Source organism: Secundilactobacillus mixtipabuli, from assembly GCF_002217925.1.
GTDB classification, from domain to species: domain Bacteria; phylum Bacillota; class Bacilli; order Lactobacillales; family Lactobacillaceae; genus Secundilactobacillus; species Secundilactobacillus mixtipabuli.
The window spans coordinates 173,015-230,685 of sequence record NZ_BCMF01000006.1 but is presented as its reverse complement, the minus strand read 5'-3'; the positions used below and the strand labels follow the sequence as shown (position 1 = coordinate 230,685).

Below are 57,671 nucleotides of genomic sequence, written 5' to 3'. Positions count from 1 at the left end.
GAACTGAGTAATTTAAACCGTCAGCAGTTTAAGCTCAGCCAGGTGGGGATGGATAAGGTGACTGCCCTCAAGCAAAATTTGCAGGAATTTAACCCCTTCGTCACCATCGATACATTGGTTAAAGAAGTCGACCACGACAACGTGGCTGAACTCTTCGCCGATGCTGATATCATCTGCGAAGCCTTTGATAACCCCAGCGCCAAAGCCATGCTGTTGGACGCAGCCAGTGAATTTTTCCCTGACAAACCAATTGTCATGGCAACCGGGATGGCCGGCACTCATAGTTCTAACACGATCACGACCAAACAAGTTCGCCCTAACGTCTATATTGCGGGCGATGGAACGTCAACTGGTGCTGAAGGCCTGATGGCACCGCGGGTCATGATTGCGGCGGGTCACGAAGCTAACATGATTACCCGTTTGATTTTAGGAGAAACAACTATTTAGGAGGCATTTTTCTATGTCAGAAGAAACAGACTTACTCACAATTGGTGGTCACACATTCACGTCTCGTTTTATTCTTGGATCTGGTAAATATTCCTACGATCTGATTGATTCAGCCATCAACCAGGCCAAAGCGCAAATCATTACCATGGCGTTACGCCGGACTGATTCAGCTGAGGAAAATATCCTCAATTATATTCCTGAAGGCATCACCATTTTGCCGAATACGTCGGGCTCTACCAACGCTGAAGAAGCCATTCGTACAGCTCGTTTAGCACGCGAGCTCAGTGGCAGTAACTTTATTAAATTAGAGGTCGTGCCAGATAAGAAGTACTTGATGCCCGATAACAACGAAACCGTTAAAGCCACTGAAGTGCTGGCCAACGAAGGGTTCATCGTCATGCCTTACGTCCTGCCTGATTTAAACATTGCCCGTCAGTTAGTCGATGCTGGAGCAGCCACCGTGATGCCGTTAGCTGCCCCGATTGGGACTAACAAAGGGTTGGCAACCAAGGATCTCATTCAAATTTTAATTGACGAAATTGACGTGCCAATCATTATTGATGCCGGTATTGGTCGCCCTAGCGAAGCTGCAGCAGCAATGGAAATGGGGGCCGACGCCATCATGGCTAACACCTCAATGGCCACTGCCAAAAATATTCCGTTAATGGCCGAAGCCTTTCGTTTAGCTGTCGAAGCAGGCCGTAAAGCTTATCTAGCTGGCCCAGGCCGCGTGATTGAACACGGTGCCGTCGCTTCCTCGCCATTGACCGGCTTAAGCAAATGATCCGGCCAACTCAAGAATGGCTAACCTTTGAACAGCAATTTCAGCAAATCGTTCAGTTATCCGACAAGACGGTTGGCCAGAACCGTTTAGTGTATTCGCCTAACTGGTTAGCTGCTCAGACGTTGCTGATTCAATTTGGTCAGCAAAATGGATTAACTGCAACGGTTGACGACTATGGTAACGTCTATCTTGATTTACCTGGAACCGATAATCAGGCTGTTGCCACTGGCTCACATATGGATACGGTTATTAACGGTGGCAAATACGATGGCTTGTATGGTGTTCTCGGTGGCCTTCAGGCAATTATCAGTTTAAAGAAGCAGCTTGGCACGCCCCTTCACACCTTACGATTAATCTCATTTAGTGAAGAAGAAGGCAGTCGGTTCAACACCACTTTCAGCGGCTCAAAATACTATGCGCTGCACCAAACTGTACCAGTATTGACAGACAGCAACAACATTCCTTTTGACCGTGCCAGGTCCCAGGCTGTTGATCAATTACAAAAACTTGGTAACGTGCGCGTTAATCGGCCTTCTCTACCCAAGAGTTTTACCGAACTTCACATTGAACAAGGACCGAGACTGACAGCTAGTCAAACCCAAATTGGTTTAGTTGCAGGGATCGTTGGTCAAAGGCGTTGGTCAGTCACCGTTCAGGGTAAATCTAATCATGCTGGTACAACGCCAATGAATGACCGCCATGACGCCCTGCAAACTACTGTTACCATCATCACTGAACTCAATTCGCTCGCACATCGTTTAAGCAATCACTTAACCTTTACAGTCGGCCAGTTAAATGTCGCTCCCAATACAGCCAACGTGATTCCCGGTAAGGTTCAATTCACGATTGACGCACGCCACGCTGATGATCATGTTTTAGATCATTTTGAACAGGTCATCACCGACACGTGCCATCAATTGATGGATTCGCAAATCAACGTTCACATCAAACGTTACGTCAAAGACCTTCCCGCTACGTTTGATGCCACTTTACTTTCACAAAATGAGCAACTCGCTCAGCGATTAAAACTCACTTCACGAGTCATGGTTTCAGGTGCCGGTCATGATAGTTACGTCATGAATCAAGTCACACCAACGACAATGATTTTTGTCCCTAGTGAGGACGGAATCAGTCATGCACCTAATGAATTCACCAGCCCGGCTGATTTAAAGGCCGGCATCAACTTATTAATGGCTAGTTTGCAAGCCCAGGCATACTAGTAATTAAAACACTTTCCGAAAAATAAAAAGGATCTGAATCGTTGTTTTGTTCGCCAACGATTCAGGCCCTTTTTAGCTTAAAATTACTTACTTAATAATGACTTAACAGTCTTGTTAACCAGGCTGCCGTCTGCTTTACCCTTGAGTTTAGGCATCACAGCACCCATGACTTTACCAAAGTCGGCCATTGAACTGGCACCAACTTCGCTAACCGTTTCAGTGACAATTTGCTTAACTTCATCTTCACTCAATTGCTTTGGTGCGTATTTCTCGACTAACTTGATTTCAGCATCCAAACCATCAACTAAGTCTTGACGGCCGGCATCTGCAAATTCTTCACGAGATTCTTTACGTTGCTTTAATTCACGAGAAAGAACCGTTAATTCTTCGTCATCGTTTAAATCATGGCCTAACTTAACCCGTTCGTTCGTTAATGAAGCTTTGATCATCCGAATAACGTTCAAAGCAACCTTGTCACGAGCTTTCATAGCCGTCTTTAAATCTTCTGTAAGCGTGTCTGATAATGACATGTTAAAACCCTCCTAATAATAATGACTTGGAACAACTCATCACGGTTGCGCCACGCCAATCTATTCCTTATTGAGTAGCTTAATTTTCACTACTAAATTAGTATAGTCTTTTTTAAGGCTGTCGGACAGCGTTGCGCGCCTAAAAGAACGCGTTTTCTTGCTGCCATTAAAAAAAGACCCCTGTTAAACAGGAGCCCCCGATACAACTAGAAACGCTTCTTGTTCTTGCGTTTTCTTGCTGCTTCTGATTTTAATTTCTTTTTAACGCTTGGCTTTTCATAAAACTCACGTTTACGGTATTCTTGTAAAGTACCGCTTTTGGAAACGGTTCGTTTGAAGCGCCGAAGAGCATCGTCAAGAGACTCGTTTTTGCGAACGACTGTCTTTGTCATGTAAATCCCTCCCTCCGAGCTCTAGTAGTAACCGATTGATAAAGAACAACAAAAGAAGCCCTTCTCAATAGTTCCTTTTAATTATACCTACCTAAAGCCCTAACGTCAATCATTTCAATTAACTTTTATCGTATAAATTCAAATAACCTCAGTCGGTTTCGACCTGTGCTAAAATGTGATTAAATACAACTTAACGGAGGCTTCATTATGGCTGAAAAATCAGATATCGACATCTTCATTATTTCAGATTCATCCGGTGAAACAGCGCTGACGGTAGCGCAAACTGCCGTTGCCCAATTTCCGGACCTTGAGGTTAAGTACCAGCGATTCCCCTTTATTCAAACGGAGTCAATTTTAACTGGTATTTTAAAAATGGCTGCTAGGAAAAAGGCCGTGCTTTATTATACACTGGTCACCCGTACTTTGAGTGAACAAGTTGAAACTTTTACAAACGAAAACAATTTGCCAGCCGTTGACTGTCTCCAGCCAGCCATTAAAGCATTAACTGCTAGAACTGGTGTTGAACCGGCATCGATTCCAAGCATTAATCACAGTCTCACCGATACTTACTTTGATCGCATCGGTGCTATGGAATTTGCCGTGGCCTACGATGATGGTAAAGATCCAACCGGACTGCTGAAAGCTGATATTGTTATTCTTGGTGTTTCACGAACTTCAAAGACACCCTTATCCCTATTTCTTGCAAATCGTGGGATTAAAGTTGCTAATCTGCCGCTTTCACCTTCTTCACAGCTACCAGATGAATTGTGGCAAGTGGATCCCAAGAAGATCATTGGGTTAACCAATAGTCCCAAGGTCTTGCGCCGCATTCGCCAGCAACGAATGATTTCTTACGGGTTACCCGCAGAAAGTGCCTATTCCGACGCCGAAAAGATCAAAGCCGAACTAAAATACGCCGATGAAATTTATAAGAAAATCGGTTGCTTAGTGATTAACGTCTCAAATAAATCGATTGAAGAAACGGCCACCCTCGTTTTAGAAAATCTGAACCTTGAACCGGCTGAAGTTGATACCATCAAGGATTAATACCACTAACAATGTTGACCTTAAATAATTTAAGGATCAACCGTTCGCCGTGGTGATATTGCGGTACACTTATTAGTAAAGATCATGTTAACTTTCTCACAGAGTTTCTGTAAAGGAGTGATTATTTTGACTAATATTGGCATTCTTGCTGGTAGCCTGCGTAAAACTGCTTATTCTAGAAAAGTTGCTGACGTCCTGGCAAACCTGTTGCCTGTGCAGCTGACTCCCACTTTCATTGAAATTGATCAACTGCCGCTCTACAACGCTGACCTGGATGATGAGCATTCAGTCCCAGCTTGGGAGAAGTTCCGTCAGCAACTCGATCAGGTCACCGGCTTAATTATCGTCACGCCAGAATATAATCGGGGCATGTCAGGCGCATTAAAAAACGCCTTTGACGTCGGCTCTAAACGCCATAACCATTGGAAAGAAAAAACTGCCTTGGTAGTTTCAAGCTCTCCTGAAGCGACAGGCGGTTTTGGTGCTAATCAGCAAGTTCGTCAGGTTTTGGTCACGTTAAACGTCATCCCTGTTCAACGCCCAGAAGTTTACCTAGGCCACGTCAATCACTTATTTAACGATCAAAACTTAATCACTAACCTTGATACCATTTCATTTCTGCAAACAGCAGTCAACGCTTTCGTTGACCTGCAAGCTAAATTCATTGCCGCTCCCGTTGAACGGGTTGATCTCCCGATTATGAAGTATCAGCCTGGCCGCTTTTACACTAACGGTGATGAAGGCGACGTACTGGCTGAAATCATTTTCAGCGACCGTCAAAACAAACGGATCATGGTCACCGAGACCCGTGTGACAGAAGCTTTACGGGGACAAGGTATCGCCAAACAGCTGATGATGCGGGTGATCCGTTTCGCACAGATTTATAATCTGATCATCATTCCGGATTGTACGTACGCCCAGCATTTTGCTGAAAGCCACCCTGAGTATCAGCACTTATTTACTTCAGCTGAGTAATCAAATAGCGTGAACCAGGCATCGACCTGATTCACGCCATTTTTTTGACCGGAATATGAAATTCAGTTTATGTTGTTTACTACTTGCACATTGCACAAACCTGCTCCACAACTCAGATTCCGGCCATTTAAGACAAATAACCCCATCCCGACAAAAGCATCGGGACGGGGTTATTTGTCTTAAATTCTGGAATCTACCGAGTTGTGTCGCACTTTTATTTTTAATCCTCAAATCCCAACTGAGTATCAAATGGTTTTTGTGCTAAAACATCTGCTTCAATCGCCGGATTAAAGGTTTGGCGTTTCAACATTTCAACTTCGTAACCGTAAGGGGCAAATTTATGTTTTTTATCCACCGCCACCCACGGTGTTTCCATAACTTTAGGCACGTTGGTCAAGCTGGGATGATGGGCAACCGCATTTAAAGCATCAAAACCAATCGTCCCGTTACCCAATAATTCATGACGGTCTTTGTGGCTGCCTTGGGGATTCTTCGAGTCATTTAAATGAATCACTTGCAGTCGTTCAAGCCCGATCACATCATCGAATTTTTTCAGTACACCATCGAAGTCATCTTTGATGGCGTACCCGGCATCGCTCGTATGACAGGTATCAAAGCAGACGGATAGTTTATCATTATCGGTTACCTGATCAATAATCGACGCCAATTGTTCAAAGGTGATGCCCACTTCAGTTCCCTTGCCCGCCATGGTTTCCAAAGCAATCTTAACTTTTTGGTCTGGTTCAATGATTTCGTTTAAGCCCTTCGCAATTTGTGCAATGGCAGCTTCTGGGCCAGCACCCACATGCGCACCTGGATGCAACACGATTTGAGTAGCGCCAATTGCCTCAGCGCGTTTGACTTCTTCCCGGAGAAACTGGACGGCAAATGGGTAGTTTTCAGGTTTAATGGTGTTGCCTAAATTAACCACATATGGCGCATGAACGATGATCTGTTTGAGACCGTGGTCTTTCATAAAGGCGTGACCGGCTTCAATATTCAGCTCTTCAATGGGCTTACGACGGGTGTTTTGGGGTGCTCCGGTATAGACCATGAACACATTTTCACCGTAACTTGCGGCTTCTTTAGCTGAACCCAGCAACATTTCTTTACCCTTCATACTAACGTGCGAGCCAATTAAAAATGTCATTTTCCCATTCCTCCTAGAATCAATTGCGCCACTTTTTCCGATGCTGAACCATCCTCCCACTCGCAATACTTTTGGTTAAATCCAGCAAGCTGCGACTGATAGTCAGCAAACGTTCCTAACTTAGAAAACTGCGACAGATACTGATCGAGCTGCTCTTCTGTGATCGCTAACGGCCCCGGAATCTCGGCTTGATAATTAAAGTAAAAACCGCGCAGTTGATCACGATAATGTTCCAGATCATAAGCATAGAAAAGCATCGGCCGGTTTAAGTTGGCATAATCAAACATGACTGATGAGTAATCCGTGATCATCAAGTCGGTGATTAAATAGAGATTAGCAATGTCTTCATCCGCAATAATCTTGACCCGGTCTTCAAAGCCACGGATATCAATGTGGTCCTTCACTAAATAATGCGGCCGCAAGACTAAAATCGTATTGTCCGACACATGGTCGAAGAAACGTTGCAGATCAAACGGCAATTCAAAGTGATACTGACCCGTTTTAATCGCATCGTCATCACGCCACGTCGGTGCGTAGGTCATCACCGTTGCATCCGCACTGCCTACTAACCGCAGCTTCAGTGACTGAATCGCTGCCGGTTGATTTTCATGATATAGCACATCATTTCTGGGATAACCGATATCTAAAAAGTGATTGTGAAATTGAAAAGCTGATCGAAAGATTTGCTTAGAGTAATCGTTCGGCGCAATCAAGTAGTCCCAACGGGCAGCTTCCCGGGTGAACTGACGATAATAGTCTGTCGTTTTAGTTCCAGGAATCGCGACGTGTTCAATATCCACACCTAAATGTTTCAGTGGCGTACCATGCCAGGTTTGAATATAAACGGTTCCCTTATTCTTACGCCACCAGTTTGGTAACCGTGAATTTAAAACCCAGTACCCAGCGTGCGCCATGAGCCAAACCCACTTGAATGAGAATCGCTTCACCAGTTTAATTTCTGGGTATTTAGCGTGCAGTTCACGATAACGACGTGGTTTAACACCAAAATAAGCGGTGGCTTCAAAAGCTGGCCGGTCGGCTACTAACTGACGGTAAATAGCGGCTGGATTATCATTAATATCGTTACCATTGAAACTTTCAAACATTATCAGATCTTTTTTTGCCGGGATACAAATAAACCCATCGTTTAAAACGATGAGTCCATAACGAATCACGATTTTTAGACCTTTAATGACTTGGTTTTTAAGTCCAGTCATTTTCATCGTAATTCCTCCTTGTTTAAATTAAATCAACAAACCGTGAACGGAACTTGTAATGCAAGTGTGAGCCAACCAGCAAGAAGAACAGCACTATCAACCAGAATTCAATGGTTAACGTCGGCCGTTGCCAGAACCAGCCCTGACCCAGCATTGATTCACGGAAACCAGAAACCACGTAGAAAAATGGATTCAGTTGTAAGAGTCGTGTTGCAACTGGTGGAAAACTACCCGCTTCAAAGTTAAACAGGACACCGGAAATGTAGAATAACATCCGCATAATTGACTGTAGTAAGACGTGATAGTCACGAATCAATATGGATACTGCAGAGTTAAAGATGCCAAAAGCAATCAAAAACATGATCATGCAGAAAAAGTAGTAAACTGATTCGAGCCAATAGACACTGGGATGGATACCGTAAATTAAACCGACGATAACCGAAACCACTAGCATCGTCCAAAATGAGCTTAAGTTGGAAACGATCTTGATCGATGGTAAGGCAGAAACCGGGAACTTCATCTTAGAAACCATGCTGACACGTTGATAAATACTCTTTGAAGCATCCAACGTCGCCCGGTTCATAAAGAACCAAGGTGTGATCCCGATGACCATCCATGGTAAATAATCAATGCCGCTGCTTTGACCATGTTTCAGGCCCACACCGAACACTAACCAGTAAATACAGATTTGAATCAACGGATATAAATATTCCCAAATTAAACCGAGGTAATGGCTTTGATAACTGGCACGGTCTTCGTACTTAGAAATTCTAAAAATCATGCCTAAACTTTCAAATTGTTCCTTAAATAAGGTTACGACCTCTTTCAAAGGTTAACACTCCTTTACGTCACTTACTTGGTTAAATAGTGACAGTAATATTCCACAACCCGTTGGGTCGCATGCCCATCATTGTATGTATTCCAGTGATGGTTAAACTTGGTAAAATCAGTCTGGCTATCCGTTAAAATAGCCTGCTTCAATTCTGAAGGCGTCCGCAAAGGTGCTGACGGCAGCCACTTCAAAAAGTGGGGTTGAATGCCAGGATTTTGCTGGTACGCTTCCAGATCGGACATGTAAAATAGCAGACTGTGTGCATGGGGCAGCAAGCTGTAATCAAACGCAATCGACGAATAATCGGTAATTAAGGTCTCTGTGACCATTAACAGATCAGTAGTCGATAACTGCGGATAAAACCGCACCTGGTGCGTGGTTGATTGACTAAACTGCTGTTCATACTTTTGTAATAGTGGGTGAAGCTTAACCACCACAACGGCATTGGGATCGGCTACCAAAGCTTCTTTGAGCTCCGGTGTCAGTTCAAACGTCATTGATTCCCGGTAAGTTGGGGCGTATAAAATTACGCGGTGATGAGATAATCCTGGTGCCAACCGATTAATTCGGTTAATGGCGCCCTTTTGCCACTCAGTTGAGAAGAAACGGTCCGAACGTGGATAGCCCATGAGTTTCATTCTCGACCGCGGCACTCGGTAACTGTTTTGGAAAACCGTCCCCATAGCGTCAGAAGCCACAACGTAGTCATCGAACTGATTATAGACCCGCTGAAAACGACGCTGATCTGCTTTCGAACGCTGACTGGTAGTGGGATCGCCCCAGCCAAAGCGCTTAATTGCCCCGTTGGCATGCCACAGTTGAACGATTTTGGCGTGTCGAGGATGCAATAAACCACCTAAAAAGGCGTAATAGTTATCACAGAAAATCAGATGTGCTGACATGATCACCGGAATCCCCGTGAAAACAAAGTGAAGATTGTCCCGAAAGGCAACGACTTTTACCCCATAAGCGGCGAGTTGCGTTGCTTCTACCTCAACTTCAGGCCGGTAAAAAACGACCAATTGCTGGTTCTCAGGTAATTTATCAGCCAGAGCTAGTATAAACTTCAAATTATTGCCAAAACTCATCAGGTAAATAACTGAATGAACCTTGCTTCGCTTAAAAAAGTTCAGCGCAGATATTAACCGGACCAGCCAAATATAAATGACTTTCACAGCAAACCACCAATTCTATTTTCTCTTGTATTGCGCCACCTAATGACAGGTGTCGCAACGCACAACATGGTATTATACCACATTCATATTTTAAGTAGCTGGCTTTTAGGAGAATTTAAGAATTTGACCGAACAAAAAGCCGCCAAACCCTTGAAATCACAGGCTTAACGGCTGAAAGATCATAATTTAGGTTCATAGAAATGACCCAGAACTTTATAAATCTCAGAAACACTGACAAAAGCACTCGTATCGGCTTCATCCATGGCTTCTTCTAAATCAGCCATTTCATAACGGGAAATGACAGTAAATAAAATGGTCTTGGTATCGTGATGATAGGCACCCTCCGCGTCGTGAACAATGGTAATCCCACGCCGGATATGGTTTTGAATCGAATCAATCACCGTTTTAGGCCGGTCAGTAATGATCATGACCTGCATTAGTTGTTGCCGCGTATATGTCATGTCCATGACACGGGCGTTGACGACTAGACCAATCGCTGAATAAAAAGCGTGCGGCCAGCCGTATAAGAAACCAGCTGCCAAGATGATCAACGAATTAAACGCGATATTAATGGTCCCAATTGAGCGCCCCGTCTTCCGGCGAATAACGATCCCTAAAATATCCAAACCACCAGTTGAAATCCCGTTTTTAAGGGCCAAACCGGTTCCGAAACCGTTAACCGCACCACCGAACAACGCACAAATGATAGGGTCGGTCGTCAAGTGTACGGGGTGCAACATCTTGATCATTAAACTGGCCAGAAAGACCGTAATCACCGTATACATGGTAAAGTTATGACTAATTTGACGCCAAGCTAAGACAAACAGTGGCACGTTGAGTAAAAACAACCCCACCGCCGTTGAAATCACAAACGTCAGGTGCCGTTCCGTCAGCGTGGTCACGATTTGGGCAAGACCCGTAATGCCAGATGAATAAATGTGTCCTGGCGTCCAAAAAAAGTTCATGGCAATTGAGACTAAAATACCGTAGATAAATGCAGTCGAAATTTTTCCAATTGATTGATGGCGTTTGACTAAACGCTGTACATCATCCATAACAAACCCTCTTATCCAATCGTTAGGTTACTACCAGTATCTTAGCATAGCATACCTTTTCCGACTGCACAGCAATATTTTGAGATTTCTAGAAAAGTCCCTATTTCTTCGTTGATTCGTGCCAATGTTCGTTAACGAACTTTTCTCGACCGCCCGCTTCTTGCATCGCGTAACGAAGTGGATCCTTACGATAAAAATCTTGGTGCGCTTCTTCCGCTTCATAAAATGGCTTAGCATCTTCGATCTTAGTCACAATTGGGTCGTCAAATTTACCGCTATCGATCAGTGCTTGACGGGATTTTTCAGCAACCTGGCGTTGATGTTCGTCCTTCACGAAAATCACCGGCCGATAGTTATCCCCGCGATCTTGGAACTGACCCATGGCATCCGTTGGGTCCGTTTGCTGCCAATAAATTTGAACTAACTTTTCGTAAGGCATAATGTCGGGATCAAACGTGATTTTAACCGCCTCAGTATGCCCTGTCGTATGACTGCAGACCTGTTCATAGGTGGGGTTAGCAACGTGACCGCCCGTATAACCTGACACAACGGATTCAATCCCTGGTTGAGTGTCAAATGGCTTAACCATGCACCAAAAACAACCGCCAGCAAAAATTGCCGTTTCTCGTTTATCACTCATTTTTTTCACCTCTAAATTTAATAGTAACAAGTATATGGCTTTTAAGCATGACACACAAGCATGACGCTTCAAAGCACAGACGAAAGAGCCTGGCATTCAGCTAAGAATTGCTGAGTGTCAGGCTCTCTTTTACACAGTCATGTTTAAAAAGTTTTCACCGCTGACTTAAAATAACCTACTTATCCTGGTCATCGTCATCCTTAGTGACAAACAAGTTCAAATCTTGCAGTTGCTTGTCTGAAACTGTGGTTGGTGCGGCCGTTAATGGTTCAACAGCCTTTGAGTTCTTAGGAAAGGCAATCACGTCTCGAATGTTACCGCGCTTAGCTAACAAGCGGGCAAAGCGATCCAAGCCGATAGCCAGACCACCATGAGGCGGAAAACCATAATCCAAAGCATTTAGCAGGTAACCAAATTGATCTTCTGCCCGCTCTTTAGTAAAGCCTAGCGCCTTGAACATCTTCATTTGTAAATCACGGGTGTGAATCCGGATCGATCCGCCACCTAATTCCAGACCGTTTAAGATAATGTCGTAGCTTTGAGCATAGGCCTTGTGAGGATCTTCGCCTTCGTCCAAGTAATGTTCATCACCAGCTTTTGGCATGGTGAATGGGTGATGGGCTGGTACCCAACGCTTCAAATCAACATCGTAGTCAAATAATGGCCAGTTAACGATCCAAAGGAAGGCAAACTTCGATTCGTCAATCAAACCTAACTCGTTAGCAATTGTCCGACGCAAGTAGTCCAAGGTTTGCGCAACCACTCGGCTAGAATCACAGGCGAATAACAGCAAGTCGCCAGGTTTAGCACCTGTGCGTTCCGTAATGGCTTTATACAAATCAGCATCATCCTTGAAGAATTTCGCGATTGGGCCAGTGAAGCTATCGTCAGTGACCTTCAACCAAGGTAAGCCTTTGGCACCAAACCGTTCAATGTGTTCAACGAACTTGTCGATATCCTTACGAGAGTACTTATCAGCACCACCCGGTACAGCAATCGCCTTAACTTGACCGCCATCTTCAAGCACTTTGTTGAAGAGGTTAAAGCCTAAGTTATTGACGACATCGCCTAAGTCCTTTAGTTCCATTCCAAACCGAACATCAGGCTGGTCAGTACCGAAGCGAGCCATGGATTCGTCCCAGTCCATCCGCTTGAATGGTAACTCAACGTCGATATCCAAAGTTTCTTTCATGACCTTGGCAATCAAGCCTTCAGTCAGATCCTGAATTTCTTCAGCATCTAAGAATGACGTTTCCATATCGATTTGGGTAAATTCTGGTTGACGGTCCCCACGTAAATCTTCGTCACGGAAACAACGTGCGATTTGGTAGTAACGGTCAAAGCCGGCACCCATCAGCAATTGCTTAAACAATTGTGGTGATTGTGGTAAGGCGTAGAAATGACCTGGATAAACCCGTGAAGGTACCAGGTAATCCCGAGCCCCTTCTGGTGTGGACTTGGTCAAATCAGGGGTTTCAATGTCGATGAATCCTTGTGAGTCAAAGTAGCTGTGAACCGACTGCGTGATCCGGTTACGAATCATCAGCCCACGTTGCATTTCTGGCCGACGCAAGTCTAAGTAACGATACTTCAACCGCAGATCGTCGGACACGTTGATATTGTCTTGAATATAAAATGGCGGGTTCTTAGCCTTGTTTAACAAGTTAATTTCGGAAACTCGGACTTCGATCTTACCCGTCCGCATCTTGTCGTTAACTTCATGTTCAGCACGAGGAACCACGTGACCCTTAACTTCGATCACGTATTCGTTCCGTAACTGATCAGCAACAGCCAGGGCATCCTTATCGAATTCCTCACTGAATACTAATTGAACGATCCCTTCGCGGTCGCGCAAATCAATGAAAATCAAGCCGCCTAAATCACGGCGCTTTTGAACCCAGCCCTTTAAGACGACATCTTGATCAAGATATTTTTCGTCCACCAGACCGGCGTATGTTGTTCGCTTCATCTTTTTCTCTCCTTAATCAATATTTGAAATGACACCGGCAAAGTTACTCATGACATCTGCCAATGGTGCTGATACTTCGTTGCCAGAATCCATGTTCTTCACGTGAATCGTTTTAGCAGCCAGCTCAGCTTCGCCAACAGTCAGTGTGTAAGCGGCACTCAGGCGATCAGCTGTTTTGAACTGCGCTTTGGGTTTGCGGGCTAAATAATCGCGATCAGCTGAGTAATCTTGTGAACGCAAGGCTTGAACTACTTGTAGCGTCGTCGCGTTAGCTTCATCGCCAATCCCCACAACGTAAGCGTCCAGATGATGTTCTTCTGGGAATTGAACCCCTTCAGCTTCCATCAAAAGAATCAAGCGTTCCATCCCGAGGCCAAAACCGACACCAGAAACTTCTGGGCCGCCTAATTCTTCAACTAAACCGTTGTACCGGCCACCGGCACAGACCGTTGTGTAACCGTGACCCAACGCCTTAGAGTCGACCATGAATTCAAAGATGGTGTGGTTGTAGTAATCCAGGCCACGGACCATGGTTGAATCAACCACGTAGTCAATCCCTAACGCAGTCAGCAGGTTCTTAACCTGATCAAAATGATCTTGGGCAGCGGGTGTCAGGTAGTCTAAAATGGATGGCGCATCAGCCACGAACCGTTTATCCTTTTCATCCTTGCTGTCCAGAACCCGCAACGGATTCTTGTGCAGCCGGACTTGAGAATCTTCACTGAGTTCATCATAGTGCGGTTCGAGGTAATCAATCAGTGCTTGACGGTAATTATCTCGGGATTCTTTATCACCAAGTGTGTTGATGGCAAGCCGTAAATTGTTGATGCCAAAATGCTTGAACAGGTCTCTGCCCATTGCAATGACTTCGACGTCTAAAGCGGGCTCGTCAGAACCAAAAGCCTCCACCCCAATTTGGTGGAATTCCCGTTGCCGGCCGGATTGCGGTCGTTCATAACGATACATCTGACCCATATAATAGGTCTTGAATGGCTTTTGAACTTCTGGACCATAGAGCTTATTTTCGACGAAAGCCCGGACAACACCCGCAGTACCTTCTGGCCGCAAGCTAATGTGCCGGTCACCCTTATCCTTGAAGTCGTACATTTCCTTAGTCACAATATCTGAGGTATCCCCAGAAGTTCTGGAAAACACTTCAAAATTTTCAAATAACGGTGTCCGAATCTCTTCAAACCGATATTTCTTAAATACTTGACGCGCCACTGCTTCAACATACTGCCAGTGTTGACTCTCACCCGGCAAAATGTCAGCAGTGCCTTTAGGTCGCTGATAACGCATAGTATCTTCCTTTCCGATTTTCGTTACTGCGTGCAAAACAATAAAAAGCACCCTTGTTTTCACAAGGGTGCTTCGCACGGTACCACCTTAAATTAACTCATCCATAACGTTGGACACGAATAATCGCTTATTCACCTCAAAAGTGTCTTCAACTTCCCGCCTGCTGTATCTTTCCATCCACCAGATACTTTCTGAAAGTCACGGGTCATTTACTCATCTTTTTCAACGGTGTTTCATTTATTTAACTACCAATAAGACTACTCAGTCTCCCACTAAAAGTCAAGGACGTTTTGAGTGGAGACTGTATCTTTAAGCTGAAATCATCTATAATTATCTCAAAAACAGATTGAGGGAAACTTATTTGAACTACGTTAAACAACACTGGCAGCAGATTACCATCTCATTGGCCATCTTGCTGACACTTGGCATCGCCATCTTTCAAACGGTTCGCCAAGACCGGCTCACCACGCCAATCGCCAACATTAATGTGCGAACTGGCCCTAACATCAATTACCAAACCAAGGCTATTTTGAAAAAGGGGCAAGCCGTTTACATTGTCCAGAAAACTGATAACTGGTATAAAGTCCGTTACGACGATCATCAGTTTGGCTGGGTCGCCAGCTGGCTGATCAATCAATCGCCGAAAATCAAAACGGCCACGAATCTTTCTGAAGCCACCATCGTTTTGGATCCTGGTCACGGCGGCAGTGATTCTGGTGCCCTCTCAATTGATAAGCAGCACGATGAAAAAACGTATACCCTCCAGCTTGCCAAACGGGTTCGCAACCAATTAGCTGCGCGCGGTGCCCACGTCATCATGACCCGTACCGGCAATCAGACCGTTTCACTGGGTGCCCGTCCAGAAATGGCAACCGATAATCATGCGGATGCCTTTATTAGTTTTCACTATGATTCCAGTCCAACGAATAATCTAGGATCCGGCTTTACTACCTATTACTATCATGCTGACACTTCATTGAAGCTAGCTCAGGCCATTAATCGGCACCTTGTCGGACTTCCTCTTAGCAATAAGGGCATCGACGTTGGGAATTTTGAAGTGATCCGCGACAATCTCAGACCAGCTTTACTGCTAGAAATGGGCTACATTAATACCGCCAAGGACTTCAAAGCCATTAAAGATCCGGCTTATCAAAATCAGATTGCTAAAGACATTACCAACGGATTATCGGCCTACTTTCAGGATAAATAATTTTCAGAAAGGATGGTTTATAGATGGATAAAGAATGGCTCAACCAATTACCGATCCAGTCGATCACAAGCGTGACGCCAGTAGCTGGCGGTGATATTAATCAGGCTTATCGACTAACAACTAACACCGAAACTTACTTCTTACTGGTTCAGCCTAATCGCGACCAAAGCTTCTATCAACACGAAATTGAGGGTCTCAAATTACTGGGACAGGCGGCGTTAGTACCAGAAGTAATTGCTTCCGGCCAGATTGACGGCGACGCCTACCTGATTCTGTCATGGCTGGAAAGTGGGACAGGCAGCCAATATGACCTCGGTCAGCTGGTGGCTCGCGTTCACCAGATTCATTATGATCAATTTGGTTTCAGTCATGATGTTAATGGTAAATTACCAAAAATCAATACTTGGCAATCGAACTGGGGCGACTTTTACGTTCATCAACGACTGGAAGTCTTGGCTAAGCGAGCCAATCAGCATGGTCTTTGGAATCAAAAAAGGCAGGACCACCTTGAGCGGCTCTGCCAGATTATTCTGGATTATTATCAAATGCATGAAAGTGTTCCAAGTTTGCTGCATGGCGACCTGTGGTTTGGCAATGTCATGTTTACCGCCGACGGCAAGCCGGCCTTGATCGACCCGGATGTCCTCTACGGTGACCGGGAATTTGATTTAGCAATGACCACCGTCTTCGGTGGTTTCAATAGCCAATTTTATCAGGGCTATAACGATGCTTACCCCACTCAGCCAGGTTTTCAGGAACGCCTGCCATGGTATCAGCTTTATTACCTTATGGCACACTTAAACTTGTTTGGTGAAAGTTATGGTGGCTCAGTTGATCGCATCCTTAGTCTTTACTGAAGGAGCGCCTCACGTAACCCAATCACATTTGTGACGTTGATTTCAGGGTGGCTGGCTTGGCTGTCGATCAATCGGCCGGGGTCAAATAAAGCACCGGCGATCCCCGCGTTATGACCCGCTTCGATATCTAACGTGCGGTCACCAATCATAATGGCAGTCTCACGAGAAACACCGTTACGCTCAATTAAAGCATTTAAGGAAGCTGGATTCGGTTTCCTTGGAAATGGCTGTTCACTGGTAACTTCATCAGTGAACAGTTTTTTGATGCCCGCAGCTGCTAATAACTGATTAGCACTCTGATTGCGATGGGTCAGTAAATAATGCTGGCCACCCTGACTTGCTAACTCCTGGAGCAATTCAACCATCCCTGGAAACGGTTTGGCCTGCTGAATGGTGCCCTTTTCATTTTGGCGATAATCACGTTCTAACTGGTCAGCCTGCAGGCTAAAGTGAGCACTGAACTTTTGCACCGCCGTCCCTAAGGAATGCTGCCGCATGGTTTCATAAACGTCCTGTTCATCTAACTCAATTTCAGAAACCCGTTGCTGCGTCAACGCCAGCATAAACGCTTGTACCATAATGGGATAGGTGTCAAAAATAGTCCCGTCAAAATCCCAGAAAAACGATTGATATGTCATGTCTTCCTCCTTATAGATCCGCACTGTCAAAGAGGATCGTCACTGGGCCATCATTGACTAGACTCACCTGCATGTCAGCACCAAATTCGCCAGTTTCAACTGGAATGCCAGCGAGACGTAATTTTTGATTGAACCGTTCGTAAATTTGTTTGGCATGGTCTGGCGCGCCCGCTTTAGTGAAACTCGGCCGGTTCCCCTTTTTGGTATCGGCGTATAACGTGAACTGCGAAACCGACAGAATCGAGCCCTTGATATCCTCAATTGACCGGTTCATCTTCCCTGCTTCATCAGCAAACACGCGCAATTTAACAATTTTGTGGACGTAGTAATCAATCTCGTCTTCACCATCTGAATCCGATGCACCAAATAATAGCAGGTAACCCTGATTAATTTTACCAACAACTTGGTCGTCAATGGCAACCTGCGCTGAAGTGACCCGCTGTAATACAATTCGCACAATAAAATCCTCCTTACGGATATTAAAACGACACGGCTACCCGTGTCGTTTTTTTTCTTTATCTAAATGGTCGCTTAACCACGTAAACGTCTTGAACATTTTTCAAGACATCCATTAACCGTTCCAGCTGTTCAGCGTTCCTGATCCCAATTGAAATTGAAATGGTGACCATCTTGTTATGATCCACTCGGCCATTTACCACGTTTAACTGCTTCGTGGTGTTGTTGATGATCCGCAAAACATCGTTGAGCAGACCATCCCGGTTATACCCTTGGATCTCAAGATCAGCGTTATACATCGCCGTCGTGTCATTGGGATTAGCCCAGTAAACGTCGACAATTCGTTCACCATTGGCTTCAGCGTGGGCCACATTAGGACAATCTGAACGGTGAACTGAAACGCCACGGCCCTTAGTAATGTACCCGACGATCTTATCGCCAGGAACGGGCGCGCAACAGTGACTCAAACGAACAAGCAGATTATCAACGCCTTCAATAACAACCCCTTCGGACGGCTTCAACTTCCGTTTCCGCTGTGAATCAGATTCTGATTCGGTATTATCAATGGTCTGATGTTCTTCTAACAATTCACGCTCTTCTTGGCGCTGCCGCTGTTCCTCACGCTGTTGCCGAACGTCCTCAGTCAACCGGTTAGCAACCCCCACTGGTTGAAGGTCACCAAAACCAACCGCCGCAAATAAATCGTCAATGTGCTGATAATGCATCTTCTCGACCACTTTTTGCAGTTGTTCCTTTGTCATCAGCTCTTTAGGATCAAACTTAAAGTCACGCAATTGCTGTTCAACGGTTTGACGACCCGTTTCAATGTTCTTTTCCCGGTCTTTTTGACGGAAGAACTGCTTGATCTTATTGCGAGCCCGCCGAGTTGAAACCAGCTTCAGCCAATCACGGTTAGGACCCGCGGAGTTAGACGAGGTCTTAATGTCAACAATATCACCGTTTTTCACTTCATAATCCAACGGAACGATTTTACCATTAACGGTAGCACCAGTGGTATGGTTCCCAACTTCAGTATGAATTTGGTAAGCCATATCAAGTGGGCCAGCACCCTTTGGCAATTCCAGCACGTCACCCTTCGGCGTAAAGGCGTAAACGTGGTCGCCGAACAGCTCCCCTTTGACACTATCCATAAAGTCCGAGGCATCATCCGTATCTTCTTGAAGTTCAATGATCTGCTTAAACCAGTTTAATTTGTTACCCGTGTTAGTGGTCTGAACCTTATCCGTCTTACCTTCCTTGTAAGCCCAGTGAGCCGCCACACCAAATTCAGCCACCCGGTGCATCTCCTCGGTCCGAATTTGGACTTCAAGGGGCCGACCTTCAGGCCCAATGACCGTGGTATGTAAGGATTGATACATGTTCGCTTTTGGCATGGCAATGTAGTCTTTAAACCGGCCTGGCATGGGCTTCCACTTGGTATGAATAGCACCCAAAACAGCGTAACAGTCACGAATATTGTCCACGATCACCCGAATAGCCAGTAAGTCATAAATCTGACTAAACTGCTTATGCTGATCACGCATTTTCCGATAAATCGAGTAAATGTGTTTCGGCCGGCCATAAATTTCTGGCTTAATGTTTAAATCACTAATAGCGTGTTTGATATCCTGAATAGCTTCCGCGATATAGCTTTCACGCTGATCTCGCCGAGAGTTCATCAAATGCACGATTCGGTAGTATTGCTGCGGGTTCAAGTAACGCAGTGAAATATCTTCCAATTCCCACTTAATCGTACTGATACCAAGTCGATCAGCCAGCGGTGCGTAAATTTCCAGCGTTTCGTTGGCGATTCGGCGCTGCTTATCGGGACGCAAATGCTGAAGGGTGCGCATATTGTGCAGCCGGTCAGCCAGTTTAACGATCATCACCCGGATATCCTTTGACATGGCTAACAGTAATTTGCGGTGGTTTTCAGCCAACCGCTGCTTGTTGGACTTGTACTTGATCTTGCCCAGCTTGGTGACACCATCTACGATCATGGCCACATCGTCACCAAACAGTTCCCGAACGTCGTCGAGGGTCACACCCGTATCCTCGACGATATCGTGAAGAAAACCTGATGCGATGGTGGTTGGATCCATTTTTAAGTTGGCTAAGATCCCTGCGACTTGAATGGGATGCATAATGTATGGCTCACCCGATTGGCGAATTTGATCCTTATGAGCCACCGCAGCAAACTTATACGCTCGCTCGACAACGGCTACGTGATCCTTATTCATATACGATGAGACAGCATCGATCACACCTTGAGCTGTCCAAGTTTGATCTCTAGACATCCGATCACTTCCTCTGCGTGGCGCTTAGGCCATAAGCTAAATAACTAATACAAAGATAGACTGGTGCAAAATATAAAGCGTATTTAGGGCCCGACAGGTAAATCCCCAGGGCGAATAACACGGGTAGTGTAAATAATAGCCACCAGCGTTCCCCACGATGTTTCACAAAATAGCCGAGTAGACCGGCGATAATGGAGTAGCCCAAGCCGTAAATCATACCTGAGCGCCACATACCGCTAATCGAAATACTGTGTAAAATGATGGGCAAAACCACGCCCAAGACAATGCTGACTGCCCAATAAGGCCAGCCAATCCGTTTTAAAATTGTCATCATAACTTCACTCTCTTAATTATATGAATGATTTACATTTTAGCATTATTATACACGAATGAATAGCATTCAGTCATTGTAATTCTAACATCGTTGAAACCGCCGCAAGAAAGTATAGCGGCGCCGTTTCCGTCCGTAAAATGCGGGGGCCGAGACCGGCAACCGTGGCGTGTCTTTGTTCCAGCAACTGCATTTCAGCTGGTGAAATACCGCCTTCTGGGCCAAAGACAGCCGTCAGCCGCTCGTTTTTCTGCACCCTGTTCAATAATTTGACCAGCTGAGCCTGTTCGCCCCTTTTTGCGGCTTCCTCATAAGCAACCAGTAAGTGATCCGTTTTTAATTCGGCAACCGCCTGCTTCAAAGTGTTGAAATAACGGACCGTTGGCACGTGGGTTCGGTGGGCTTGTTCAGCACCGCCCTGAGCAATTTTTTGCAGCCTGCTCAATTTTTTAGCCAATTTATTTGGCTGCCACTTAGCGACTGACCAGTCGGCACCAAAAAAGCAGATGGTATCGGCACCCATCTCAGTCGCTTTTTGGACGATCCATTCCGCCTTATCCTGCTTCGGCAAGCCTGATAAAATGGTCACTTTCACGGGAAGTTCCACATAGGTTTCCAATGGTTTAACCACCGTCACGGTATGGTCTTCATTTAGCTGGCCTAAGTAGAGATCTTCTTGACCATCCACGAATTCGGCTTGGTCCCCAGGGACACCTCTCATCACCTGCAGCCAGTGTTTAGAAACGTTGCTGTCTAGGTCGAAGCGAGTACCGGTTTTCAAAATTGGTTTGATAAAGTATCGTTGCATTTATTCGTCGTCTCCTGGCTTTTGGGCGATCACACCATACCAATCACCCATCTTTAGTGTCTGCCTGATTTTAAAGCCCTGTTGACGCTGCGCAGCTAGAATCTGGTCAGCTTTTTCAGCAATAATGCCCGAAGTCACAAAGTAACCGTTCACCGGCAACAGCCCCCACGCTTGTGGGATCAACGGAATGATCACCTCGGCTAAAATATTGGCGACAATGATATCGGCCTCACCTGTAATCCCGTTCAGCAAATTATTTGCTGCGACTTTGACATCTGATGCAATAGGGTTTAAATCAAGGTTCTTCTTGGCTGAATCAACCGCGACCTGATCCAAGTCATAGGCCCGAATATCGCCAGCACCGAGTTGTTTTGCAGTGATGCTTAAAACCCCTGAACCGGTGCCGACATCGATCATGCGTTCACCGCCATGAATGACCATCTCAAGGGCTTGCATCGACAGCTTGGTCGTGGGATGGGTGCCAGTCCCAAAGGCCATACCTGGATCAAGCTTGATGATCCGCTCGTCCTTAGCTTTAGGCTGATAATCCTCCCAGCTTGGGACCACCGTCAAAAACCGGGTGACCTGAACGGGATGATAATACTTCTGCCATTCAGTTGCCCAGTTGGCTTCATCCACTTTATCAGTGGTCACTTCAGCTGATCCAACGGCTAGATCAAACGCTTTTAACCCAATTACCTGCCGTTTGATTTCGGGAACGATCTCTGGGACGTAAATCGTCGCCGGAAAATAAGCGGTCACCCTCGCCCCGCTTTTAACGTGCGGAATTTCGTCGACATCGACAATTTCGCCCTTCTTGGCCCAGTCAACTTTGCTCAGCTGTTCGTAGTCCTTTTCATCATCAATCTGGACACCAGAAGCACCGTGTTCCATTAAAATATTGCTGACTGCTTCCACTGCTTCATTAGTCGTTGTTACGGTAATTGCGGTCCAATCCATTTCCATATCCTCCGTTCACGAGTAAAATTCCAAAAAAAGAACGCCAAAGTTACTTAGCGTTCTCCTCATCAGTCTGACGTTCCTGTTCTTTTTCTGCTTCCTGGTGTTCCCGTTGCGGTAAACGGGATTCAAGATAGTCTAATAATTCTTTTTCAGTTCGGAAGATCCGTGGATGCTTTTGTTTGTGCAGCCGAAGGTCAATCTCATTGATCTTTCGACGACCAGTCCACGTGTGACTGTATCGGATGATTACCCGATTATTCAATGCCTCCCGACCAAACTTAAAGACGTAAACACTCTCAGGAGTCATCAGAGGCCGAATATATGATTTTTCATACTGATAATGCCGGCTTTTTAAGTACTGTTTAGTTTGATTTAGCACGGTAATCACCTCCCAACGATTTTTTTGTAACCCGCTAACTTACTATTAAATACATCATATCATATTTCGCTTGTAAGCAACAGACGACGGGGTTATTCCGCTCTTTAAAAAGAATATACTACTGGACTTTTATTAAAAAGTCAATAAACCATTAAATAATCCTCATAGAAGCTTCAGAATATTTTCGTTATCATTATTGAAGCTGTGACATAAGTCTGAATTTAATCTAATTTCTCGACTCACACACAGCCTAAAATTCACTTTAGTTCATGACTTGAATATAGCCTTAACCTGTTCCACAACTCAGATTCCAGAATATAACGAGTTATGTCACAACCTCTTGCTTTTACGAGTGGAAATAGTATTCTTGAACCATAAATGCTTTTAAATTAGAAACTAAAGAGGAAGTTTATTCATGATTAAACCAACCAAACAACTGAATGGCTTTGATTGGGTTGAGACAACGGCCTTAACGGCGGATGAACAGCAAACGTTAATGGCTGAATACGGGATCACTGACGATATCATCACTTATGTTACCGATAAAGATGAAACCGCCAATTACGTTTACGATCCCGCCAATAACCAGCAACTGATGATTGTTCTCGTCCCTTACCAACTTAAAAATACGCAGGCACCACGTTATATCACACGGCCGGTTGGCTTTTTGATTCATCAAGGCGTCCTTTTCACCTTTAACGAAAGTCGGCTGAACTTCGTCGATGCTGCCTTTCAAAAAACCGCAGCTGATCCGGATATCACAACCACTTCCGCCTTCATCTTAGAGTCAATGTTCGATTTGGTGGACAGCTATATCCCAATCGTCAAATTTGTGACAAAGCAACGTAATCAGTTGGATAAAATGCTGAACAAAGATGCCAAAAACACTAACTTAGTGGCGTTATCCTACTTAGGCCAAACACTGACTTTCTTCAACAGCGGTGTTGAATCAAATAACGACTTGTTTACGCGAATACCAAGAACTTACTTCGGGGTTAATAATTCTAGTATTGAAAACGATTTGTTGGAGGACGTTTCCATTGAATCTGACCAGGTCCAACATATGATTGAAAACGAAGAACAAGTGGTCAACCGGATCACTGATACCTTCGACAGTATCATTAATAATAATTTGAACGATACCATGAAGTTTCTGACCATCTGGTCGCTCACGATGGCGGTCCCAACGATCGTTACCGGTTTCTTTGGCATGAACGTCAAACTCCCCTTAGAAAGCTTCAATCTCGCCTGGATCATGGTGATCGTCCTGTCAATTGGACTCATCGCATGGCTACTGCTGGTTTTCAAAATGCATCATCGGCTATAGTTTCTCTTAAGTTCGCGTGAGCTAATTGCTAAGCCCACGCGAATTTGATATGCTCTTAACGATTATGGTCTAACAACACTAAAGGAGTCCATTTTATGAAAATTGCCGTTGTAACTGACTCGGCCAGTTACTTAACACCCAAACAAATCGCGGAAAATAATGTTCACGTGGTGCCAATCACCGTTATTTTTGGTCACCAGACTTATCTGGATAACGTTGAGATCTCCACAAGTGAATTCTATCACCGCTTAAAAACCGACTCACAGATGCCATCGACTACCCAAGTCACCCTTGGACAAATGCAGACCATGTATGACCAGCTGGCAAGCGAAGACTACGATGCGGTCATCAGCATTCATCTGTCTTCCGGCATTACCACCTTCTATAGTAATTTAGTCAATTATTTGCCGAATGTGACTAACATCAAGGTGTACCCATTTGATTCGCGGATTGCATCCGCTGGTGAGGCCGACCTCGTCATGCTGGCAGCTAAGCAAGTGCAGACAGGCCACTCCCCTGAAGAGATTATTCAAGCGCTCACCCATTTAAGGGACACCATCGACGCTTACTTTGTGGTGGACGATCTTTCCCACCTCGTGCGGACAGGACGCTTATCAAACGCGTCAAGTTTAGTGGGTAGTCTGCTGCGCATCAAACCGATCCTCACCTTTAATGATCAGGCACAAATCGTTGCGATTGAAAAAGAGCGGACCATGCGCCGGGCATATACTCGAATTAAGCAAAAGTTTCAAGCCGCTTACGAGCAGGCTGATTACCCCTTACGTTTAACGGTCATTGATGCGAACAACCCAGAATTACAAAAAGAATGGTCTGCGGATTTGGCACAGCAATTCCCAGACGTCAAAATCGACCATAGTGAAATTGGGCCGGTTATCGGTGTCCACGTTGGCGCCGGTACGATGGCTTTACTCTGGGATTACGACTGGGAACAGTGGCCAGAATCTGCAGCTAATCGAAAGAAGAATGGCAAATGAACTTTTTCTCCATCGGCACGAAAGGTGATACTGACTACCTTTCCCGTCACGATTTTGTGGCAGCCTTAAACCGTGACTTAAATCAGCCCAAGCTTGATTTTTCGCAATTTCCAACGCCTAAAAACAAGGCAGAGTATCAGCAATTATTATTGTTTATTCAAAAACAGATTTTACCGCGGTTAGGTGACTAACGCCTGACTAATTAAATCGAAGCTAGCTTGCCATTATCGGCAGCTAGCTTCTTTTTCATCACTTCTAAAGTTTTGCTCACAGGTGTTTTCTGATAAACGCCTCAAACGCAGCTGCCGACCGTGGTCCAATGACTGCGTCGACAATTTCACCGTTCTTTTTCAAAATCACCGTTGGCGTGCTCATGACCCCAAGCGCTGTCGCAATCAATGGTTGCTGATTGACCGTTAAGGAAGTGAATTTTACCCGCTGAGCAAGGTCAGCATCAGCTGCCAAATTTGCCAGTATCCGGTCAACCGCGGTACATGGTGCACACCAATCCGAGCGAAAATCAACCAGCACGATGCCGTCACGGGTTTCTGCAGCGTACGTTGTGTCTAGAATTGCTTTGATCACGGTCATTGATGCTCACCCCTTTTAATTTCTAATCTCAACTCTCATTATATATCAGTTCACGACATAAGGTTTCTGATTTAAACCCTTCAAAAATACCCACCGTTTACTCCGCCATACATAACATGCTATGAATTTATATTGGAAAAGGCTGCAAAGACTTGCTATATTAAGATAGTAATCATTAATGACTTATTTTATTATATCTAGATCTAGGAGGAAACAACCAATGTCTTCATTTGACATCATCCTGCTGCTAATCAGTGCGTTACTGATGACTTATTGCGGTTTTCGTATTGTCAAACACCAGCCCAACAAGAGAGTAGGTAAAGCCTTCGCGGTACTATTCGCTTTAGCCATCCTGATTGGTGGAACATCCGCTTGCAGTGCTACGGGAAAATCAGCGAATGATCAGTCCAATACCCGCTCTGAATTCAAGGACAACAGCACCACTAAACACCACTCAACTCATCAAGCCTCAAAGACTGTGGCTCAGCAGTCAACAATTTCAACTCACAAAAGTGTTTTGAGTAAACTGGTCAGCTACACGGACAAAAGATCCGCAGGTCCCACCGGTAATTACTATTGGCAAGTTGGCAAAGCTCATTTGATCGACTTTAATCAACTCAGCGCTGGTGAAACGCGTTTCTCACAAGACGCCCAGCAGCGGCCTAGTACTGCACGGGCGAAACTCACCTACCAAGAATACGCCTCTTCTCAAGGGTCTCGTCAAGGTGATCCGCTAGAACCATATGCCTGGCCAAGCAATAATTCGATTGTCGCCATTTCCTATGCTTCAACTGGACGAACATACCATGGGTATCTATGGAACCGTAGTCACTCCATTGGTGATAGCCTGTTAGGCGCCAAGTCTTACACTTCCAGCAATAACTTTACCACCGGTACCCGTCCTCAAAACGTCGGCGCTGATCAGAATGGCGGCATGCGTTACGGTGAAGAAACCGTTGAAAATTATTGGGAGGACCACCCTGGTACTCATCAGACGGTAGCTTATCAAACAACCCCAATTTACAAGGGTGACGAAAGTATCCCTCGCGGTTCCTTAGTTGATATCAAGTCATCAGATGGCGAACTTAATATTGAGATTGCAGTCATTAACGATGCTGAAGGTATCAAAATCAATTATCGTACGGGAGCAAATAATGCCAAGGCATACCATCGTGCTAAAACGACAGGCTATCACCAGCATCACAGTACTGGCACCGCAAATCCGTCAGTATCTGCTGGTGCCACGACAGCCGGTAAGTGGCACATTGCCCAATCGGGTTACGTTTATGTATCCCAGAGCAAAAAGTACTACAGCCGCGTGACAAATCCTGGCAACTACACTTACGAATCCAAGTCTAGTGCGATAAATTCCGGTGCAACCGCACCTATTCGTGGCAACGAGTATGCACAACCATAAAGCTTAACATTTCAGCCGGTAGCGAATTCGCTATCGGCTTTTTAATTACCAACAATCAAAAAAGCACCTGGACTTTTCGGCCCAGCTGCTTGTTTGGTTGTGCGATAAAACCTTATTTACCGGTGTTTTCTTCTTCATCCGTTTGCAGTACCGCCATGAATGCCTCCTGCGGGATATCCACTGTCCCCACGGACTTCATCCGCTCTTTCCCACGCTTTTGCTTTTCCAGCAACTTCGCACGCCGGTCGGGATCACCAGTATGAATTCGAGCAGTCACATCTTTCCGGTAAGCCTTGATCGTTGTCCGTGCAATGATCTTGGCACCAATGGCAGCCTGAATCGGGATTTCAAAGTTTTGCCGCGGAATAATTTTCTTCAGTTTAACTGCGATATCACGGCCACGCTTTTCGGCAAATTGACGGTGAGAAATGAAACTCAGCGCATCGACCTTATCGCCGTTCAGCAGAATATCGATCTTGACCAAGTCACTTTCACGATAGCCGTCCAATTCGTAATCCAATGAGGCGTAACCCTTAGTGGAAGACTTCAGCTTATCAAAGAAATCAAAGATAATTTCGGATAGTGGCATCTTATAAATGACATTAACCCGGTAATCGTCCAAATATTCCATTGTCACGAACTGCCCACGCTTGCGTTGACAGAGTTCCATGACTGCCCCGACATAGTCGTTAGGCGTCATAATTGTCGCTTTAACATAGGGTTCTTCAATCGTTTTAATCGCCGCAACATCCGGCATTTCTGACGGGTTTTCCACTTCTTTAACTGTACCATCAGCCAAATTAGCATGGTACGTTACGGAAGGTGCCGTGGTAATTAAATTGAGGTTGAACTCACGCTCCAGCCGTTCTTGAACCACGTCCATGTGCAACATGCCCAAGAAGCCGCAACGAAAACCAAAGCCCAGTGCTTGGGAAGTTTCTGGTTCGAACTCCAGCGCGGCATCATTTAGCTTCAGCTTCTCCAACGCTTCACGCAGATCCTGATACTTGGCGTTATCGGTGGGATACAGCCCGGCATAAACCATGGGGGCCATTTCCCGGTAACCAGGCAATGCCTTTTCAGCTGGATTGGCAGCGTTAGTGACCGTATCACCCACTCGCGTATCCTCAATGTCTTTGATGCTGGCTGTGATGTAGCCAACTTCACCGGCAATCAGCTGATCGCGTTTGATGGGCTTGGGCGAGTTAACCCCGACTTCAGTGACTTCGTACTCGGCACCAGAGTTCATCAAGCGAATCTTATCACCAGGTTTTACCGTGCCTTCAAAGACCCGAACACTCAAAACAACCCCGCGGTAGTCATCGTAAATCGAGTCAAAGATCAATGCCCGCAACGGCGCTTCCAAATCGCCATCTGGTGCTGGTACCTTGTGGACGATCTGTTCCAAGAGATCTTCAATACCGATCCCCTTTTTGGCACTGGCCATAACAGCATCCGAGGCATCGATACCAATCACATCTTCAACTTCTTTGCGAACCTTTTCGGGTTCAGCGGACGGTAAATCAATCTTATTGATCACTGGTAGAATTTCCAAATTATCGTCGATGGCTAAATAAACGTTCGCTAAGGTTTGGGCTTCCACCCCTTGAGCGGCGTCAACAACCAAAACCGCCCCTTCACAGGCAGCGAGACTCCGTGACACTTCATACGAAAAGTCCACGTGCCCGGGGGTGTCGATCAAGTGAAACTCATAAGTATGGCCGTCCTTGGCGTCATAGGTCAGTTCCACCGCGTTTAATTTGATCGTGATGCCACGTTCCCGTTCCAGGTCCATATTATCAAGGATTTGGTCTTGCATATCGCGTTTGGCAACGGTATCCGTCATTTCCAAAATGCGGTCAGCTAGCGTCGACTTACCGTGATCGATATGAGCGACAATTGAAAAATTTCGGATTTCTCGTTGGTGCGCCTTCATTTGTTCAAGATCCATTTGCATTCTGCTACTGATAACTTACAAAAAGTTATAGATTATTCTTGCTTCTGCCCATCCTGCCTCGCACGAAGCTCGCTAATACAGTTGGTATGATAGTCCACAAGCGTCAATTCCCGGCTAGCCACCGGTACATCCTTTGAAGCCTAGGTTAGTAGGCTAATTCAAAGTTTTCAGTATCCCTGATATTCAGGGCCGCGTTAATATCGCGATCTTCAGTATAATGACAGTTTTGACATTCATACACTCGATCCTTGAGTTTTAAATCAACTTTTTTATAGCCACATTGATGACATAACTTAGAAGTTGGTTCAAACCGACCAGTTAAATGTACTGGAATGCCTAATTGACGGCATTTAGTGATTAATTTGATCCTGAAATTGTAGAATCCTTGATAACTGACTGCTTTAGCTAAATGCCGATTTTTCATTATACCTTTAACATTCAAATTCTCTAAGGCTACCCATTGCGGTTTGGTTCTCACCACATTGGCAATAACCTTATTTTGATAATCTGATTGAATGTTGGTTAATCGTTGATATAAGCGTTGCACCTTCCGCTGAGTTTTAGCTAGATTCAAATCAGTAGCAGACTGACCTTCTTTCCGTTTTCTAGCTTTCAGTGCGTGATACTGACGGGACATTTTTCTTTGCAGTCTGCGCAAGCGTTTTCTGATGCGCCTTACCCGACTGCTTTTGTTCTGATTAGAATACATAGTACCATCATTTAAAATGGTAAATTCTTTTAGGCCAAGGTCAATGCCAATTGGTTCACCGGTTATTTCTAGCTTTGGTAGCTCAGCCTGTTCCACTAAACAGGTCAGGTAATACCGGCCAGCCTTAAATTTAATCCGGCCTTGTTTAATCACAAAATGCTCAGCATCAGTGGGGATATAACCAAATTCTTTCAAACGTACCCAGCCAAGTTTTGGTAACTTGATCCGGTGACGCTGACAAGAAACAATTTGCGTTTTACTGTTCTTAACAAAATAGTAGCTACCCTGACCGCGCTTAAACGAGCGCCAATGTGGAAAACCGCTCAGTTTCTTAAAGAACCGCTTCATTGCCATATCGGCATCGATAAAGGCCTGTTTAACCGATTTTGCGTATAAATCCTTGATCCATATATCATCAGGGTTAGCTTCTAGATACTCATGGTTGAACCACTTACTAAAGGCGTAAGCATTTAAGTAGCAGTAACCTCTTTCGTAGCGTTGTCGATTGATGTCTAAAAACAAGTTGTAAGTCCAACGACTACCACTGATGTGGGAATCAATCTGCCAGGCCTGTTTTTCTGTTGGCTTAACTTCGACTTTATAGGTGAGTAACATCAATTGTTCCGCCTTATAGAATTTAATCACCAAGGTGAGGTGTCCCTCATATTATACGGGATAGATTTATCCCAAAAAGCCTTTTAATGAAATTCATATAAATCACTACTTATATGCTATCAGTTGATACGGAAACCTAACGTCGAACTTTAACCTTGTTAGATCTTTTACCAGACTTGTAAGCATACACAATAGAATAGAAGTACCACTTTATACAGATTGATATCCTTTCACAACAAAACAGTTACTGTTCATGCCTCCTACCTTTTAAATTCAAACATATTAGCTATTATAACAGAAACCAGCTCAAACCACCTGAGATGGTTAAAATTCACTCTAAAATCAAAAAGTCGCCTGGTCAATGATCAACCACGGCGGCTTTTAGTGTCCGTTAGAGTAAATGGTCATCACTCTGCTGAACTAATTATCAAATGCATCTTTCATCTTGTCAAAAAAATGTCCCTTGCCGTTACCAACTTTTTCACCGCTAGCTTCAGCAAATGCCTTTAAGGCCATCTTTTGGTCTTTATTGAGATTCTTGGGTGTCGTAATCTTAACGGTAACCCGTTGATCACCGTTGCCATTACCACGAAGTCGTGGTGCACCTTTACCCTTCAAGCGGAAGACTGAACCAGTTTGAGTTCCAGCAGGAATCTTCAGATTAACGTCACCATGAACAGTTTGCACTTTAATCTCATCGCCAAGAGCTGCCTGCGCAAAACTAATGTCTTTATCCAAGTAGATATCAGCACCATCACGCTTGAAGACTTTGCTTGGCTTAACGTTAAACAGAATGAATAGGTCACCGTAAGGACCACCGTTTTCACCTGCTTCACCCTGGTTTTGAAGCCGCATTTGCTGACCGTCATCCACCCCGGCTGGGATGTTGACTTCAACTTCATGCCGCTCTTCCTCGTGACCTGAACCGCCACAAGTTGGGCACTTTTCTTTGATTTCTTTACCAGTGCCGTGGCAAACTGGGCAAACTTGCTGACTGCGCATCCGGCCCAATGGGGTATTGGTTTCAGTCGTAACATAGCCCGAACCACCACAATTGTGGCAGGTTTCTGGACTTGTGCCTGGCTTAGCGCCGCTACCGTGACAAGTATGACACTGCGCTTGACGATTATACTTGATCTTGGTTTTCTTACCAAAGATCGCTTCTTCAAAGGTCAAAGTCATTTCATACTGCAAATCTCGACCTGGTTGCGGCGCGTTTGGATTACGGCGACGGCCACCGCCGCCTCCGCCGAAGAATTGACTGAAAATATCTTCAAAACCACCGCCGCCAAAACCGCCGGCATCACCGAAACCGCCGAAGCCACCGGCACCGCCAGCACCAGCGCCCCCAAAGCCTTGGGGACCATCAGCTGAACCGTATTGATCGTAGTTTGACCGCTTTTGTTCGTCACTTAAGACTTCATAAGCCTCAGTGATTTCTTTAAATTTCTCTTCAGCACCAGGTGCTTTGTTGATATCGGGATGATACTTCTTTGATAATTGGCGGTAGGCCTTTCTAATCTCGGCTTGGGATGCATCCTTTGAGACCCCAAGCACTTCATAATAATCTTTACCAGCCATGTTAACCTCCTAAAGTAAACATTGCAGACGTCTGCTAGCTATTTTTCATTGTCAGGCCCTTACAATGCATTTGGCCTATTTGAAAATGACCAATGTTCATTTTATGATCATTTAAACCAATAATCATTCACTCAAGTAGAATATCATAATTCCACCAAAACAAAAAGCCAAAGCCCGCGTTTGAGCCTTGACTTCCTGCTTACTATCTAGTTAATCATTACTTTTTATCGTCATCATTAACTTCTGAGAAGTCACCGTCAAAGGTCTTACCATCGCCCTTGCCATCATCAGACTTACCTGATTGGTCAGCTGATTGTGCACCAGCGGCACCATCAGCAGCACCCTTTTGGTCTTGAGCTTGTTGATAAAGTTTAACTGAAAGGTCTTGAACGATCTTGTTCAAATCATCCTTCTTGGTCTTCATTTCTTCAACGTTGTTGTCATCTTGGGCCTTCTTCAGAGCATCACGTGCATTCTTGGCCTTTTGAATTTCGTCGTCAGAAACTTTACCCTTAACTTCATCCAAAGTCTTATCAACAGTGAAGAGTAATTGGTCAACTTCGTTCTTCAAGTCGGCTTCTTCTTTACGCTTCTTATCGGCAGCTTCGTTTTCTTGAGCTTCCTTCATCATCTTGTCGACTTCTTCGTCTGACAGACCACCGGAACTCTTAATGGTAATCTTTTGTTCCTTACCAGTCCCCTTGTCCTTGGCTGAAACGTTCACGATACCGTTACGGTCAATATCAAAGGTGACTTCGATCTGAGGAACACCACGAGGTGCGGCTGGAATGTCAGTCAGTTGGAAGTTACCCAAAGTCTTGTTGTCAGCAGCCATTGGCCGTTCACCTTGCAGCACGTGAATATCAACGGCTGGTTGGTTGTCAGCAGCGGTACTGAAGACTTGTGACTTGCTGGTTGGAATCGTCGTGTTACGATCGATCAACTTAGTGAAGACACCACCCATGGTTTCGATACCAAGTGATAGTGGCGTAACATCAAGCAAAACAACGTCCTTAACATCACCGGTTAAGACACCACCTTGAACGGCGGCACCTAAAGCAACGGCTTCGTCAGGGTTGATTGAGTGGTTAGGTTCTTTGCCAGTCCACTTCTTAACGGCTTCTTGAACGGCTGGAATTCGAGTAGAACCACCGTTTAAGATGACAACGTCAAGATCATCAGCTGATAACTTAGCATCCTTCAAGGCGTTTTCAACGGGGATCCGGGTCTTTTCAACTAAGTCAGAAGTCAATTCGTTGAACTTAGCACGGGTCAATGAAGCTTCCAAGTGAAGCGGACCGTTGTCGCCGGCTGAAATAAATGGCAGGCTAATTTGAGTTTCAGTTACACCTGATAAGTCCTTCTTGGCCTTTTCAGAAGCTTCCTTCAGCCGTTGCATAGCCATCTTATCCTTAGAAAGGTCGATGCCATTGTCGGCTTTGAATTGTTCGATCAACCAGTTCATGATGCGCTTATCGAAATCGTCACCACCAAGGTGAGTATCACCGTTAGTAGAAAGAACATCGAACACACCATCACCTAAATCAAGGATGGAAACATCAAAAGTACCACCACCAAGATCATAAACCAGGATCTTTTCGTCGGCATCCTGCTTGTCAAGACCATAAGCTAATGAAGAAGCGGTAGGTTCGTTGATGATCCGCTTAACATCCAAGCCAGCAATCTTACCGGCATCCTTAGTGGCTTGACGCTGAGAATCGTTGAAATAGGCTGGCACGGTGATAACCGCCTGGGTAACCTTGTCGCCAATGTAATCTTCAGCAAAGTCCTTGATGTATTGCAAAATATAAGCAGAGATTTGTTCTGGTGTGTAATCCTTACCTTCAATGCTTACCTTGTAGCCTGCTTCACCCATGTGGCTCTTAATTGAAGAAACCGTGTTAGGGTTTGTGATTGCCTGACGCTTAGCGACGGCACCAACGGACGGTTTGCCATCTTTGAACGCTACAACTGAAGGGGTTGTACGGCCACCTTCAGGGTTTGGAATAATTTTGGGTTCCTTACCTTCAAGAACTGCGACTGCAGAGTTTGTAGTCCCTAAGTCAATACCAATAATTTTATTACTTGCCATGAATAATTTACCCTCTTTATTTAAAGTTTGATTCAATTTGATTCAATCGGTTACGTTTAACCTTATTGCGCAACCATGACCATTGCCGGACGGAGAACCCGATCCTTTAAGCGGTAACCCTTTTGCAGCACCTTGGCAACGTGATCTTTTTGATCATCAGACTCTGCCGGTACGGTTTGAACCGCTTGGTGAATATTCGGATCGAATTTCTCGCCCTCAGCCTTGATTTCAGTCACGCCATTACTGGTTAGTGCATCCATCAAGTGCTTTTGAACCATTTCAATTCCCTTTTTTAATGACTCGGCTTGCTCACCCTCAACTGTGATGGTTAGCGCACGTTCCAAGTTATCCAGCGCTGGTAAAATATCATGCGCCAGCTGCTGACCATCATATTTGATTAAAGCAGCCTGATCTTTCTTATTGCGATTCTGAATGTTTTGAATCTCAGCTTCAGCGCGTAGATATTGATCAGAAGTCTTGTCTAATTGCTTTTTTAGACTGTCAACTTGTGCCAACGCTTTAGCGAGTGCATCGTCACTGGCAGACTGCTTATCCTTTGCTGAGGCTGTTTGTTCTGCTGACGAAGTTGCGTCAGTCTTTGCTTGCTGCTTCGTTTTTTCCTCAGCGGATTGCTGGTTATCTTTCGGCTTATCCGCTTTGTTATTTGCTGCTTGATTTGTCTTTTCTTCAGCCACTATAACACCCCTTTACTACTGATCAAAATACCGATAATAATCGATGAGCCGTTGCGCTAGCTCTTGCCGGAAAGCACCAACTAAACCAATCATCCGCGAGTACGGCATCCGGGTCGGTCCCAGTAAAGCAATGACCCCTTTGCCGTGATCCCCGGCTTCATAGGTTGCCGTAATTAAACTGTAATCCCTAAGAATGTCGTTAGTCATCTCGCTGCCAATCTGCACTTGAATGTGATCGGATGGCTGGCCTAACACATCAGCCATGTCATCACTGTGATCCATCAACGTGTACAACGACTTTAATTCATCAACGTCGTTACTATCCGAGAAGTTCAATAGGTTTAAGCGACCGCCAACGTAAAACCGATCTTGAGCAGCCTGCGTTAACACGTCGCCAAACACCTTCAAGAAACCCTCTGGCTGCTGCAAATAATTGGCAACCTGCATCGGAATATCAGACTGGAGTGAAGCCAAAACTTCATCTAGTGGCTTACCGATCAATTGATCATTGATCAGACGGACCACTGCTTCGAGTTGGTCGCCGGTAATCTTAGTGGTAATGTTAAAGGTTTGTGATTCCACGTCACCGTTGTCAGTTACCAAGACTGCCATGACCTGCCGTTTGCCCAGTGGAACGAGCCTAAACCCACTCAACCGGCTTTGCTTATGCTCCGGTTTAAGTGAAAAGGCCGTGTACGACGTTAAGTTTGATAGAATTTTAGCCGATGTTTCGATGATCTCATCAATTTTAAGAAATTGACCTTCAAGTGAAGATTTAATGATGTCAATGTCGTTGGCTTTGATTGGATCCGGCTGAACCAAATGATCCACGTAATAACGATAGCCCTTTACTGAAGGAATTCGACCGGATGAAGAATGGGTCTTCGCAATCAAGCCCAGTTCTTCAAGAGCAGCCATCTCGTTACGCACGGTTGCCGAACTAACATGCATCGGTAACTGTGCCGCTAGCGCTTTGGAACCCACAGGAACGCCACTGCTCGTATAGTCGCGAACAATCGCTTTTAAAATCATATTCTGTCTGTCCGTTAACGTGATCATCACCTCTTTTTAGCACTCAAGTTACTCAAGTGCTAAGACACATATATAATGTATCAAACGCTGTTTTTTAAGTCAAGCGTTCAGCTAACTTTTTTAGCAATTAATTCATTCGAGTGCTAATTTAGTGATGGGATGATCTTCAAAATAGGCTCTGGTATCCTTGGCATCCTGGGTGAGTTGTGCAACGAGCCCATCAACATCATCAAATTTAACTTCTCCACGCAGCCGGTAATCCCACTCAATGGTGACAATTTCGCCATAAATGGCCTCGTGAAAGTCTAATAGATACGCTTCAACCGTCACTGGCCGGCCTTCGCCAAAAGTGACGTTCCGGCCAACCGAGGTCATCGCTTGATACCACTTGCCGTTGACCTTAACCCGGGTCACATAAACGCCGATGCCTGGCAGCCAGTATTTAGCATCATGGCTAACGTTAGCCGTTGGAAAACCAAGCGTTCGCCCTCGAGCTTCGCCATGCATCACTGTACCAGTCGTTTGATACCGATAACCTAACAGCTCATTGACCGTTTGAAGATCACCGTCATCCAGATTTCGACGGATGCGCGACGACCCAATTTTTTGTGCCTGCGACTCTTTTTCACCAACCGTGACAATTTCAAAGCGGCCTTTGGCGTATTCCGGCAGCCTGTCCATTGTTGCGACATCCTTTGGCCCATATGTATGATCATACCCGGCAACAACAACCTTGGCGTGAAAGGCAATCAAATAGTGATCAACAAACTCCTGAGGGGTTTGAGAAGCATACTGACTCGCAAAGTTCACTTGATAAACAATGTCGACGCCCAGTTGTTCAAACAGCGCCATTTTTCGAGCATTGACTGTCAGATAGCGGTTCCGTTCAGGACTTAATTTTTTATATACCAATGCCGGATGATGGTCATAGGTCAATACAGCAAGCGCTAACCCACGCTCATCAGCAATGGCCCGCGCACGGTTAATGACCGCTTGGTGGCCAAGATGGACACCATCAAAAAAGCCCATTGCTAAAACCACCGGCTGATCAATGACCTTAGCCGCTGTTAACGGATGATGAATTTGAATGACTTGCATATTATTGCCCCAACTTTCTACTTAGTACTAAACATTTTTAACGGTTTATAACGGTTTTTGACCCGCTGATATAAACACTTGATCTGCCCTTGATATTGCAGTGCAATGATCGGTGCGTCCGTGTTAACTTCGTCTGGCAATAACCAGACGCCATTTTTGACAACTGCCCAGATTTCGTCTGAGATCGCAATGGCTGGGTACTCGCTAAGAACCCGATCGATCGGATAGAGAAAATCAGCGGTCCCATTGGCTACTTGTTCTCTCAATGTAGCCAGTGACACCGTTTCGTCGATTGTAAAACCACCGCTTGCTACTCGCGTCAGCGAAGACATCACAGCGGGGAGCCCAAGCGCCGTGCCAATTTGAACGGCTAACGTTCGTACGTAAGTCCCCTTAGTGCACGCCACTTCAAAATTAAACCGCTGGGTGCCAGTCTCTGTGTCAAACTGACTCTCACTGGTCCGCTTGAATGATTTGATCGTGACCGTTCTGACGGGACGCTCAACGCTCAGACCAGCCCGCGCATATTCGTAAAGTTTGCGGCCATTCACTTTCACTGCTGAATACATGGGTGGCACTTGGGATAATTCACCGATCATGCCAGCCATAATCGCATCAATCTTCTCATCTGGCACGGGTTCAGACAGAGTGACCCGCTGCACTTCAGCACCGTCTAGATCTTCCGTTTCAGTGGCAAATCCCAACGTCACACTGCCACGGTAAACCTTGGTGTGGGTCATTAAATAGTCCACTACCTTAGTGGCGCTGCCGACGCAAATTGGCAGCACACCATCCACGTTCGGATCCAAAGTACCCGAATGACCGACTTTTTTCATGTGAAGAATTTGACGCACGTGATTCACACAGTCGTGACTTGTCATGCCACGTTCTTTATACAGTGGAATAATGCCATCCATTACAACCGCTCCGTTTCATATAAACTGTCTAACTTTGCTATTATATCACGTCCCGATACGTTAACGACACGAAAAAACCGTCCGCAGAAAATTCTACGGACGGTTTTTTAATTAACGGTCAGCCTCATCGCGATGAAGTTTGTTGAGTAATTCATCGATGTGACTCCCATATTGGACGGATTCATCACGTTCAAATGTCAGTTCTGGAACCTTGTAAATATTCAGGCGAGAACCTAATTCACTACGAATCAATCCGGTTGCCTTGGTTAATCCTTGAGCAGCCTTTTCGCCGTCAGAGGCCTTATCAGACAAAATACTGTAATAAATCGTTGCCTGTTGATAATCACCAGTGACGACAACGCCGGTTACGGTAATATCTTGTACTCGCGGATCGCGAACTCGCTTCAGCAAGATATCGTTGACTTCTCGCTGAATTTCTTGTTCAAGTCGTCCTACACGATAATGTGCCATATATCTAACACCTCGTTAGTTCTTTATTCTATTGGAACTTCCTTCATGATGTAAGCTTCGACCACGTCGCCGACTTTGATGTCGTTATAGTTTTCAATAGTCAAACCTAATTCATGACCTTGCTTAACGTCATTAACGTCATCTTTAAAGCGCTTCAAGCTACCTAATTCGCCTTCGTAAACAACCACTGAATCACGGATCAAGCGAACTTTACTGTCCTTTGAAATATGACCATCAGTGACCATCCCACCGGCAATTGTACCAACTTTAGAGGCTTTGAAGATATCACGGACTTCAACTTCGCCAATGACTTCTTCTTTATAAGTTGGTTCAAGTTTACCCTTCATGGCGTGTTCAATTTCATCGATTGCGTTATAAATGACACGGTGCAAACGAATATCCACGTTATCTTGATCAGCTTGTGACTTGGCTTGCGGTGTTGGCCGAACGTTGAAACCAATGATGATCGCGTTACTTGCTTCAGCCAGCGTGACATCACTTTCGTTAATGGCACCAACGGCAGTATGGATGATGTTAACACGAACACCTTCAACTTCAATCTTCTTCAGACTGTTAGCCAGTGCTTCAACGGAACCTTGGACGTCAGCTTTAATAATGACATCGACTTCCTTCATTTCCCCTTCTTTCATGGTATCAAAGAGGTTATCAAGGGTGACGGTGTTCTTCGTACGACGTTCTTCCATCAAAGCGTTCTTAGCCCGTTCTTCACCAGCTGCACGAGCGGTCTTTTCGTCATCAAAGACAACGAACCGATCCCCAGCTTCTGGCACGTCACTTAAACCAGTAATTTCAACTGGTGTCGATGGTAATGCTTTCTTGATTTCCTTACCGCGTTCGTTTTCCATTGTCCGAACTCGGCCAAAGGTATTACCAACCACGATTGGGTCACCAGTATGCATGGTTCCTTGTTGAATCAGCAGGGTTGCAACAGAACCCTTACCTTGATCCAGTTTGGCTTCGATGACTGAACCAGCAGCGTTTTGCTGTGGGTTAGCCTTCAATTCCATCACTTCGGATTGTAATAGGATCATATCCAGCAATTCATCAATGTTCTTACCGAACTTAGCTGAAATCTGGACAAAGATCGTGTCACCACCCCAGTCTTCAGGAATCAAACCATATTCGGTCAATTGTTCCATGACGTGGTTCGGGTTTGCGCCCGGCTTATCGATCTTGTTAACCGCCACAATAATTGGTGTCTTGGCTGCTTGAGCATGGTGAATGGCTTCAATCGTTTGAGGCATGACACCATCATCGGCGGCAACTACCAAAACAGTGATGTCGGTAATATCAGCACCACGCGCCCGCATTTCGGTGAAGGCCGCGTGTCCTGGAGTATCCAAGAAGGTAATGGTCTTGCCTTGATGCTTCAATTGATAAGCACCAATCGCTTGGGTGATCCCACCAGCTTCGCCAGCAGTGATATGAGAATGACGTAAATGATCAAGTAAGGTTGTTTTACCATGATCAACGTGTCCCATGATCGTGACAACTGGTGGTCGCGTTTCAAGATGATCCGTGTTGTTGGACTCTTCTTCAAAGGTCTTATCAATATCAGCGACATCGACTTCAACCTTTTCTTTAGCTGCGATCCCATAATCAGCTGCTAAGATCTCAATGGTGTCCTTATCCAGTGACTGGTTTTGGTTAGCCATCACACCCAGCATGAATAACTTCTTGACGATTTCAGAAGGTTCACGGTGAAGAATCTTACCGAGATCTTGAGCATTCATACCGACTTGGTAGACCAAAGTTTCTGGCAAGGCCTTGTTCTTCCGTTCAGGAGCACCCTTTTGATGATTGGTTTCCTTGATCCGTTGGTTCTTCTTGCTATACTTGCTAGCAAAGTTGTTCCGACGGCGATTGTTATTGCGGTTGTTACGATTGTTTCGGCTGTTACGCCCATTACCACTACTCAAACTACCGCCAAAACGACCTGAGCCGCCATTACCGTTGCTTTGTGACCGGTTATTGCTTTGACTCCGGTTGTTATTTTGACTGCGGTTAGTGTTGTTTGATTGCGAGCGGTTGTTAGACTGCCCGTGATTATTTGATTGGCTGTGGTTAGCCGACTGGCTACGATTGCTGGACTGGTTGCGGTTAGTCGACTGGTTCTGGTTATGCGTCGATGACTGACTGCGATTGCTTGTTGAATGGCTTTGGCTAGTTGAATGGTTCTGACTAGTTGAATGGCCGCCATTGTTATTGGACTGTGTCCGAGCATGCGTACTGTTTGATTGGTTGTTCCGGTGAGCCGGTTGTGCGTTGCTCGTGGTTTGGTGTTGATCACGGCTTTGAGCCGGTTTAGCAGACTTTGCTGGTTGTGCTGGCTTGGCCTGGTTTGATTGACTCTTGTTTGCATTGTTGCCCTTGTTTGAGAAGGTTTCTCGCAATTGCCGTTCCTCGTTGCTTCCTAATGATGACATATGATTTTTAACGTCGAAGCCCTTTTCTTGAGCCTTATCAAGAATGGCTTTACTTGATACGTTGAGTTCTTTAGCTAATTCGTAAATTCGCTTTTTGCCCATATCTTCACTCTCCTTTGGTATTAACTAGTTCAATTAACTTCCTAGCAAATCCAGGATCTTTAACGCCATAGGCTGACCGGTTCATACCGGTCGCTTGGCTAAGTTGTTCCTTTGTAAACGCAGTAATTAAGTCAACGTGGTAAAACGTGGCTTTATCACTTAACTTTTTCATGCTGCTGGGACCAGCATCGCTGGCTAAGATCACCACCGAAATGCTCTGGTTGCGGATTGCCTTTAAAACGAATGCCTCGCCGGTGACTAACTGGTTAGCCCGACGAACAAGTCCTAAAAGCTGTAGAAAGGCGTTAGGCTTTTCCATCTTCAAATAATTCCCGACGCGCTTGCTGATGGTCCACGTATGCCACCAAGTCATCGTAAAATTGAGAATCGACTTTCGTTTCAAAAACTTTATCAAAAGTCCGTTCCTTCTGAGCCCGTTTGGCAATCTCAACGTTTAGCGAAATGTAGGCACCGCGGCCTGATTTCTTTCCTGTTGGATCAACGGACACGTTGTTGTCCTTATCACGGACAATTCTGACCAAGTCTTTTTTAGGCGCCATTTCACCGGTCACAATGTCTTTTCTCATTGGTACCTTACGTTTCTTCATGTACGCTTACCTCCTTAGTCTTCAGTACCGTCATCCTCAGAAGTTTCTGGGGCATCTTCAGGAGCTGAATCATTTGCAGAATCAGCAGTTTCATCAATTGCTTCATCCACTGATTGATCGACTGACTCATCGTCAGCTTGATCAGTTGATTGTTCAGGTTGGGCGTCATCGCTATCCGTAGCTTTGTCTTTAAAAATCGTTTCAGCCTCAGTTTCAGACTTAATGTCAATCTTATAGCCGGTTAACTTAGCAGCTAACCGCGCGTTTTGACCACGCTTACCGATTGCCAATGATAATTGATAATCAGGAACGATAACGGTACATGCCCGTTCGTTGTTTTCATCAAAAATCACATCGATGACCTCAGCTGGATTCAATGCGTTAGCAATGAACTTCGCTTCATCATCCGTCCATTCAACAATATCCATGTTCTCGCCATCAAGTTCTGAAACGATGGCTTGGACCCGTTGTCCACGAGGGCCAACAGAGGTACCGACTGGATCGACATCAGGGTTATTTGAACGAACAGCGACTTTGGCACGGTCCCCTGCTTCACGAGCAATGGACATGATTTCGACAGTACCATCATAGATTTCCGGAATTTCTTCTTCAAATAAACGCTTCAGTAAACCTGAATCGGTCCGGCTAACGAACACTTGCGGGCCTTTAGCGGCGTTTTCAACTCGCGTCACGTAAACTTTGATCCGGTCGTGCATGTGATAAGTTTCGTTAGGCATCTGATCCTGACGGCTCATAACGGCTTCAACGTTACCTAAGTTAACGTAAACGAACCGATTATCCTGACGTTCAACTTCACCAGTGATGATTTCGTTTTCATACTGGCTGTACTGATCAAAGATCAGTGACCGTTCAGCTTCACGAACCCGTTGCATAATGACTTGTTTTGCCGTCTGGGCCGCAATCCGGCCAAAGTTCTTAGGTGTCACTTCAAACTTGATGTCATCGCCTAATTCATAGCCGCGGCTGACTTGTAACGCATCATCCAGACTGACTTCCAAACGAGAATCATAAACTTGGTCAACGACTTTCTTAACTGCGTAAACATGAACATCACCCTTTTTTTGGTCAAAGTTCACTTCAACGTTTTGCGCTTGACCATAGTTCCGCTTGTAAGCAGAGGTCAATGCGGCTTCAAGTGCATCGATCACAATTTCCTTTTTGATACCCTTTTCGGTTTCCAGTGTATCCAGAGCACCTAATAGTTCTTTACTCATGACGTATAGTCTCCTTTAGCTGTTAAAACTTAATTGCTAATCTTGCTTTGGCAACGTTTTTTCTTGGAATGGTCAAATCTTTCATCCGACCCTTTAGGTTGATTTTCAAAACCAACTCGTCTTCAGTGACCGAGAGCAGTGTCCCTTCAAATGCCTTTTCACCGTTCACTTTTTGATAGAAAGAAAGGTGAACGTAATGACCGACCGCCCGTTCATAGTCAGCTTCTTTTTTCAACGGTCGTTCCGCACCTGGAGAAGATACTTCCAAGAAATACGCTTGGGGAATTGGATCGGGATCGATATTATCCAGCTTTTCACTTAGTTCATCACTCACTAAGGCGCATTCATCAATCGTAATGCCACCGGGCTTGTCGATGAAGAGCCGCAAATACCAACTTTTACCCTCACGAACAAACTCAACGTCCACCAGTTCAAAATGATGAGCATCCACAATCGGTTGCGCTAGAGTTGAAACAATGTCTACGACGTTATCCAATCTTTTACCTCCAATACCATTTTTCCAATAAAAAGAGCGAGCATCGCTGCTCACTCCTTTCCGAAATATCTACAAGTTGTATGATAGCACAAAGCTGACATAATAGCAAACTTGAAAGCGCGCCGTTATGCCAACCCTGACTAATTCTGGTTACATCATATCAAAGAGACTCAGCTGATTCTCATCTGGCAATCCATCTAAGACACCGTTATCAGTCATGAACTCGATCAACGTCTTTGAAACCTTGCCGCGTTTGGCCAGATCTTCCTTGGAAAGAAATGGTTTGTCCTCACGGGCAGCCACAATCTGCTTAGCCACGTTTAACCCAAGCCCAGGCGCCGCGTTAAACGGTGCAATCAAGGTATCGCCATCAATCAGCCACTCACTGGCAGCTGACTTGTTAATATCAATCATCTTGAACTTAAAGCCGCGTTCCAGCATTTCGTTGGCTAATTCCAAAACCGTCAGCAAGTTTTTCTCTTTTGCTGAAGCATCCATGCCTTCATCGTTGATCTCTTTCATTTTCGCCTTAACAGAATCTTTGCCGCGAGACATCGCCACGACGTCAAAGTCGTCAGCCCGCACGGAGAAATATGCCGCGTAGTAGACCAATGGGAAGTACACCTTAAAGTACGCCACCCGCAGCGCCATCAAAATATAGGCAGCCGCGTGGGCCCGTGGGAACATATACTTGATCTTCAGGCAAGACTGAATGTACCAGTCCGGTACGTCAGCTTCTTTCATCTTGTCCTGCCATTCATCTGGAATACCGCGACCATGACGGACAGATTCCATAATCTGAAATGAGGTTTCAGAATCCATCCCCCAGTTGATCAAGTCGGTCATAATGTTATCACGGCATCCGATAACGTTAGCAATGGTGGCAGTCCCGTTCTTAATGAGTTCTTCAGCGTTACCTAACCACACATCGGTCCCGTGAGACAGCCCAGAAATTTGCAGCAGCTGTGAATAATTCTTCGGGTGAGTTTCTTCCAGCATACCCCGAACGAACCGAGTCCCAAATTCGGGCACACCTAACGTCCCCGTCTTGGACTGGATCTGTTCCGGTGTGACGTGCAGTGAATCAGTGCCGGAGAAAAGTGCCATGACGCCCGGGTCATCCATTGGAATCGTCTGCGGATCGATGCCGCTTAAATCTTGCAGCGTCCGGATCATGGTTGGATCATCATGTCCCAGAATATCGATCTTCAAAATGTTGTCATGGATCGAATGGAAATCAAAGTGGGTCGTTTGCCAAGCGGCGTTTTGGTCGTCGGCGGGGTACTGGATCGGCGTGAAATCATAGATGTCCATGTAATCGGGCACAACGATGATCCCCGCCGGATGTTGGCCGGTAGTCCGCTTAACACCGGTAGCCCCCTTGGCTAACCGGTCGATCTCAGCGTTTCGTAAATTCAATTCTTTATCACGTTCGTACGCTTTAACGTAACCGTACGCGGTCTTATCCGCCACGGTACCGATCGTCCCGGCACGGTAAACGTTCTTTTCGCCGAACAGCACCTTCGTGTAGTTATGGGCAATCGGTTGGTAGTCCCCGGAGAAGTTCAGATCAATATCGGGGACCTTGTTCCCAGTAAACCCTAAGAAGGTTTCGAAGGGAATGTTATGGCCGTCGCCGATCATCAAGGTGCCGCACTTTGGACAGTTCTTCTCGGGTAAATCAAACCCGGAACTGTATTCACCCTTGGTGTAGAAGTGAGAATACTGACAGTTGGGGCAGCGGTAATGAGGCGGCAACGGGTTCACTTCAGTAATTCCCGTCATGGTCGCCACCAGACTGGAACCAACGGAACCCCGGGAACCAACCAAGTACCCGTCCTTGTTACTCTTGGCCACCAGCCGTTGGGCAATCAAGTAAATCACGGAGAACCCGTTACCAATGATACTCTTCAGCTCGCGGTCAAGCCGATGCTGAACCAGTTCTGGCAACGGATCGCCGTACCATTCGTGGGCGGTATTCATGGTCCGTTCACGAATTTCGTCTTCCGCGCCTTCCATCCGTGGTGTGAACAGTTTATCTTTCAATGGGTGAACATCATCGATCATGTCGGCAATGGCATTCGTATTGGTAACCACGATTTCCTTAGCTTTAGCTTCACCCAAGAAACTGTAGTCATCTAACAGCTCGTCCGTCGTTCGGAAATGCACGTCTGGTAATTCCTGACGGTTCAGCGGGTTAGCACCACCTTGCGAGTTGATCAAAATCTTCCGGTAAATGGCATCTTCCGGATTCAGATAATGGGCGTCGCCAGTGACTGCAACGGGTTTATCCAGTTCTTCGCCCAGCTTGACCATGTTAGTTAAGATTTCCTCTAGGTTCTTCCGGTTTTGAATCAAACCAGAATCGATCAGCGGCTTGTAAGCTGCCAACGGCTGAACTTCAAGGTAATCGTAAAACTTGGCTTTGCTGCGGGCTTCGGCATACCCCTTCTGCATCATAGCGGTGAAAACTTCACCGGAATCACAGGCGGAACCGATCAATAGACCATCCCGCAGTTTCTCAATCTGGCTTCGCGGCATCCGGGGTACCCGGTAGAAGTAATCCACGTTGGACTTTGAAACCAGCTTGAACAAATTCTTCAGACCTGCTTGCGTCTGTGCCAAAATAATTGCATGGGATGGCCGGGCGTGTTTGTACGCGTCGTTTTCACTCATGTGGTCATTCAGCTGATCGTGATACTGAATGTCGTAACGGTCTTCGGCATCCTTTAAAAATAGATAGTTCAAATGACCGGTAGACTCAGCATCATAGATTGCCCGGTGATGGTGTTCCAATGAAACGTGGAACTTCTTGGCTAACGTGTTCAACCGGTAACCCTTCATATTCGGATACAGGAAACGCGCTAACGTCAGCGTGTCAATGATGGGATTGGTGATTTCCGGCAAATCATAGCGCTGATAACCGGCGTTCATGAAGCCGATATCAAAAGTCACGTTATGACCGACGATGATCGCGTCGCCGTAAAATTTCCGGAATAATTCAAAGACTTCTTTTTCGGACTTTGAGCCGTGAACCATGTCGTCAGTAATACTGGTTAAATTGGTCGTTTGATCGGATAAGTGAAAACCAGGATCAATAAATTCTTCAAACTGATCAATGACTTCTTTACCCTGCATCTTAACGGCAGACAGCTCGATCACCCGGTCATAAATTGCCGACAGTCCAGTGGTTTCAGTATCGAAAACAACGTAAGTGGCGTCTTTTAGCGCCCGGTGTTCATTGTTGTAGCCAATTGGCACACCGTCGTCCACTAAGTTAGCTTCCACCCCGTAAATCATCTTAATGTCGTTCTTAGAAGCGGAACGGAACGCTTCAGGGAAACCTTGAACCCCCGCGTGATCAGTAATAGCGATGGCTTTATGGCCCCATTTTTTGGCCTGCTTCACGTAGTCTGAAATAGAATTGGTGGCGTCCATCGTACTCATGTTGGTGTGCAGGTGAAGTTCCACCCGTTTTTCGCCTTCAGGCGCTTTATCCTGGCGACTTGGTACGGTCACCTGATTGATGTCATAAGCGTTTAGAACAAGATCACGCATGAAGTTATCTTCTTGAACACTCCCGCGAACTTTGATCCAGTCACCCTCGTTTAACCCTTCAAACTGGGCTTCATCACTTTCGTCACGGGAAAATTTCTTCACCGCAATGGAAGAACTATAGTCAGTAATCTCAAGGATCATCAACTTACGACCCGAACGCAGGTCACGAATTTCCTTATTAAAGACATAACCCTGAACGATCACTGATTTTTCTTCATCTTCGATTGAGGATAGCTGAAGGGGTTCTTCGTCCACCTTAATTTTGCGTCCAATCACCGTCGGCCCACTAGCGGCGATAACACCCTGTTTTTCACGCTTTTCGTTAGCAATTTTGATCGCTGCCACGGCTTTTTGTGCCAATTCCGCATCAGATTGCGCTTTCTTCTGCTTAAATTCCTGTATTTTGGCCTGTGAAGCTGATTCGTCAATCATGGTATGAATCGCGAACTTGGGAAAACCAACGGCTTCGTAACCATTTTCAATCGGGCCTAAGGCTTGATCGACTAAAAAGTTTTTGACGACCTCGTTTTCAGCCATAAAAATGACCCGGTCGTCTTCAACCTTAGGGACTTGATCGCGACAAAGTTCCTGTATGAGCGGTGATTTGACACCACTGTGCTGAACGACCCAATTCCAATAGTCGCCAATCAATCGGTTATCGAGGTCGGTTTGTGCCGTATGAATTTCAAAATCCACCTTGGCAATCGACTGAAACGCCTTTTCCAACTGTCCTTGAAACGTCGTAAAAGTATCGTAAGGCAGGATCGTTGGTAACTCAAAATTAAAGTGCCAGCGCTTCGATTTTTCATGCACCGTCAATTTTTCCAGTGCTGCCCCTTTAAAGAATGGCTGGCCAGCCAAATCTGATAATTGCAGTTGCTGTAACAGTTTTTCAAATAATGCCTGATGATCTAAGGCCACGCCAAACTGCCCCCTTCATTTTTGCTTAGTGCCATTATTTTAACGTAAAACGGGCTCGAGACAAAACAAAAGTTGTTTTGTTTTCTCGAGCCCATCCAACACAAAATTTTAATCGTTAGTTGAAGCTGAATCTTCTGGTTCAACTTCGGTTTCTTTTAACAGAATTGCAACTGTATTGCTGACTTCATCAGCCTTAACTTCCAACGTTTCGCCGGTTTTACGAATTTTAATTTCAACGATACCGTCACTGGCCTTTTTACCAACGGTGATTCGAATTGGCAAGCCAATCAAATCAGAATCGGCAAATTTAACCCCAGCCCGTTCTTTACGATCATCGATCAAAACACGGTAACCAGCTTCAGTTAAACTGTCCGTTAACTGGTTAGCAAGTGTGACCTGGTCGTCATTTTTCATGTTCACGGGAATAACGTGTAAATCGTATGGTGCAATTGAACGTGGCCATACTAGCCCGTTTTCGTCTGATTGCTGTTCGCTAATTGCTGACAGCAACCGGCTGACACCGATACCGTATGAGCCCATGATAACTGGCACTGAACGGCCATTTTCATCTAGGACTTTCGCATCCAGAGCTTCTGAATAACGGGTGCCCAGCTTGAAAATATGACCGATTTCAATCCCGCGGGTAAACTTCAACTTGCCAGCACCATCCGGCGAAATATCGCCTTCCTTAACGGTTCTAATATCGGTAAATTTATCCACGCGGAAATCTCGTTCAACGTTGGCATTGACGTAGTGGTAACCATCTTCATCGGCACCAACCACGGCGTTAACCATATCTTGAACGTAACGGTCGGCAACGATCGTGACCTCTTCACCAACACCCACTGGGCCAAGAGCACCGAATGAGGCACCGAGATACTTTTCAGCGTCTTCATTAGTTGCTGGTGCTAAGAAATCAGCGTGTAAGAAGTTCTTAAGTTTGACTTCATTCAGTTCATCATCACCACGAAGTAAAGCCAACACGGGCTTTTCGTCGGCAATGTAAAGCATGCTCTTGATCAAATTATCCGCGCTAACGTCCAGTTTCGCAGCAACATCGTCAATGGTTTTCGCATCGCCCGTTGCCACTTTTTCAAGGTCCTTTTGTGCGGCATGAGATTTCTTAGGCGTATAGAGGTTCGTTGCCATTTCAATATTGGCAGCGTAATCAGATTCATCAACGTAAACGATCGTGTCTTCACCAATTGGGGCAATGGCAGAAAATTCCTTAGAATCCTTACCGCCCATGGCACCAGCGTCACCAATAATCGTCCGGTATTTCAAACCGATCCGGTCAAAGACACGCTTGTAAGCCCCTTCCATTTGACGATAAACCGTATCCAGATCATCATAATTCGTTGAAAATGAATAAGCATCCTTCATAATGAATTCACGGCCACGCAATAAACCGTAACGGGGACGTTCTTCATCACGATACTTTGCCTGAATTTGGTATAAAGTCAACGGTAAACGCTTATATGACTTAATGCTGTCACGGATCAATGTCGTGAAAGTTTCTTCATGAGTCGGTCCGAGAATGAAGTCCGTATCATGACGATTTTTAAACTTAAACAGTGTCGGACCGTATGTATCGTAACGGCCTGAATCCTTCCAGAGCTGAGCTGGTAAAACAGTAGGAACCACCATTTCAACAGCATCGATCTTTGCCATTTCCTCCCGAATAATTTTTTCAATATTGGTCAGAACTTGGAATGCCAGGGGTAAATAAGCATACATCCCCGCAGTCACCTGTCGAATGTAGCCAGCTCTAAGCATCATCTGATGACTTAAGGCCTCAGCACCACTCGGCACCTCTTTCAGTGTTGGAATCAGCAATTTTGACTGTTTCATACTCAATTGAACTCCTTTTTAACCGTTTTTTTGATCTATTTGATTTTGATCTATTTGATAAAGTAACGTTCGATGTCATTCCACGTGACCAGTAACATTAAGACAACCAAGAAAACCACCCCAACCAAGGTGATAGCTGTTTCAACGTTTTCTGACAGTGGTTTGCGACGAACGCCTTCAATCACGTTAAGTAATATTTTACCACCATCAAGCGCCGGAATTGGCAATAAATTGACAATTCCCAAGTTAAGAGACAAAAAGGCCAGAAAACTCAAAACGCCAAGAATCCCCTCAGATGCTGCAGTAGAAGTGGTGGCAAAAATAGCGACGGGACCCCCTAAATCATTCAAACTGAAGTGGCCGGAAACCATGGACCAAATGGCCACCATTAAGCGGACAGTCATCTGCCAAGTTTGGGTAAAACCGGAAACCAGCATAGCGCCCAAATCATGGCTGCGATACTGGGTGATTCCAATGGCACCAATGGTTTTCTTGTTAACTTTAGTCGCAGCTGGCACCATCTTAATCGTTTTCGTTTGATTGCCGCGTTTAATTTCAAAGTTGGTCTGCTTATGTGCCCGGTTTTGAATCTGAACGGCAATTTGATTCCAGTCGTTGACTTTTTTGCCGTTCACAGCAGTAATGTAATCCCCGTTTTTGATTCCAGCGGAACGGGCAACTGTGACGTCCGTCGTCGTTGGACTCACTCGGTTACTATTATTGGTCACACCACCGGCAACAAACGTCAAAATCGTATACACAATAATGGCCAAAATAAAGTTATTCATCGGCCCAGCAAAGTTAGTCATCAGCCGATGACCCAAACTAGCTGATTGAAATTGAACGTCCCGCGGTGCAATTCGAACTTCCGTACCATCGTTTTCAATGATGGTCGCATCGTGAGCCACGTTATACCGTTTAACCTCACTCTCATCACCGTTCTCATAGCCTTCAATCCAGAGTTCATCCTCTAAATCAGTCGCCGTAACAGCCATGGGTACGCCGTTAAATAACGTGGATTTTTTACTGGTATTGATCCGGGTCACCTGATCGTTATCACCAATGTAAAGGCTAACTGGTGTCCCCGGCTTTAATTCATCCTCATCATCCTCAGCCCCAGCCATTCGAACGTAACCACCGACCGGTAATAACCGAATAGTATAGGTGGTGTCAGTTGTCCGGTAATTAAAGAGCTTAGGACCCATTCCGATTGAAAATTCACGAACAAGGATCCCTGCCCGTTTGGCAAAGTAAAAGTGCCCAAACTCGTGAATAAAGACAATCAGGCCAAACACAATAATGAAGGTAATAATGGTCGTAATCACAGACGTCGATCCTTTCGTAATAACCAAAGTTTGTAAGCTTGTTTGTTTACATAAAGCCTAGTAAATGCAAGGCTGGCAAGACTAATAACAGGCTATCAAAACGGTCTAGAATACCACCATGCCCTGGCAGAATTCGGCCAGAATCTTTAACACCATAATAACGTTTCAATGCTGACTCCACCAAATCACCGATTTGACCGATAATTGAAAGCACGATTGTAAATAATACCGTGACTAACCAGCTGTAGTCGCCCTGCGGGTAAAAATAAACGTAGATGGCAACGATAATGGTTGCTGCCACAGTACCACCAATTGAACCTTCCCAGGTTTTATTAGGACTGATGTGCGGTGCCAGTTTATGCCGGCCTAATTTACGACCGATCATATAGGCGCCACTATCGGTGATCCAAACAATAAACAGCGCAAAGAAAATGGTTGTGAGACTCGCTGCATCAGCAACAATAAAGTAGTGAAACCCGAAACCAATATAGATTGCACCCGTCGTCAAAACAGCAGCATCATCGAACGAAAACCGGTTCTTCGAAAAAACGGTGTACATTAACATTAACACAATGAAGCTATAAACCACGAAGGTCAAGTCTAAATGGCCGGGCAAAATGCTATGCCAAAAATCGGGTAATACAATCAGTAACACGATGAGGCCAGATAATACAGCTTCCCATGAAACGATCAGTTTTTTCCTCATCACCAATATTTCAGAAAGTGCGATTAGACCAAGAACTGCAGCCGCAATATCGACCCAAACGCCTCCAGCAATAATAATCGGGATGAAGATGATTAAGGCGATCACCGCCGTAATAACCCTTTGTTTCATTATAAACTCCTTTTCATCTATCCTATTTCGTTAAGCCGCCAAAACGGCGTTTACGATGTTGATATTCATAAACGGCTTGCGTTAATGATTCAGCCGTAAAATCAGGCCAGTGCGGTGCCATGAAAACAAACTCTGAATAGGCAATCTGCCACAATAAGAAGTTAGAGATCCGTTCCTCACCGGAGGTTCTAATAACCACGTCAGGATCTTGATATTGACCGAGACCTGCCGTCATCAAATGCTGACTGATCATTTCTGGTGAAATGTCTTCTGGTTTCAACTCACCCTGTTGGACCGACTGGGCGATTTCTTGTACCGCCGTCGTAATTTCAGCACGACTGCCATAATTCAGCGCAAAGTTTAAAATCATCCCATCGCAGTCTTTCGTGTCTTCAATCGCAGCAGCTACGGCCGCTTGCGTTTTTTGCGGGAGTTGATCCGTATAACCCATGACGTTGACGCGCACGTTATGACTAATTAATTCGGGCACAAACGTGTCAAAGAAATCTACCGGCAATTTCATGAGGTAATTGACTTCATCAGTTGGCCGTTTCCAGTTCTCCGTTGAAAACGCGTAAAGCGTCAGCACTTTAATGCCGAGATCACTAGCAGCTTTAGTGATTGTCTTAACCGTGTTCATTCCCTGCTTGTGACCAGCGACCCTTGGTAAATGACGTTTTTGCGCCCAGCGGCCATTGCCATCCATAATAATGGCAACGTGGGCCGGAATATTGTTAGGATCCAGTTCTATTTTTTCAGGCATCTCTGACTGATTCTTATTATTGAGCCAAGAAAACACAGTGGCACCTCCAAATTAGCTTTCAAACCATAATCATACCAAAAAACAGAGTTGTCGACTATCCCAACTCTGTTTAAAGCGATTATTTAACAGAATCTAAATAAGCTACTGAAGCAAACGCCATTCACCGCGATTAGCGTCAGATAACGTATTAAAATACTGAAGTAAATTATTAGCATCATCTGGGCTTACTTCACCAAGCATATTCAAGCCTTCACCCGTTGGAATGGGTTCACTTAGGTCCGTAATTTCAGAATCGTTTTCGATGGTTGCCTTTGAAAATGCAACGATCCAATCTTCCTCGATCAACTGGGTGATTACGAAGAATAAATTAAAGTCATCCTTTACAAAGGCAGGTTGTGCATAAACACCTTCGTCAATTTGAGTCAGTTCGTTACCGTTATAGTTTAAAACCGCTAAGTTTTCATCAGTAACAGCATCATTTAGTTTAAAAACCATTTTGGCAAATTGAGGTGTGCCAGGTGTGATTTCAACTGTTTCGTCATCGTTTGCCATGTCTAATTTCCTTTCGTTCCATCAAGACTAGCCTGAGATAATTTCTTGTTCTTTATCCTCAGTCAATTTATCAATTTGCTTAACAGCATCATCAGTCACGTTTTGAACTTGTTTTTCCAGATCATGAACGTCATCATCAGTAAAATCACCGTTCTTGTGACCTTTTTTCAATGCGTCCATTGCTTCGCGACGGACGTTACGAACAGCAACTTTACCTTGTTCAGCAACTGCCCGAACCTGCTTAGCAAGTTCTTTACGCCGTTCTTCAGTCAGTTGAGGAACAACTAACCGCAGAGCAGAACCGTCATTAGCTGGTGTGATCCCTAAATCAGATTCCAAAATACCCTTTTCAACATCTTCCAAAGAAGACTTGTCAAACGGTGTGACCAAGATTACCCGTGGTTCTGGAACAGTGATTGCAGCCACTTGGTTAATGGGTGTTTCAACACCGTAATATTGAACCGTTACCCGGCTTAAGAGACTTGCATTAGCCCGACCGGCACGAATCGTACCAAACTCACGGCCTAACACCTCTTCAGCTTTTTTCATTTTATCTTTTGCTTCATTAATAATTGGGTTTGCCAATACTATTTCCCCCTTACAGTCGTCCCGATGTTTTCACCAAGAACAACTTTTTTAATATTACCTGGATGATTTAAGTTAAAGACGACCAACGGAATATCATTATCCATTGATAAAGTGCTGGCTGTTGAATCCATCACGTGTAAGCCCTTGTTAATAATATCCATGTGGGTCAAATGATCGAACTTAACGGCGTTGTGATCAACGTTAGGATCAGCAGAATAGACACCATCAACACCGTTCTTGGCCATTAAGATCGCATCCGCGCTGATTTCAGCTGCTCGTAATGCGGCCGTTGTATCAGTTGAGAAATATGGGCTGCCAGTACCACCGGCAAAAATAACGACCCGGTCTTTCTCCAAATGACGAATGGCTTTTCGACGAATGTAAGGCTCAGCAATCGCCCGCATTTCAATCGACGTTTGAACCCGGGTCGGCACGCCGATGTCCTCGAGGTTATCTTGAAGAGCAAGACCATTCATAATGGTTGCTAACATGCCAATATAATCAGCCTGTGCGCGTTCCATGCCCATCTGAGCACCAGATTCGCCTCGCCACATGTTACCGCCACCAACGACAATCCCAATCTGAAGTCCTAAGTCATAAACTTCCTTAACTTCTTTTGCTACTGTCTTAATGACTGGCGGGTGAATACCAAAACCTTGATCGCCTGCCAAAGCTTCACCGCTCAGCTTCAAAACGATGCGTTTATATTTTAAATCGGTCATCATGAGCCTCCTATTAGTTTCCTCAAGTTATTCTATCATAATCCGGTATCGACCAACAGTCGTATCCCCGTTTTAGGGCATAAAAAAAGATGTACGCAACACGTACATCCCCTTTTCAAGTCAGTTTTAGCCGTTAATTTGACTATTTACTTCATCTTCAAAGTTTTTAGTTTCAACTTCGATACCTTCACCGACTTCGTAACGTACAAAGCTCTTCAACTTGCCACCCTTTGAGGCAACGTATTGGCTAACCGTTTGGTCAGAATCCATCACAAATTCTTGGTCAGCAAGACTGATTTCTGATAAGAACTTCCGGAGACGGCCTTCGACCATCTTTTCAACGATCTTTTCAGGCTTACCTTCGTTTAAGGCTTCCTTCTTCAAGACTTCGCGTTCGTGATCTAAACGTTCTGCAGGAATATCGTCACGAGAAACGAATTCTGGGTTAACGGCTGCAACGTGCATTGCAACGTTCTTAGCAACACTGGCATCGGCACCTTCAAGGACAACTAAAGCAGCGATTTGGCCACCATTATGCAGGTAAGCACCAAAGACTTCGTTATCGTTCTTTTCAACGACTTGGAAACGACGAAGCGTTGTGTGTTCTGAAGTGACTTGAGTTTGTTCGATGATCATTTCTTTAATGGTTTGACCAGCGTCGTTCTTTAATGCCATAGCAGCATCCATATCAGCTGGCTTGTTAGCAGCAATCAAATCAGTAATCGTTTGAACTAAGTTCTTAAAACGATCGTTTGAAGCAACAAAGTCAGTTTCAGAGTTAACTTCAGTGATTGCAGCGACATTTCCGTTTTCAGTAATGTGAGCTAAACCGTTAGCAGCAACGTTGCCACTCTTCTTTTCAGCTTTAGCGATTCCCTTTTCACGCAGGAAATCAACCGCTTTGTCCATGTCACCTTCGGTAGCAACGAGCGCTTTCTTTGCGTCCATCATACCAACGCTAGTCTTATCACGAAGTTCTTTAACCATTTTTGCAGTAATGCTTGCCATTATATGGCCTCCTTAATATTTAATAGCAGTGAGTCACTTAACACCAACACAAAAGGCTGGCCTGAAAATAATCAGGCCTCGCGGGTCCACATTTTCAAGCCAGCCTAAGCACTGATGGTTTTAAACGAATTCTATAAACTATTCAGCAGCGTTTTCTGAAGCGTCTTTGCTGTCAGCGGCTTTAGCTTCTGCTTTAGCAGCTTCAGCCTCGTCTTCGCCTTGACGGCCTTCAATAACGGCATCGGCCATCTTGCTTGTAATCAAGCGAACGGCACGGATAGCGTCATCGTTAGAAGGAATGATAACGTCAACATCGTCTGGGTCGGTGTTAGTATCAACCATAGCGACGATTGGAATGTTCAACTTTTGAGCTTCCTTAACGGCGATCTGTTCCTTACGAGGATCAACAACAAACATAACGTCAGGTAACTTAGGCATATCTTCGATACCGCCTAAGAAACGTTCCAACTTGTCAGTTTGCTTCTTCAGTAAAGAAACTTCCTTCTTTGGCAGACGATCGAAAGTACCGTCTTCAGCCATCTTCTTAAGATCCTTCAAACGCTTGATACGAGTTTGAATGGTGTTCCAGTTGGTTAAAGTTCCACCCAACCAACGGTGGTTAACGTAAAATTGACCAGCGCGGGTAGCTTCTTCTTCAATAGAATCTTGGGCTTGCTTCTTAGTACCAACGAAAAGCACTACAGCACCTTTAGATGCTTCATCCTTAACGAAGTTGTAGGCGGTGTCGATCAACTTAACCGTCTTTTGTAAGTCGATAATGTAGATCCCGTTACGTTCGGTGAAGATATATTCCTTCATCTTTGGGTTCCAGCGACGAGTTTGGTGACCGAAGTGGACACCTGCTTCAAGTAATTGTTTCATTGTAATAACAGCCATGAAATAGCCTCCATCAAAGTTTTTTTCCTCCCCTGAGGTCCTTTATATCAAGAACTCATGCGAGCACTGCTTAATATATCGCTCAAGGTGTGAATTGTGGCAATCAGCCGAAAACTAGTATACCTGTTTTAGCAGTTCATATCAACCCTTAGCAACCTGAAAATAAAAAAAATTTGAAATTAATGTTACATTCATGTTACACTACTTCTCGCAGAACTTCGAGGAGGAACCAATTATGCTCAAAGCAATCGTTTTTGATCTTGACGATACACTATATGATCAACAACGACCATTCCAGCAAGCACTATTTTCAGTCTGGAACGACCCCGCGGTTTCCGGTCACGTGCTAACGGACCTTTTCAAGGTTTTTAAACACATGAATGACCGCGTCGCAAAACTTGAAACATTAACTATGAATCATGTTTTCAGCTGTCTTAATGACGTCCTGACACAACATGACTTACCAACTTTAACGAATTCGGTTTGGCTTGCTTTTTGCGATCGTTATCGCTTAGAAGCAGAAAAAATCAGTTTGTTTTCAGATATTCAGGCACAATTACCGTCATTAAAAAGCCACTATGAACTAGGGGTCATTACTAACGGTGAAAGTAACACTCAGTCTGAAAAACTGTCCCGTCTTGATCTGCAACGCTGGGTCAAAGACGAAAACATCATTATTTCTGATGAAGTGGGTTTAAGAAAACCTGATCCAAGAATCTTTACCCACTTCAATCGCCATCTGAACGTTCAAGCCAACGAAATTGTGTATATTGGTGATAACTTTGAAAAGGATATGGTCGGCGCTAAGCAGGCTGGCTGGCACGCGTTCTGGTTTAACCACCGGCACCTTGATATGCCCAAGTCAGATTTCATTCCTGATCAAACAGTTGAATCACCTACCGAACTGGCAGAGCTTTTACAAGCCATGTCCGTAACGAATTATTAACGCATTGGATCAAAAAAGCAGCTCATCAAATCATTGTTGATTTGGTGAGCTGCTTTTTGCTTGACCTGAAAATCATTTCATCGTCGGTATACTGCCACTAAGGACCCAACGGCGTCAAGCAGCATGATGATTGCCATCAGCCACATCGCTGCCATGTTATTCATACTGAGCAGCAAACCAATTAAAATCACGTTCAACGTTAATAATAACCACAAAAACGGCTTAGACATGCTCCCCATATCATCATCTCTTTTCAATTATCATTATAGTACAAATCATTTAGGTGTCCCTCAAAAATAGTAACATTTTGTAAATCAGCGGTATAATAGAGGCGAACACGAGAGGAGAACAAGCTAATGAGTGAAAAAATCTATCATAATTACTTTTTTGATGAACCTGCTTTCAATACTCACGACGGAGGTTACGTTCCGCTGGAGGTTGCCGATGCGCCGGAAAAGCCACTGGCGATTCCAGCACTATTAAAACCAGATAAAGAAACCGATACTGATATTTGGTACACCGTAACTGCTCAAGCGGGTGAAACACCCATTCTTCCTGGTGAAAAGACCAAGACCTGGGGCTACAATGCCAGCATTCTTGGTCAAACCATTGTTTACCCCGTTGGTAAGCATATCCACGTTGCTTTGGA

56 protein-coding genes (2 of these 56 running past the window's edge) are annotated in these 57,671 nt (G+C 45.0%); 13 read left to right on the top strand and 43 right to left on the bottom strand.

Going from position 1 to position 57,671, the window contains the following annotated elements:
• The 3 genes in view from thiF to IWT5_RS07580 are tightly spaced (at most 13 nt apart) and all read left to right on the top strand, a layout consistent with a single transcriptional unit that may run on beyond the window.
• Window positions 1-447: the 3' portion of a sulfur carrier protein ThiS adenylyltransferase ThiF gene (thiF, locus tag IWT5_RS07590; protein WP_089109347.1), read on the top strand. It extends 198 nt beyond the left edge of the window; 447 of the gene's 645 nt are visible here — the last part of the coding sequence; its start codon lies beyond the left edge, outside the window; it ends in the stop codon at window positions 445-447.
• Window positions 448-460: 13 nt separating this feature from the next.
• A complete protein-coding gene (locus IWT5_RS07585) occupies window positions 461-1,231 on the top strand; it encodes a thiazole synthase (protein ID WP_089109346.1) in 771 nt (256 codons plus the stop codon).
• Window positions 1,228-2,451: a Zn-dependent hydrolase gene (locus IWT5_RS07580; RefSeq protein ID WP_089109345.1), complete on the top strand. Its 1,224-nt coding sequence runs from the start codon at window positions 1,228-1,230 to the stop codon at window positions 2,449-2,451. Before IWT5_RS07585 ends, IWT5_RS07580 begins: the two co-directional genes overlap by 4 nt.
• An 83-nt stretch (window positions 2,452-2,534) precedes the next feature.
• On the opposite strand, the gene IWT5_RS07575 is transcribed toward IWT5_RS07580, so the two are convergent.
• Window positions 2,535-2,981: a GatB/YqeY domain-containing protein gene (locus IWT5_RS07575; RefSeq protein ID WP_089109344.1), complete on the bottom strand. Its 447-nt coding sequence runs from the start codon at window positions 2,979-2,981 to the stop codon at window positions 2,535-2,537.
• A 206-nt stretch (window positions 2,982-3,187) separates the two neighbouring features.
• Window positions 3,188-3,373 (bottom strand): 30S ribosomal protein S21, encoded by a 186-nt coding sequence (rpsU, locus tag IWT5_RS07570; protein WP_054655423.1) that lies wholly within the window; start codon window positions 3,371-3,373, stop codon window positions 3,188-3,190.
• A 207-nt stretch (window positions 3,374-3,580) separates the two neighbouring features.
• Here rpsU and IWT5_RS07565 point away from each other — a divergent pair, with 207 nt between their 5' ends.
• Together IWT5_RS07565 and IWT5_RS07560 are read left to right on the top strand one after the other, a co-directional pair.
• Window positions 3,581-4,420: a pyruvate, water dikinase regulatory protein gene (locus IWT5_RS07565; RefSeq protein ID WP_089109343.1), complete on the top strand. Its 840-nt coding sequence runs from the start codon at window positions 3,581-3,583 to the stop codon at window positions 4,418-4,420.
• 126 nt (window positions 4,421-4,546) lie between these two features.
• On the top strand, window positions 4,547-5,395 hold the full coding sequence (locus IWT5_RS07560) for a GNAT family N-acetyltransferase (protein WP_225360250.1): 849 nt from the start codon (window positions 4,547-4,549) through the stop codon (window positions 5,393-5,395).
• Between the two features lie 220 nt (window positions 5,396-5,615).
• On the opposite strand, the gene IWT5_RS07555 is transcribed toward IWT5_RS07560, so the two are convergent.
• The 8 genes from IWT5_RS07555 to hisS form a co-directional block, all read right to left on the bottom strand.
• A complete protein-coding gene (locus tag IWT5_RS07555; RefSeq protein WP_089109341.1) occupies window positions 5,616-6,545 on the bottom strand; it encodes a deoxyribonuclease IV in 930 nt (309 codons plus the stop codon).
• On the bottom strand, window positions 6,542-7,762 hold the full coding sequence (locus tag IWT5_RS07550) for a CDP-glycerol glycerophosphotransferase family protein (RefSeq protein ID WP_089109374.1): 1,221 nt from the start codon (window positions 7,760-7,762) through the stop codon (window positions 6,542-6,544). The genes IWT5_RS07555 and IWT5_RS07550 overlap by 4 nt, the downstream gene beginning before the upstream one ends.
• 22 nt (window positions 7,763-7,784) lie before the next feature.
• Entirely contained in the window at window positions 7,785-8,591 is an 807-nt protein-coding gene (locus IWT5_RS07545; RefSeq protein ID WP_089109340.1) for an ABC transporter permease, read from the bottom strand.
• 23 nt (window positions 8,592-8,614) lie between these two features.
• A complete protein-coding gene (locus IWT5_RS07540; RefSeq protein ID WP_225360248.1) occupies window positions 8,615-9,769 on the bottom strand; it encodes a CDP-glycerol glycerophosphotransferase family protein in 1,155 nt (384 codons plus the stop codon).
• 179 nt (window positions 9,770-9,948) lie between these two features.
• Complete coding sequence (locus IWT5_RS07535) at window positions 9,949-10,824, bottom strand: YitT family protein (protein ID WP_089109339.1); 876 nt, start codon at window positions 10,822-10,824, stop codon at window positions 9,949-9,951.
• Between the two features lie 100 nt (window positions 10,825-10,924).
• Complete coding sequence (msrA, locus tag IWT5_RS07530; protein WP_089109338.1) at window positions 10,925-11,464, bottom strand: peptide-methionine (S)-S-oxide reductase MsrA; 540 nt, start codon at window positions 11,462-11,464, stop codon at window positions 10,925-10,927.
• Window positions 11,465-11,639: 175 nt separating this feature from the next.
• Window positions 11,640-13,433 carry an aspartate--tRNA ligase gene (gene aspS, locus IWT5_RS07525; protein WP_089109337.1) on the bottom strand — a complete coding sequence of 598 codons (1,794 nt, stop codon included), beginning with the start codon at window positions 13,431-13,433 and terminating at the stop codon, window positions 11,640-11,642.
• Window positions 13,434-13,445: 12 nt separating this feature from the next.
• Window positions 13,446-14,732: a histidine--tRNA ligase gene (gene hisS, locus IWT5_RS07520; RefSeq protein ID WP_089109336.1), complete on the bottom strand. Its 1,287-nt coding sequence runs from the start codon at window positions 14,730-14,732 to the stop codon at window positions 13,446-13,448.
• A gap of 361 nt (window positions 14,733-15,093) precedes the next feature.
• Between hisS and IWT5_RS07515 the strand changes: the two genes are divergently transcribed.
• The gene (locus IWT5_RS07515; RefSeq protein WP_089109335.1) at window positions 15,094-15,942 is read left to right on the top strand and encodes an N-acetylmuramoyl-L-alanine amidase family protein; all 849 of its coding nucleotides are present in this window, start codon (window positions 15,094-15,096) and stop codon (window positions 15,940-15,942) included.
• Between the two features lie 23 nt (window positions 15,943-15,965).
• Window positions 15,966-16,799 (top strand): fructosamine kinase family protein, encoded by an 834-nt coding sequence (locus tag IWT5_RS07510; protein ID WP_089109334.1) that lies wholly within the window; start codon window positions 15,966-15,968, stop codon window positions 16,797-16,799.
• On the opposite strand, the gene IWT5_RS07505 is transcribed toward IWT5_RS07510, so the two are convergent.
• The 7 genes from IWT5_RS07505 to IWT5_RS07475 all read right to left on the bottom strand — a co-directional run bounded on the left by IWT5_RS07505 (window position 16,793) and on the right by IWT5_RS07475 (window position 22,680).
• Window positions 16,793-17,437, bottom strand: coding sequence for an HAD-IA family hydrolase (locus tag IWT5_RS07505; protein WP_089109333.1), 645 nt, complete (start codon window positions 17,435-17,437; stop codon window positions 16,793-16,795). The two genes, IWT5_RS07510 and IWT5_RS07505, sit on opposite strands and share 7 nt — an antisense overlap.
• A 10-nt stretch (window positions 17,438-17,447) precedes the next feature.
• Window positions 17,448-17,894: a D-aminoacyl-tRNA deacylase gene (gene dtd / locus IWT5_RS07500; protein ID WP_089109332.1), complete on the bottom strand. Its 447-nt coding sequence runs from the start codon at window positions 17,892-17,894 to the stop codon at window positions 17,448-17,450.
• Window positions 17,895-17,952: 58 nt separating this feature from the next.
• Window positions 17,953-20,190 (bottom strand): RelA/SpoT family protein, encoded by a 2,238-nt coding sequence (locus IWT5_RS07495; protein ID WP_089109331.1) that lies wholly within the window; start codon window positions 20,188-20,190, stop codon window positions 17,953-17,955.
• Between the two features lie 4 nt (window positions 20,191-20,194).
• Window positions 20,195-20,524, bottom strand: a complete 330-nt coding sequence (locus tag IWT5_RS07490) for a hypothetical protein (RefSeq protein WP_089109330.1) — start codon at window positions 20,522-20,524, stop codon at window positions 20,195-20,197.
• A 70-nt stretch (window positions 20,525-20,594) separates the two neighbouring features.
• The gene (locus tag IWT5_RS07485) at window positions 20,595-21,329 is read right to left on the bottom strand and encodes a 16S rRNA (uracil(1498)-N(3))-methyltransferase (protein WP_089109329.1); all 735 of its coding nucleotides are present in this window, start codon (window positions 21,327-21,329) and stop codon (window positions 20,595-20,597) included.
• Window positions 21,330-22,289 carry a 50S ribosomal protein L11 methyltransferase gene (gene prmA / locus IWT5_RS07480; protein WP_089109328.1) on the bottom strand — a complete coding sequence of 320 codons (960 nt, stop codon included), beginning with the start codon at window positions 22,287-22,289 and terminating at the stop codon, window positions 21,330-21,332.
• Between the two features lie 49 nt (window positions 22,290-22,338).
• The gene (locus IWT5_RS07475) at window positions 22,339-22,680 is read right to left on the bottom strand and encodes a hypothetical protein (protein ID WP_089109327.1); all 342 of its coding nucleotides are present in this window, start codon (window positions 22,678-22,680) and stop codon (window positions 22,339-22,341) included.
• A gap of 406 nt (window positions 22,681-23,086) precedes the next feature.
• Here IWT5_RS07475 and IWT5_RS07470 point away from each other — a divergent pair, with 406 nt between their 5' ends.
• From IWT5_RS07470 to IWT5_RS07460, 3 genes are all read left to right on the top strand, one after another.
• The gene (locus IWT5_RS07470) at window positions 23,087-23,998 is read left to right on the top strand and encodes a magnesium transporter CorA family protein (protein ID WP_089109326.1); all 912 of its coding nucleotides are present in this window, start codon (window positions 23,087-23,089) and stop codon (window positions 23,996-23,998) included.
• Between the two features lie 95 nt (window positions 23,999-24,093).
• On the top strand, window positions 24,094-24,993 hold the full coding sequence (locus IWT5_RS07465; protein ID WP_089109325.1) for a DegV family protein: 900 nt from the start codon (window positions 24,094-24,096) through the stop codon (window positions 24,991-24,993).
• Window positions 24,990-25,184: a hypothetical protein gene (locus tag IWT5_RS07460; RefSeq protein ID WP_089109324.1), complete on the top strand. Its 195-nt coding sequence runs from the start codon at window positions 24,990-24,992 to the stop codon at window positions 25,182-25,184. Before IWT5_RS07465 ends, IWT5_RS07460 begins: the two co-directional genes overlap by 4 nt.
• Window positions 25,185-25,260: 76 nt before the next feature.
• Here the strand turns inward: IWT5_RS07460 and IWT5_RS07455 are convergent, their stop codons facing one another.
• Window positions 25,261-25,584 (bottom strand): thioredoxin family protein, encoded by a 324-nt coding sequence (locus IWT5_RS07455; RefSeq protein ID WP_089109323.1) that lies wholly within the window; start codon window positions 25,582-25,584, stop codon window positions 25,261-25,263.
• Between the two features lie 220 nt (window positions 25,585-25,804).
• Here IWT5_RS07455 and IWT5_RS07450 point away from each other — a divergent pair, with 220 nt between their 5' ends.
• A complete protein-coding gene (locus tag IWT5_RS07450) occupies window positions 25,805-27,001 on the top strand; it encodes a DNA/RNA non-specific endonuclease (RefSeq protein ID WP_225360247.1) in 1,197 nt (398 codons plus the stop codon).
• 112 nt (window positions 27,002-27,113) lie between these two features.
• On the opposite strand, the gene lepA is transcribed toward IWT5_RS07450, so the two are convergent.
• From lepA to rpsB, 24 genes are all read right to left on the bottom strand, one after another.
• Window positions 27,114-28,952, bottom strand: a complete 1,839-nt coding sequence (gene lepA / locus IWT5_RS07445; RefSeq protein WP_089109322.1) for a translation elongation factor 4 — start codon at window positions 28,950-28,952, stop codon at window positions 27,114-27,116.
• A 151-nt stretch (window positions 28,953-29,103) separates the two neighbouring features.
• Window positions 29,104-30,282: an RNA-guided endonuclease InsQ/TnpB family protein gene (locus IWT5_RS07440; protein WP_225360246.1), complete on the bottom strand. Its 1,179-nt coding sequence runs from the start codon at window positions 30,280-30,282 to the stop codon at window positions 29,104-29,106.
• Between the two features lie 420 nt (window positions 30,283-30,702).
• Window positions 30,703-31,863: a molecular chaperone DnaJ gene (gene dnaJ / locus IWT5_RS07435; protein WP_089109321.1), complete on the bottom strand. Its 1,161-nt coding sequence runs from the start codon at window positions 31,861-31,863 to the stop codon at window positions 30,703-30,705.
• 217 nt (window positions 31,864-32,080) lie between these two features.
• Entirely contained in the window at window positions 32,081-33,955 is a 1,875-nt protein-coding gene (dnaK, locus tag IWT5_RS07430; protein WP_089109320.1) for a molecular chaperone DnaK, read from the bottom strand.
• 62 nt (window positions 33,956-34,017) lie between these two features.
• Window positions 34,018-34,650 (bottom strand): nucleotide exchange factor GrpE, encoded by a 633-nt coding sequence (grpE, locus tag IWT5_RS07425; RefSeq protein ID WP_089109319.1) that lies wholly within the window; start codon window positions 34,648-34,650, stop codon window positions 34,018-34,020.
• Window positions 34,651-34,665: 15 nt separating this feature from the next.
• Entirely contained in the window at window positions 34,666-35,709 is a 1,044-nt protein-coding gene (gene hrcA / locus IWT5_RS07420) for a heat-inducible transcriptional repressor HrcA (protein ID WP_089109318.1), read from the bottom strand.
• Window positions 35,710-35,814: 105 nt separating this feature from the next.
• Window positions 35,815-36,780: a riboflavin biosynthesis protein RibF gene (gene ribF, locus IWT5_RS07415; RefSeq protein ID WP_089109317.1), complete on the bottom strand. Its 966-nt coding sequence runs from the start codon at window positions 36,778-36,780 to the stop codon at window positions 35,815-35,817.
• Window positions 36,781-36,797: 17 nt separating this feature from the next.
• Window positions 36,798-37,697 carry a tRNA pseudouridine(55) synthase TruB gene (gene truB / locus IWT5_RS07410; RefSeq protein WP_089109316.1) on the bottom strand — a complete coding sequence of 300 codons (900 nt, stop codon included), beginning with the start codon at window positions 37,695-37,697 and terminating at the stop codon, window positions 36,798-36,800.
• A 111-nt stretch (window positions 37,698-37,808) separates the two neighbouring features.
• The gene (rbfA, locus tag IWT5_RS07405) at window positions 37,809-38,168 is read right to left on the bottom strand and encodes a 30S ribosome-binding factor RbfA (RefSeq protein ID WP_089109315.1); all 360 of its coding nucleotides are present in this window, start codon (window positions 38,166-38,168) and stop codon (window positions 37,809-37,811) included.
• 23 nt (window positions 38,169-38,191) lie between these two features.
• Window positions 38,192-40,717, bottom strand: a complete 2,526-nt coding sequence (infB, locus tag IWT5_RS07400; protein WP_089109314.1) for a translation initiation factor IF-2 — start codon at window positions 40,715-40,717, stop codon at window positions 38,192-38,194.
• Window positions 40,718-40,721: 4 nt separating this feature from the next.
• Window positions 40,722-41,036: a L7Ae/L30e/S12e/Gadd45 family ribosomal protein gene (locus IWT5_RS07395; RefSeq protein ID WP_089109313.1), complete on the bottom strand. Its 315-nt coding sequence runs from the start codon at window positions 41,034-41,036 to the stop codon at window positions 40,722-40,724.
• Complete coding sequence (gene rnpM, locus IWT5_RS07390; RefSeq protein WP_089109312.1) at window positions 41,023-41,325, bottom strand: RNase P modulator RnpM; 303 nt, start codon at window positions 41,323-41,325, stop codon at window positions 41,023-41,025. Before rnpM ends, IWT5_RS07395 begins: the two co-directional genes overlap by 14 nt.
• Before the next feature lie 14 nt (window positions 41,326-41,339).
• Window positions 41,340-42,560 (bottom strand): transcription termination factor NusA, encoded by a 1,221-nt coding sequence (gene nusA, locus IWT5_RS07385; RefSeq protein WP_089109311.1) that lies wholly within the window; start codon window positions 42,558-42,560, stop codon window positions 41,340-41,342.
• Window positions 42,561-42,582: 22 nt separating this feature from the next.
• The gene (rimP, locus tag IWT5_RS07380) at window positions 42,583-43,056 is read right to left on the bottom strand and encodes a ribosome maturation factor RimP (protein WP_089109310.1); all 474 of its coding nucleotides are present in this window, start codon (window positions 43,054-43,056) and stop codon (window positions 42,583-42,585) included.
• 150 nt (window positions 43,057-43,206) lie between these two features.
• Window positions 43,207-47,535 (bottom strand): PolC-type DNA polymerase III, encoded by a 4,329-nt coding sequence (locus IWT5_RS07375; protein ID WP_089109309.1) that lies wholly within the window; start codon window positions 47,533-47,535, stop codon window positions 43,207-43,209.
• 108 nt (window positions 47,536-47,643) lie between these two features.
• Window positions 47,644-49,386, bottom strand: coding sequence for a proline--tRNA ligase (locus IWT5_RS07370; RefSeq protein ID WP_089109308.1), 1,743 nt, complete (start codon window positions 49,384-49,386; stop codon window positions 47,644-47,646).
• Window positions 49,387-49,436: 50 nt separating this feature from the next.
• The gene (gene rseP / locus IWT5_RS07365; RefSeq protein ID WP_089109307.1) at window positions 49,437-50,711 is read right to left on the bottom strand and encodes an RIP metalloprotease RseP; all 1,275 of its coding nucleotides are present in this window, start codon (window positions 50,709-50,711) and stop codon (window positions 49,437-49,439) included.
• A gap of 46 nt (window positions 50,712-50,757) precedes the next feature.
• The gene (locus IWT5_RS07360) at window positions 50,758-51,546 is read right to left on the bottom strand and encodes a phosphatidate cytidylyltransferase (RefSeq protein WP_089109306.1); all 789 of its coding nucleotides are present in this window, start codon (window positions 51,544-51,546) and stop codon (window positions 50,758-50,760) included.
• Between the two features lie 22 nt (window positions 51,547-51,568).
• Window positions 51,569-52,345, bottom strand: a complete 777-nt coding sequence (gene uppS / locus IWT5_RS07355) for an undecaprenyl pyrophosphate synthase (protein WP_263849814.1) — start codon at window positions 52,343-52,345, stop codon at window positions 51,569-51,571.
• 105 nt (window positions 52,346-52,450) lie between these two features.
• The gene (locus tag IWT5_RS07350) at window positions 52,451-52,861 is read right to left on the bottom strand and encodes a hypothetical protein (protein WP_089109305.1); all 411 of its coding nucleotides are present in this window, start codon (window positions 52,859-52,861) and stop codon (window positions 52,451-52,453) included.
• 27 nt (window positions 52,862-52,888) lie between these two features.
• Window positions 52,889-53,410: a ribosome recycling factor gene (gene frr, locus IWT5_RS07345; RefSeq protein WP_439959091.1), complete on the bottom strand. Its 522-nt coding sequence runs from the start codon at window positions 53,408-53,410 to the stop codon at window positions 52,889-52,891.
• 38 nt (window positions 53,411-53,448) lie between these two features.
• Window positions 53,449-54,171, bottom strand: a complete 723-nt coding sequence (pyrH, locus tag IWT5_RS07340; protein ID WP_089109303.1) for a UMP kinase — start codon at window positions 54,169-54,171, stop codon at window positions 53,449-53,451.
• A gap of 126 nt (window positions 54,172-54,297) precedes the next feature.
• Complete coding sequence (gene tsf / locus IWT5_RS07335; protein WP_089109302.1) at window positions 54,298-55,179, bottom strand: translation elongation factor Ts; 882 nt, start codon at window positions 55,177-55,179, stop codon at window positions 54,298-54,300.
• 138 nt (window positions 55,180-55,317) lie between these two features.
• Window positions 55,318-56,076 carry a 30S ribosomal protein S2 gene (gene rpsB / locus IWT5_RS07330; protein WP_089109301.1) on the bottom strand — a complete coding sequence of 253 codons (759 nt, stop codon included), beginning with the start codon at window positions 56,074-56,076 and terminating at the stop codon, window positions 55,318-55,320.
• A 235-nt stretch (window positions 56,077-56,311) separates the two neighbouring features.
• On the opposite strand from rpsB, the gene IWT5_RS07325 reads away from it, so the two are divergent.
• The gene (locus IWT5_RS07325) at window positions 56,312-57,022 is read left to right on the top strand and encodes an HAD family hydrolase (protein WP_159459306.1); all 711 of its coding nucleotides are present in this window, start codon (window positions 56,312-56,314) and stop codon (window positions 57,020-57,022) included.
• A 77-nt stretch (window positions 57,023-57,099) separates the two neighbouring features.
• Here the strand turns inward: IWT5_RS07325 and IWT5_RS07320 are convergent, their stop codons facing one another.
• Window positions 57,100-57,279, bottom strand: a complete 180-nt coding sequence (locus IWT5_RS07320; protein ID WP_143443089.1) for a hypothetical protein — start codon at window positions 57,277-57,279, stop codon at window positions 57,100-57,102.
• 99 nt (window positions 57,280-57,378) lie between these two features.
• Here IWT5_RS07320 and IWT5_RS07315 point away from each other — a divergent pair, with 99 nt between their 5' ends.
• Window positions 57,379-57,671 carry the beginning of a multicopper oxidase family protein gene (locus IWT5_RS07315; RefSeq protein ID WP_089109298.1) on the top strand. 1,246 nt of this gene lie beyond the right edge of the window, so only the first 293 of its 1,539 coding nucleotides appear in the window; its start codon is at window positions 57,379-57,381; the stop codon falls past the right edge of the window.

Excerpts from the sequence above, each read along its gene's own strand:
- IWT5_RS07495 (WP_089109331.1), bottom strand. The coding sequence starts at position 20,190 with ATGTCTAGAGATCAAACTTGGACAGCTCAAGGTGTGATCGATGCTGTC.
- IWT5_RS07455 (WP_089109323.1), bottom strand. The coding sequence starts at position 25,584 with ATGACCGTGATCAAAGCAATTCTAGACACAACGTACGCTGCAGAAACC.
- dnaK (WP_089109320.1), bottom strand. The coding sequence starts at position 33,955 with ATGGCAAGTAATAAAATTATTGGTATTGACTTAGGGACTACAAACTCT.
- IWT5_RS07555 (WP_089109341.1), bottom strand. The coding sequence starts at position 6,545 with ATGACATTTTTAATTGGCTCGCACGTTAGTATGAAGGGTAAAGAAATG.
- IWT5_RS07485 (WP_089109329.1), bottom strand. The coding sequence starts at position 21,329 with ATGCAACGATACTTTATCAAACCAATTTTGAAAACCGGTACTCGCTTC.
- IWT5_RS07565 (WP_089109343.1), top strand. The coding sequence starts at position 3,581 with ATGGCTGAAAAATCAGATATCGACATCTTCATTATTTCAGATTCATCC.
- IWT5_RS07360 (WP_089109306.1), bottom strand. The coding sequence starts at position 51,546 with ATGAAACAAAGGGTTATTACGGCGGTGATCGCCTTAATCATCTTCATC.
- msrA (WP_089109338.1), bottom strand. The coding sequence starts at position 11,464 with ATGAGTGATAAACGAGAAACGGCAATTTTTGCTGGCGGTTGTTTTTGG.
- IWT5_RS07460 (WP_089109324.1), top strand. The coding sequence starts at position 24,990 with ATGAACTTTTTCTCCATCGGCACGAAAGGTGATACTGACTACCTTTCC.
- IWT5_RS07395 (WP_089109313.1), bottom strand. The coding sequence starts at position 41,036 with ATGGAAAAGCCTAACGCCTTTCTACAGCTTTTAGGACTTGTTCGTCGG.
- prmA (WP_089109328.1), bottom strand. The coding sequence starts at position 22,289 with ATGGATTGGACCGCAATTACCGTAACAACGACTAATGAAGCAGTGGAA.
- IWT5_RS07585 (WP_089109346.1), top strand. The coding sequence starts at position 461 with ATGTCAGAAGAAACAGACTTACTCACAATTGGTGGTCACACATTCACG.
- IWT5_RS07550 (WP_089109374.1), bottom strand. The coding sequence starts at position 7,762 with ATGACTGGACTTAAAAACCAAGTCATTAAAGGTCTAAAAATCGTGATT.
- IWT5_RS07470 (WP_089109326.1), top strand. The coding sequence starts at position 23,087 with ATGATTAAACCAACCAAACAACTGAATGGCTTTGATTGGGTTGAGACA.
- lepA (WP_089109322.1), bottom strand. The coding sequence starts at position 28,952 with ATGGATCTTGAACAAATGAAGGCGCACCAACGAGAAATCCGAAATTTT.
- tsf (WP_089109302.1), bottom strand. The coding sequence starts at position 55,179 with ATGGCAAGCATTACTGCAAAAATGGTTAAAGAACTTCGTGATAAGACT.
- IWT5_RS07535 (WP_089109339.1), bottom strand. The coding sequence starts at position 10,824 with ATGGATGATGTACAGCGTTTAGTCAAACGCCATCAATCAATTGGAAAA.
- IWT5_RS07575 (WP_089109344.1), bottom strand. The coding sequence starts at position 2,981 with ATGTCATTATCAGACACGCTTACAGAAGATTTAAAGACGGCTATGAAA.
- hisS (WP_089109336.1), bottom strand. The coding sequence starts at position 14,732 with ATGCGTTATCAGCGACCTAAAGGCACTGCTGACATTTTGCCGGGTGAG.
- IWT5_RS07440 (WP_225360246.1), bottom strand. The coding sequence starts at position 30,282 with ATGTTACTCACCTATAAAGTCGAAGTTAAGCCAACAGAAAAACAGGCC.
- infB (WP_089109314.1), bottom strand. The coding sequence starts at position 40,717 with ATGGGCAAAAAGCGAATTTACGAATTAGCTAAAGAACTCAACGTATCA.
- truB (WP_089109316.1), bottom strand. The coding sequence starts at position 37,697 with ATGGATGGCATTATTCCACTGTATAAAGAACGTGGCATGACAAGTCAC.
- pyrH (WP_089109303.1), bottom strand. The coding sequence starts at position 54,171 with ATGACCGATTTAAAATATAAACGCATCGTTTTGAAGCTGAGCGGTGAA.
- IWT5_RS07325 (WP_159459306.1), top strand. The coding sequence starts at position 56,312 with ATGCTCAAAGCAATCGTTTTTGATCTTGACGATACACTATATGATCAA.
- rnpM (WP_089109312.1), bottom strand. The coding sequence starts at position 41,325 with ATGAAGAAACGTAAGGTACCAATGAGAAAAGACATTGTGACCGGTGAA.
- IWT5_RS07490 (WP_089109330.1), bottom strand. The coding sequence starts at position 20,524 with ATGATGACAATTTTAAAACGGATTGGCTGGCCTTATTGGGCAGTCAGC.
- IWT5_RS07450 (WP_225360247.1), top strand. The coding sequence starts at position 25,805 with ATGTCTTCATTTGACATCATCCTGCTGCTAATCAGTGCGTTACTGATG.
- dnaJ (WP_089109321.1), bottom strand. The coding sequence starts at position 31,863 with ATGGCTGGTAAAGATTATTATGAAGTGCTTGGGGTCTCAAAGGATGCA.
- rbfA (WP_089109315.1), bottom strand. The coding sequence starts at position 38,168 with ATGGCACATTATCGTGTAGGACGACTTGAACAAGAAATTCAGCGAGAA.
- IWT5_RS07350 (WP_089109305.1), bottom strand. The coding sequence starts at position 52,861 with ATGGCAAACGATGACGAAACAGTTGAAATCACACCTGGCACACCTCAA.
- aspS (WP_089109337.1), bottom strand. The coding sequence starts at position 13,433 with ATGAAGCGAACAACATACGCCGGTCTGGTGGACGAAAAATATCTTGAT.
- frr (WP_439959091.1), bottom strand. The coding sequence starts at position 53,410 with ATGAAAAAAGCTGAAGAGGTGTTAGGCCGTGAGTTTGGTACGATTCGT.
- IWT5_RS07465 (WP_089109325.1), top strand. The coding sequence starts at position 24,094 with ATGAAAATTGCCGTTGTAACTGACTCGGCCAGTTACTTAACACCCAAA.
- nusA (WP_089109311.1), bottom strand. The coding sequence starts at position 42,560 with ATGAGTAAAGAACTATTAGGTGCTCTGGATACACTGGAAACCGAAAAG.
- IWT5_RS07505 (WP_089109333.1), bottom strand. The coding sequence starts at position 17,437 with ATGACATATCAATCGTTTTTCTGGGATTTTGACGGGACTATTTTTGAC.
- IWT5_RS07370 (WP_089109308.1), bottom strand. The coding sequence starts at position 49,386 with ATGAAACAGTCAAAATTGCTGATTCCAACACTGAAAGAGGTGCCGAGT.
- hrcA (WP_089109318.1), bottom strand. The coding sequence starts at position 35,709 with ATGATCACGTTAACGGACAGACAGAATATGATTTTAAAAGCGATTGTT.
- rpsU (WP_054655423.1), bottom strand. The coding sequence starts at position 3,373 with ATGACAAAGACAGTCGTTCGCAAAAACGAGTCTCTTGACGATGCTCTT.
- IWT5_RS07510 (WP_089109334.1), top strand. The coding sequence starts at position 15,966 with ATGGATAAAGAATGGCTCAACCAATTACCGATCCAGTCGATCACAAGC.
- rpsB (WP_089109301.1), bottom strand. The coding sequence starts at position 56,076 with ATGGCTGTTATTACAATGAAACAATTACTTGAAGCAGGTGTCCACTTC.
- IWT5_RS07580 (WP_089109345.1), top strand. The coding sequence starts at position 1,228 with ATGATCCGGCCAACTCAAGAATGGCTAACCTTTGAACAGCAATTTCAG.
- ribF (WP_089109317.1), bottom strand. The coding sequence starts at position 36,780 with ATGCAAGTCATTCAAATTCATCATCCGTTAACAGCGGCTAAGGTCATT.